This window comes from Acinetobacter sp. SWAC5 (assembly GCF_003419885.1).
Lineage (GTDB): Bacteria > Pseudomonadota > Gammaproteobacteria > Pseudomonadales > Moraxellaceae > Acinetobacter > Acinetobacter cumulans.
Map to the genome: position 1 here is coordinate 1 of NZ_QUWR01000026.1, position 41,327 is coordinate 41,327.

A 41,327-nucleotide genomic window follows, 5' to 3' on the forward strand; every position below is an offset into this window, starting at 1 on the left:
CAATAGCAAGAGTGAACCACCTGATCCCTTCCCGAACTCAGAAGTGAAACCTCTTAGCGCTGATGGTAGTGTGGGGTTACCCATGTGAGAGTAAGTCATCGCCAGCTCATTATTCGAAACACCCTCACCTAAACGGTTGGGGGTGTTTTTTTATGTGTGAAATATTTTAGAAATTAGAAAAATTGGAATGTTATAAATAAAGGATATACAGAAAGAGGGCTTGGAGGATGTGATAAGGCATCACAGAATACCGTTAGGAGATAATGCTGTCATTGTTTACATTACCAACTTTTAAGTCCTGCATTATAGAATGTAGACTCATTATTAAAGCGTGACTATTTAGACTGGTTTTTAAAAAAATAAAATATATCAATAATTAGCTGCAGTGAATTGGTATTCGATGTCATATTATTAAGAGCTTATCTTAGAAGTTAAAATACAACTAAATAAGTACTTGCTGAGCTATTGTCACTATATTATTTTCAATTTAAAGAGTGGTGACATTTATATTTTAATCATTGAAATAAAGAAAATACACCATGAGAGAATCTCTTTTATGATCTTTAATAGGCTATATAAGAGCCTAAACAGCATGAAAAACTATTAATATGGTGAGACGTAAAGTAATTTAAATGGATAAGTAAAAGATTTTTTAATTAACATACTTGGTTACGACCTAAATTTTTTGCTTGATACAACCGATTATCCGCTATTTTAAATATTTCTTGTATGTCTTCATTATCTTCAGGATAGAAAGCAATTCCAATCGATATGGTTACCTTCGGCAGATTGTCGGACTGTAAATTTTCCATTCTTTTACGAAGCCTTTCAGCTGCTTTATAAACAGAGTGAGCTTCAGCACTATGTACCAAAACAACAAACTCCTCACCACCTAAACGACAGCAGACATCATTCTCACGGAAATTTTGCTTAATCTGCTGTGCAAGTGAGATTAAGACAGCATCGCCTTGGTCATGTCCGTATGTATCATTAACCTGTTTAAAATGATCCACATCAATCATTAATAATGCAAACTCGCTATGCATTTTTTTTAATTCATTAATAAATAGATCCATACCACGACGGTTAAATAAACCAGTGAGTGGATCTGTATTGATATGTTGATTCAATTCACTAATCTTATCTTTAAATTTTTTAGAACTAAATAGTAAAGCAGTGCGAAAGCGTAAAACATCAAAGTACCATGGATTAATTTCGCGAATTTTATCATCCGTTTCTGGCTGATTTAATATACCTGCCATTTGCGCAAGACTATGTAACGGTGAGGAAATATAATAAGTTATCCTCCAAATAATTATAAATATGAGAACATAAAATATAAATATTCCAAATGCGGCTTTGAGTAAAATACTATTGGCTTGTTCTAAAAGCTCTTCTGTAGGTTGCTGTGAAACTACTAGCCAGTTCACACTAGGAATATGAGAAAAACCTGCGAGATTGTCTACACCTTTACTATTTACTAAATGAATTGAGCCATTTTTATACTGTTTCATGTAGTCTAGGCCAGTATTTCCGATAATTTTTTCACCAATTCGTGTAGGATCAGGATGGAAAATAATTCGATTATCTTGATCTACGACATACATATAGCTTCTTTTATAATCATAGGAACCAGATAGAAGCTGATTTATTAAATTTTTGCGTTGTAAATATATTGATCCAGTGATCATACCTTGGTAATTTCGGTTTTGATCAAAAATAGGTTGCGTCATTAAGACAATAAGATTATTGGATATTGCTAGATACGGCGGGGAAATATATGTCTTTTTCAGTTTTAATGATTGTTCTACACCGACAGTTCGGTGACTAACATTCGTATTAAATTTAAAATTATGCGGTTCAAAATGTTTGATGATCGCATTTTGATCTACGACAGAAACGGTATTGAAATTATTGGATTGGTATTTAAGTCGATGTAATTCACTTTTGATAATAGTTTGATTACTAAAGTCATGACCAATAATTTTTGCACTATAATTTAATTCTTGTAGCATGCTTTTTAGGTGTTGATCTGCACTAATTGCAACTTTTGAAGCATATTTTTGATTTGTTAAAAGAGAGTTTTCTATTAATTGTTTTTTAATGACATAGTTGATAATGCAAATTGATGCAATAAATAGACAAGAAACACAGATGATATTTAGGATTAAAATCAGCTTTTGTAAATCTAATTTTAAAAATGCCGCAATCTTCTTTAGCACCCGTCATATCCTATGTTTGAGTTGAGTTATCTTAGTATATTTTTAGTACTTCGGCCAATATTTTATGAAACATATCACATTTTATTCCATATTCTTTTTGTATTCTGAAGACATAGTGTATTGTAATGTTTTCCACATCAATAGAATCAATACATAGTGTAATGAATTGAGACAATCTATTTAAATGATGAATCATGCCTGCAAAAAAAAATCTAAAAACGATTTATTTGCTTTATTTTGCTAATTAAGTCACATTTAAGATAAATATTGTTTACTGTAAATCAATAAGTTGTATGTGCTTTAGATTGATAGAGGTAAATGATATGAATGCTATTATGTGGGATGAAGAAAGTATTTTTCCAGAAAAAATCGAAAATTTTAAGAAATTCTTAAAAAAATACCTTAAATTAAATAATTGCACTACTTTACTGGAAAATAAGCCTTTTCATTACGATCCCGAACGCGATGAGTTTTTAAATCGAGATATTCAAGAGTATTACCACCTTTGGTCGATGGTCTAACTTATTGAATGACATATTGTAAAATAATGGATTGAAAATATAGCTACTTTATGTCTTAAAATATTAAGTTAAGGTAAATATAAAAAATAGCTAGGATTTGAAAATCAACCGTTTATTATAAAAAGTGGTTACAACTGATGGTGTAAAAATAACAAAACTTTTTGAAGTATTGGGAAGGTTGATGATCCTAATGATTTTGCGGAAATGAAGTTGCTCTTTCTTGCTACAAAAAGTGTGAAAGTTGTATCTTATTTTATAGTAGGTAGAAATAAAATACGGTTACTTGCGGTTGTAATGTATCATGCAAAGCACGTATACATTCGTTATATCTTTCCCCCATAAAGAATTTGGCAAAGCTAAATTGAATGAGTCTGTATGAATGGGCTTTGTTATATAAAAGTGAAAATAACTAGACCACTTTTATCCAAGTGCTTCAATTTTTTTCAATAACTTATTTGCTCTCGGGACATAACGTGTTGATCTACTAAGGCTTTACATTCTTTATTGCTGGAATGATTAGCTACAAATCTCAATTTAAAAAATTTATCAGCTGTACTTTGTGTGACGGATAAGATTTGTATTGGCTGGATCAAACTGTTCATCAAAGTAAATCTTTGTGCTTGTAACTTGCGGACATTATTTGTGTTGAGCTGTATGCGTATATGAAGGATTTCAGCATCTATGATTGCTCTATGAATATGAATTATCTGGAAGTAGTACAAAAGGTTTACTTGGATAACAATAAATTGTAGGTAGATTTAATTTGTACTGAACATTACTCAGACAAAAAAAATGATAAAAATCACATTTTTCACTTATTATGTTGCTAAGTATAAATACTTTGTTGAGCATAGAAGTGAAAAAATTATTATTAGTTTTGAGCATATTTATGTCCATTCAAGCGTTCGCTGTTAACATGCAGTCGATTCGAGGAAATTTTGGTTTTGTTGAACTTGGTGATAGTTATAGCAAAATGCAAGATGTATTGGGTCATCCTGAATCTTCTTATGAGCATACTATTCGTGATGCGAGAGGACGAGCTCATCCAGCCATCACCTATAAATATAAAGTAGATAATTCTTACTATGCTATTACTGTCGTAGATGGAAATATTTACAAGATTGATTGGGAACGTTAAGACGATTTTTTATTGAAATCCTATTTTAAAAGCAGTCGAATCGATATATTTAAAAATTTTCTATAATTTAGAATCAGTAATTGCATAAAATTGGAACTAAGAGGATAACTTGCAATATGTTGTTGATTAGAATGAAGGGAATCTGCAATTTTTAAATTTAACTCGTACCACACGCTGATAAAGCAAATAACTTCTATCTAGAACTTCCTTATAATGGTTTTTTATACATAAAAACGATAAATTTAGATAAATATAAATACATGATTAATAATGTGTATTTTTCTCTAAAGTATACAAATTTTGAAATAATTTAATTAAAATAAATTTGTATACTGATTTGTATACCTGTTATCTCCTAAAACCGCCTTTTAGATGCAATGCAATACAACTCTAAAAAGTTAATAACTTGTTGTAAATACTAAGGAATATAGCTTAATGCTTAGCATTCCAATCCAGTCCAAACTAGGTGGATTCTACTTTTTCTACTATGCCATTGTTGGTACATTTATGCCATTTTGGAATCTTTATTTAGAAGACCAAGGGTTTAATTATCAACAAATTGGGTTGCTTTCATCCATTGCAATTATTACACGTTTTTTTGCGCCTTTTATTTGGGGGTGGATTGCAGACAAATCAGGAAAGCGTATGTTGCTGGTACGTATAGCAACATGGATGGAGTGTTGTATATGGTTACTGATTTTTATTATTCCTAATAGTTTTCAATCAATTGCATTACTTATGCTGATATTTAGTTTTTTTCAAAATGCGATATTGGCACAATTTGAAGGTGTGACCTTATTTTGGTTAGCAGAAAAAAGAGCACAATTATACGGTAAGGTCCGTAAATGGGGTTCTATAGGATTTATTATTGGGGTGTTTGGCATTGGAGCGTTGCTCGAAATAGTCCCAATATCAATGTTACCGATTATGTTGTTATGTATTGCCTCTTTGGCTTTTCTTTGGTCATTTACAATACGTGAACCAGCTACAGCACCTACATCGCAAAAAATACTAGAACCACTATGGCCCATTTTAAAACGTCCCGTGGTGGCAAGTTTTTTTGTCATAGAACTGATTATGCTATTTTCACATGCACCGTTTTATAGTTTTTATAGTAATTACTTAAAGCAAGCCAATTATAGTACAACAGAAATAGGCTTTTTGTGGTCAGTGGGAGTTATCGCAGAAATAATCATGTTTGCATATGCCAATTTATTTTTTACGCGCTTTTCATGGCGGATGTTGGTGGCAATCTGTTTAATTTTAACCAGCTTACGTTGGATAATGGCTGGACTTTTCCCTGACTTATTTGCAGTACAATTCTTTGCTCAATGCATTCATGCTTTTAGCTTTGGTTTATTTCATCTCATTGCAATGCGGATTATCTTCCAAAATTTTTCGGCGGGACAACAAGGTCGTGGGCAAGCCCTTTATAGTACGATGTGGGGACTTGGCGTGGCTATTGGTAGTATTTTAGCTGGGCATTATTGGGAAATATATACAGGGCAAGTAATGTTTGTTGTGGCAGGTATTGTGGTTCTATGTGGTTTATTCTTTGTAAAAGGCTTACCTAAAGCGGTGAATCTTAGCCATTAAGAAAAAGTTTGAGATCTAAAATGCACGATATTATTGCTTCTTTTAGCAGCTCATTATTACCTTGTTACGGCCTTGTTCCTTTGCTTGGTAAAGTGCAAAATCGGCTTTATTAATTAGATTTTGAATTGTTTCGGGTGATGTGGCTGCATATTGCGTCATGCCTATACTCACGGTAATTGGAATATCTGCTTGGCCATGAATTTGTATTGGTGAAGTTTCGATAATATTTCGCAATCTTTCCGAAATACGCAGAGCTTCATTGTGTTGAATGTTTTCTAAAAGAATAACGAATTCTTCACCACCTAGTCGTGCAAACAAATCTTTATCGCGTAAATGTTGGCGAATCTGTTCGGAAAACTGCTGTAAAACTTGATCCCCAGCATAATGGCCGTATTGATCATTAATTTTCTTAAAATGATCAATATCTAACATGAGTAGCGTAAAACTACGTTTAGGGTGAAGTGTTAAGAGCTCTTCACTGAGTTGGAAGAAGTAACGGCGGTTCATGGCTTGGGTTAAGCTATCGTAATTTGCAAAATAGAGAACTTTTTTATATAAGTGATGTCTATTTTCACTAATGATACACAGCAGTAAGGGTGCGAGACTGAGCATACACAAACCAATCCGCACTGACATGGACGTACTGAGATAAATCTCAGGGGATACAGCGACATAAAACTGGTTGAGACTGTGGTAGGTTGCAAGTAAGGCTAAAAAGTTAATAACAGTGACAGTAAAGAGTCGATAGCTAAGTGCAACCCAAATTAATGCAGCTAAAGGATAGAGTAAAGCACCAGGTCCAGAAAATAGATAAGTTAGGGCCACACAAAAAATAACAGCAATTGCCGGAAAAGCTTTTTGAATGGGGTAGGTTTTAGTACGACGATTATGAATAATTTTTTTGAATTCGTCATAGGTTGGGAATGCCAATACCAAAGGTAAAATTAAAATACAGTTCAACATTTCTCCTGTCCACCACATACTAAAATCGACCAGTAGGCGGTCTGTAGACATGAATGTATTGGGGACAAACGGAACGGTAAAAATAGCAAAGACAGCACTCGCTAAACATCCACCAAAAGTACAAATGCTAAACAAGCCTAAAAAAGTTAGACCTTGATGATATTTTCTATAGTTAATTTGGAAAAATTGTATAAAAAACAATGAAACGGCTGTATTAATTAAATTTGCGAAAGTTAAAATAGTGGTCAGTTGTAGAAAGTTACCCGTGAGTAAGTATGCAAGCATGTAGCCACAAAAAGCACCTAGCCAGCCACTGCTTGTATTTAAATTTGGATAGCGTAGAAAAATAGCGAGCAAGACAGCATTGGCTGGCCAAAAGAAAGCGAGAAAAGAAAGTGGTCGAGAAGCAATACCAACGAGACAGCTGATCAAGATAATCAGGGCAACGCCCAAAAAAACACTACTTTGTATGATATTCGGTGAGGCTGTACGCATAAATGGATTGACTTCCCTTATATAGCCTAAGTAATACGGTATTTATTGAAGCATTTTACTAAATTAATTATAAATGCACGAGTTGTCTCCGATGAAGCTCATTGTGTGAATACCATAAATATAAGGCATTAAATATGATAACGGGCATTGTTGAATATATTGGTGAAATGATTGTTATAAATTGGTGATTATTGGTGGTTTTTTAAAAAAATGTGTTAATTTAGCACACATGGATAATATGACTGAATAAACGTATGAAAAAGACATCTTTAACCATTTTACTAATGTTATGTGCTGGTGTAGCTTCTGCTTCAGATAATAAAAAAAATGATCAAAATCAAACTGTCACGCCACAACAAAATGTAGCTAATTCATTTAGGGTGATTACTCGTCCTGAAATTGTGGGTCTATGGGGAATGGAAATTCCAAATAATCGCAAGTGCATCGAATATTATAATTTCAAAAGCGATAATGATGTCATTATTAAAAGCGGTGAGGAGTGGTCATCTGGTATTTACGATTACCAACCTTCAGCACAACCAGACGAACAATTGCCTGCTTTAGTGTTGCAAGTAAAATTTGATAACAACCAAAAAGATTGTTCAGGCCAGCAAGTCGATCAAACTGGAGAAATTTCACAGTATTTTGTGAAATGGAAAAATCCAAGCACAATTAATTTCTGTAGTAATGATCAAGCTGAAAAATGTTTTGCAACTTTATATCGTGTATTGCCATAAGTGATTTAAAGCCAATAAAAAACCGCTCAATTGAGCGGTTTTTTATTTACTGTTGTTTATTCTTTTTCAGAATGACCTTCAACTTGTTTCAACATGTGCTTTTCTAAGTAATGGATATCCATTGCTTTTTGGCAGAAGTTTTCATCTTGTAGGATTAAATCTTTATGTAAAGGAATATTGGTTTTAATCCCTGTCAAAATGATTTCGTCTAAAGCTTGCTTCATACGTGCAATACAAGTTTCACGGTCTTTGCCATGAGCAATCAGTTTTGCAATCATAGAGTCGTAGTAAGGCGGAATACTATAACCTTGATAGATGTGAGAATCTAAACGAATGCCCGCACCACCTGGTGCATAGAAATGCTCAATTTTACCTGGTGAAGGCATAAAGGTTGTTGGATCTTCAGCATTAATACGGCATTCCATGGCATGACCCTTGCACTCGACATCTTCTTGTTCGATGTTAAGTCCGAGGCCTGCAGCAATGCGTAATTGTTGCTCAATAATATCGATACCTGTCACCATTTCAGTGACAGGGTGCTCTACCTGTACGCGTGTATTCATTTCAATAAAGAAGAATTCATCTTCTTCAAAAAGAAACTCGAAAGTACCTGCGCCACGGTATTGCATCATTTTACAAGCATTCACACATGCTTCTAAAATTTCTGCGCGTGCTTGTTCTGGTAAGCCCGGTGCTGGTGCTTCTTCAAGTACTTTTTGATGGCGGCGCTGTAAAGAGCAGTCACGGTCATACAGATGAATTGCATGGCCATTACCATCTGCTAACACTTGTACTTCTACATGGCGAGGTTTTTGTAAAAAACGTTCCATATAGACTGTATCATCGCCAAACCACATTTCAGCATCACGTTGTGCAGCTTGTACAGATTCGAGCAGGGTATCTACACGTTCTACAATACGCATACCACGACCACCACCACCAGAGGCAGCTTTTACGATCAGTGGGAAGCCAATTTCTTTGGCTTCAGCCAATGCATTGTTTGGTGTAACTGCATGCGCAGAACCAGGTACAGTAGGCACACCAGCTTTACGCATTGCCATAATGGCAGAAACTTTGTTCCCCATCAGGCGAATATGTTCTGGGCGTGGACCAATAAAGATAAAACCTGAGCTTTCTACAATTTCTGCAAATTCAGCATTTTCAGATAAAAAGCCATATCCAGGGTGGATTGCATCAGCACCTGTAATTTCAGCCGCTGTAATAATGGCTGGAATATTTAGATAGCTTTCACTGCTCGCACCTGGACCAATGCAGACTGCTTCATCACAAAAGCGTAAATGCATGAGGTCTTTATCTGCATCGGAATAAATCCCTACGGTTTTAATTCCTAAAGTTTTGCAGGCCCGTGTAATGCGTAGTGCAATTTCACCACGGTTTGCAATTAAAACTTTTTGCAACATTATTTTTCCCCGAGGTTTTAGGCGCGGTAGCGGAAAAGTGGTTGACCAAATTGAATCACTTCGCCATTTTTCACTAGAATTTCTTCAATCACACCACTTTGAGTTGCCTCAATTGGGTTCATGATTTTCATTGCTTCAATAATACCCAGTGTTTCACCTGCAGACACAGTTTGACCAACTTTTACAAATGGTGCTTCGCCCGGATTTGGTGCTGCATAGAACACACCAACCATTGGTGAAGTTTCAACAGCACCACGAGGTGATTTTGCTGCTGGTGTAGGTGCAGCAGGAGCAGGCATTGCTGGAACAGCTGCTGCTACAACTGGATTTCGACGTGTGAGTGCGATAGATTGATCGCCTTCTTTCACTTCGATTGCCTGTAAGTCAGATTCAATCATCAGGTCGATGAGTTTCTTGATTTTACGGATATCCATGAGACAGTATTCCTAAATTAAGATTGCAAAGTTGGTTGAATTTTGTCGATTGCAAAGTCAAGCGCTGACGCGTAGCCTTTTGCACCTAATCCGCAGATAACACCTACGGCTTTATCAGATAAATATGAATGATGGCGGAAAGCTTCACGTGCATGTACATTAGATAAATGTACTTCGATGAATGGAATTGCTACGCCAAGAAGTGCATCACGCACCGCAACCGATGTATGTGTTAAGGCTGCTGGATTGATAATGATAAATTGAACGCCGTCTTGTTGTGCTTGATGGATTCGGTCCACTACAGCACCTTCCCAATTGCTTTGGAAAGTTTGCAGAGAAATAGAGGCTTTTTGTGCTTGTTCGGTGAGTTGCTGGTTTATATCCTCAAGTGTGAGGTGTCCATAAACTTCTGGTTCGCGCTTTCCTAGCAAATTAAGATTCGGTCCGTGAATGACCAAAATGGTCGAACTCATTCAGCATGCTCCAATTAAAAAATTGCAAAATTACTTTGCAAGATATCTGCAAAGTTTGCGTATTATGGCACATTTTTCCATATTTTATTTATAAATTCTTTGAATTGACATGAATCTAGTGTGCCAGATTTGGGCTATATAATGCGAATTTTGCGGACATTTGGCAATGTTAAAAGATTACAAATTTTATAGTTATGTCTGTTTTTTACATTGTAAGCCGAATTGGCTAAAACTGTTATTATCATTTGTGTAACGGATGTTTTGATGTTGAAAAATGTAAGGAGGAAAATAGTCCTGCTTTAGATCCTATTGAACCTGCGCCGTATAGTGAGTCTATAAGATTGAGTTGAATCGATCGGTTGTTGTACTCACTCTTTCAAAATTTAAATGCATAATTTGATCTATGTGGAATCAAAATTAAACGTTTAAATTTTAGTGTACTTTTATGTTGAGCTTTTCTAAATTCACATTAGATATTAAACATAAATTATGATTAAAAACAGTATTTTGGCTAATTACTCTAATTTAAGTCAACGTATAAAGAAGAATTTGAATGTTTGGGAAATAAAAAATCTAAATCTGATGTGTTACTTAAAACAATAACTAAGGGCTCATAGTTGATCAATTTTGTACTCACTGTGTGATACAGCACTTTTTAAGAAGTACGAAATTTTGAATAGGTTTGTAGATACATTGCGTATATACAAAATTTAAAAGCCATCGAGTGTACTTCAGAAAAGTTCAAAGCCTTGGATTGACGAATGTGCTCAATATTGTTTATTGAAGTTTCTACTTGTTTGAATGGATTTTAACCACAGGAATGGCAAAAGCACTATTTATGGGATTGGTTTATGTTTCATATATATATTGATGTTATTTCGATGGTATCTGTTTGAGCATTTTTATAGCATTAATGGCAGTCTAGGTTGACGCTATTCATGAGTAAGATAAGGTTTTGAGTGGAAGATGATGAAATGGGGGGAGTGAGAACATCAGTCCAATAGTAGTTTAAAAGCAGTATGTAAATTGTCAGTATTAAAACAAAAGTACATTTTGTCGTGAGTGTTACTGTTTACTTTCAGCCTATACAGAATCTTAAATGGCTCAAATGATTGCATATAATCATTTCAGATCATATTGTTGTGCTGTGTTTAAAATATGAACAGAATGGTATGTAATACTTTATGGAAATAAATACATAAATATTGTCTATTTAAATGTTATGAGGGTGAGCTTGTGAAAAAATACATTTTAAAAAGCCTTGGACTGACCATGGTACTTAGTGCTCTTGTTGCATGTCAGACTACGCCTATGCCTCAAAAGAATGCTGCCTTGGGTTTGTTGATCTGTGAGCCAAATGAACTTTGCCCAATTGTGCAAGTGAGTTGGAATGAGCAAGCTTTAGATCATGTTGGTATTAAAGTATCATTAGATAGCGTACAACAAAATTACGATATCCAAAAAATTACCTTTAGTAATGGTACAGAAGAGTTAAGTTACGGTCCTACTGCGAAGACGACAAATCGTATGTACTTTGGTATGCACCGTTCTCAAAATAATTTTAGTATTCCTACATCGCTTGTTCATACATTGAAAGGAGATAATATTTCAATGTCAGTTCATACAAATCAAGGGACTTTAGAGCGTTATATTTATAAATCAGGCCAAGAGTCTTTAATTTTTCAGCAACTCAAATCTATACGCGTCCAAAAATAAGTATAATCATTGGCTTACATATATGAATAGACTCCAAGTGAGTAAACTTACTTAGGGTTTTATATTGAGATCTCGAATAGTTACAAACTGTACTTGATGTATAGTCTACACGCTTGAAATCATCCGTCAGCTATCATTTGTAGAAAAAACTCACCGCGATTCAGTAAAGCACTTTATTTTACATTGATAAGAAGCTCAGACTGAATGAAGCTAAATCTGACTTCACTTGATTGTATAAGGTTAATGAAAGCCTTAAACTGCGTGCATGATTAAACACAGAAAAGAGCTTTAAAGATGGATGCTGATTTAATTGAAGAACAGCAGTTGGTCTGTGAAGAGTTTGGTTCGGCATATCGCGCCGTAAAAGAAACAGATACAGTAGCAATTGCCTTGCAAACCTTAAATAAAGAACCTGTAGTTGGTCTGCGTAAACTACCAGATGATAATAATGTATCGTGGTTTATTTATGGTGGTGAGTTAGATGCTTCAGAAGATTTTTTTGAGCTCATTAGTGTAAAAGAATTGATGAAAGAGTTCCCTGAAGCACTTCCATATTTAGCGCTGGACACTGGTTATAGGTTTATGATCGATTCAGATGATTATGAAGATGTGTGGAAAGAAGGCGATGAAGCATAAAAGTCTTTATGCATTTCTGCTGACTTGTACTGTGCTGTCATTAAGTCAGACGGCACAGTCTGAGGTACTAACACAGCAAAATTATGATGCACAGATACAACATTATCTTGATGTAATTAAAGCAACTAAGCCTATTTTGGATGATCCAAAATCAACAGCAGATGCATCGGCGAAAAGTGAGGCTTTTTGCCAACGTATAGATGCCTATCAACGTATAGTGAAGTTGTCTGAAGACAATAGCCAACTCGATATGGCTTCTATCATGCACATGGCAGCTAAAAACTTTTTGGATCGACAGCAACAGAGTTTAACTAAATCTGGTATGACGACTGGCGCAATGTGTAAAACTACACCAGCAAAACCAGAGAAATGATTCAAAAATTGTAAAGAGAAGGCTTAAGTTGAAGCCAACTTGATAAAATGGCATATAACGACACAAAAATAGACAAAAGTGATAACTAGTTCGTATTAATATATAGGCTTAAGCTTAGACATAAATAATACTTCCCTGGTTATTTATGCTCTGGCTGAATAACTTCATCGTCATGCTTGATGTTATTCAATTAGCCACTGAAGAGTGGCTTTTTTTGCCTTATTTTTTTCCTAAGCTTCTTGCCTCAAGTATTCACTTCATACACGGCGCTTAGTAGCCAGCTTTGGATGATTTCTAACTAAGCTTTTGAGTTGTTTTTAATAGAATAAGCCTAAGCATCCTTCTTATATCTTATACAGCTTTATTGTTTTATATCGCTTCCAAAGAGAAAGAGTATTGATACGCTTTTAAGTATCTATGTATGGGAGGACGTGTTCTACTATCGCTAATCTGGTATTGATGTACGTGTGCTGTACAAATGACGTTGTACCCGTTCAAAGAGCTGTCGTATTTCATTATTTAGGTGACTTAAGCATTGTATATATCTAATAAAAATAAGATTGAGCGAGTATTTCATCTCAATTTTGAATTTTATGTCAAAAAATAGACAATAGTGAAGTTAATATGAATAAAAATATATGTTTGTTCGAAATTTCTCGGGGATATATCTCGTGAATTTTAAATATTATTAAGTTTTTTTAATAAAAATATAGGGTGAAATTCTATGATAATTGCCGTATTGGCGTGATTAGGATGCCTTAATGGATTTGAATACTTAACAAATAGAAGAAATTATCGAAACAATGGAGTAGAGGTGATGTTCGGTTCATTCTGGAGTGAAATTTTAGCTCAGTTTTCTCATAATTTTGCTTTGTATCGTTATTTAAAACAGAAGAGGACTACTAAGTTAGATTTAACGCAGCACAACTCGATTGATTTATCTGATGTCTTTGCATGGCATAATTTAAAAATTAAGGCGCTTAAGGATTATCATTTTTATAATAATGAACTTTATACGCATTTCATTTCTCATTTTAAGACCAGTGCCGAGGAGTTAGAACAGTTACGTGCTGTATTAACCCTATATTTGAAACGCAAATATATACTCAATATCAGGTTGATCTTTCAATGTTAAGTGGCTTCTCAAATTCTAAGTCGCCATTACAAGAGTTTCAAACGATAGATGCATTTTGTAGCGATGTTGTCATATCGGGAAATTAGGATCATTCATTCGCCAAATACAAGCACTGATGAATTTGTGGTTTTTGCTTGGTTAGAAAAACTATTTATTTCCAATTCTGGAGGTTCTCACCATTTGGCGGCCGCACACTATATTGCAAAGCAATTGAATTATGCGGTTCCCTTAATTGCAAATTTAAGGTGCTATGTATTGAATGAACATTACTTCAAAATATTCGATCAACATTATGTCGCCTTTGTATTGCCAAGGGCCGAATTGGATGATGCCTTTCAATATTTTGAGCAGAGTAATATACGCTTTATAAAATTAGTCGAAAGGCATAAAGAATTAGAAATCTTCTTTTTTGCTAGATCTACAGACAATCATAAAATTATTTCTATATTCGAAGAAAAGTATCGTTCACTCAATGAGATGATTTCTTGGTGTGTCGCTAAGCAAGCTCACAACGTCGTATTACAACAAATTCTATCTAAAAATAGTTGTTTATAATGAATTGTTCAAAGAATAGATGAAATAAGACTTGCATAAACAAAAAATATACATATTATAAAAACATATAATGTTTATTGGATCATCACTCCCATGCATGACTTTCTTTGGGCTTTTTTAGGTGGCGCCCTATTAGGCATTTCTGTCGTTGGTTATTTGTATATCAATGGCAAGATTGCAGGTATTAGTGGCATGATTGGTCAGATAATACATCCAGAAGGGCTTTTGCAGAAACCCGCATTTTGGTTTTTACTAGGGATTGTCGTGATCCCATTTATTTACGGTCTATTTATACAACCAGAAATTGTACTTAATGCGAGTATATGGCAATTGATTGTTGCTGGCTTGTTAGTCGGCTTTGGTACACGCCTTGGTTCAGGTTGTACTAGTGGGCATGGTATTTGTGGAATCAGTCGGCTCTCAAAGCGTTCATTAATTGCAACAGGCATATTTATGTTAACCGGTGCTATTACAGTATTTGTGGTACGTCATGTTGTAGGAGCAGGCGCATGAAAAATATTTTTGCTTTTCTGTTTGGTGGATTATTTTCAATTGGGTTAATGCTGTCAGGTATGTCTAATCCTGAGAAAGTATTAGGCTTTTTAGATGTTGCAGGCCAGTGGGACCCGAGTCTGGCATTTGTAATGATGGGTGCAATTTTAATTACATTTATACCATTCCAATTGGCTGTGCGCCGTAATCGACCCAAAACAGTTTTTGGTGATGCAATTGATTTACCACAAGCAACACAAATTGATTCTAAATTAATTTTAGGCGCTGCAATCTTTGGAATTGGTTGGGGTTTAACAGGTGTTTGTCCAGCACCAGCATTTACTTTAATTGGCTTAGGTTATACACAGATTTTATATTTCATTGTTGCGATGTTTATAGGCGTATTTGCCCATAAAAAAATTACAGGACATTAATTACATGGCGATAAAACCTTGGATTCAACATTTTTTTGATGAGCGGACCAATACGTTTAGTTATGTTGTTACTGATCCTGAGACAAAAAAATGCGCCGTAATTGATAGTGTATTAGATTATGATGCGGCTTCTGCGACAACGTATACCCAAAGTGCTGATCAAATTTTAGCTTTTGTTCAACAAAATAGCCTAAGCGTTGAATGGATTCTTGAAACTCATGTCCATGCAGATCATTTGACTGCGTCCCAATACCTAAAAGAAAAGGTGGGGGGTAAAGTTGCTATGAGCCACAATATTAAAATTGTGCAAGATACGTTTTCACAGATATATCATTTAGATATGAAAAGTATTAATGCTCAGCAAGTATTTGATTATCTATTTCAAGATCATGAAGCATTTAAGATTGGCAACTTATCAGCATATAACATACCAACACCTGGACATACCCCAGCATGTTTAAGCTATGTGATCGGTGACGCCGTATTTGTGGGTGATACGCTCTTTATGCCAGATTATGGAACAGCACGTTGTGACTTTCCAAAGGGCAGTGCATCGACCTTATTTGACTCGGTGCAAAACTTGTATCAATTGCCAGAGCAGACACGTGTATTTTTGTGCCATGACTATTTACCAGAAAATCGTTCCGAATATCATTGCGAAAGTAGTATTCAACTACAGAAACAGAGCAATATTCATATCAATGAAAATACTCAAAAACAAATGTTTGTTGATATGCGTCAGCGCCGTGATGCGTCATTGAGTATGCCAAAACTGATTTTACCGGCTATACAAGTGAACATGCGTGCAGGCCATTTCCCTGAGCCTGAGCAAAATGGCATTCGCTATTTAAAGCTCCCTTTGAATTATTTTAAGTAACCCATTCAATTTTATAACAAGGCTGATTATTTCAGCCTTTTTTCATTTACTAAAGCAAGTCAAAATAGCCTAAGCAAAAAAATTAAAATAATTTCACAATTGATTAAATTCTTAATAGACCACATCATAAAGTGTATTCAAAAGTTAGACCAAAGATAGCATTATGATTTTAAATTTCGAACATCATGAAAATCCCAAAAGTAATTCAAACCCTATTATTTTTATTCACGGATTATTTGGCAGCTTAAGTAATTTGGGAATGCTGGCTCGAAGCTATTTTGAAACACATGATGTCATTCAAGTCGATGTTCGCAATCATGGTAAATCAGGGCATGCGACTGATATGAACTATGCAGTAATGGCTCAGGATCTTGTAGAAACCTTAGATTCTTTGAAAATTGAAAAATTCAGTTTGGTGGGGCATTCTATGGGCGGAAAAATTGCCATGTATTTAGCCCAACAACATCCGAATCGAATTGAAAAATTAGCAATACTTGATATTGCACCATTTGCATATACGCAAAATCATCATGACCAAATTTTCAAAGCATTAATAGCTGTTGAACAGGCAACTTTATCTACGCGTAGTGAAGTCATTGCATTGATGAAACAATACATTCAAGAAGAAATGGTTATTCAATTTTTATTAAAATCATGGCATAAAGGACAGTGGCTATTTAATGTAAATGCTTTATATACACATTATGCAGATATTATCTCTTGGCCAACTTCTACAGTATTTACTGGACCTACATTATTTTTAAAAGGTGAAAAATCACCGTATATTGAAAAAGATGAACATTTTGAAGCGATTCGTACTCAATTTCCACATGCAGACATTCAAAATATTGCAGAAGCAGGACATTGGTTGCATGCAGAGCAAACCACGGCCGTACTTAATACATTAAATAGTTTTTTAAAATAATGAAATGAGCTGAGTTGAAATCATAAAGGGTTTCAATATACATGATTAAAAAAAGGGCATCTGAGCTGAATAAAGCGGAATATCAATGTGAATCCATTTATGGATTCACATTGATATTTGAAGCTTGCAACTGACCTTCTGACGTGAGTTTTTCCGCCATTTCACGCGTTTTTACTAGACCAGGCATGCGGTACTCAGTATGTCCATAATCTTGTATCGATTTCCAACGGCCACCCCAAGTTAAACCGACAGATTCTGCTACTTGGCCGTAGAGTTGATATCCGCGCATGGCCCAAGGGTCACGTTCAGAAATAACCACTTTACCATCACGTTTAAATGCAATATCGGCAGCTAAGCCAAACTGATGATAGCTTTGAAATCCTTTGGCACGAGTTGTATTAATATTCGTCGCTAAGTTATTTTGCCGTTCAGGGCTACGATATCCCTCAAGTAAAACCATCTCGTAGCCATGCTGTTCACGCATCGTTTTCATGACCATCAATAAACGCTGCTTAAAACGCGGATTCATCTTATGCCATTTACGATCAGCTCCAGCTAAATCATTATGGCTATGTGCTTCAAATACGGCGTCATCAGGCATCGTTAAATTTGTTGGGACGGTATTGGTTGCAGAGATTACTGAGTTATTCATGCTTTCTAAGGCCAATGCTTCTGCAATGGCATCTTGTACTAGGTTTTCTTCTACTTCGGCGGGTGCATCTAACATTTCACCATTTAGCATTGCAAAAATCTGTGGATCAACTTTTTTTAGATAGTCAGCTTCCATTTTTGACGCAGTCACGGGTTGAGTAAATGCAAATAATAAAATACTGGAAAACAGTACAGCTCCAGCGATTAATATCCACCATTGTTGTAAATGCCAATGCGATTGAATTTGCTCAGGTGAGGCTGCCGAATTCAGCTCATGTGCAAATTGTTTGGCATTTGTCCAACGATCTTTGCTTTTTGGAATTAAAGATGCAAAAAAACTGTGAAGTATTTGTCTAAGCTCATACGACAGCAATAATGCCGAGACAAAGCTTAAAATTACAAAACATGTAAAAAGCAGAATAATCATGATTCAGCTTTGGGTTCTTTTGGTGTTTCCTTAACTGGCGTAACTGTTTTAGTTACAGTCACCTGTAATGAGCCACGTGGAGACTCTGGTTCAGGTTCTTCAATGACGGTTGGTTTAGTCGGTTTTACGGCTGCTTTAACAACGGGCGTCGGGATAGGTGTAGGCTTAACTTGAGTTTGTAAAGGTCGAGTTTGTGCGGGATTAGGTTTTGTTGTTTTAATGGTATTAACAACAATATTTTTAGGTTCTGTTTGGGTCAAGGCAAATGGATCTTGAGTATGACCAGTAGTAGGTTGTGTCCTTGTCAGCTGTTGCGGTTTTGCTGTTGGATGTTTAAATACATTTACAGGATCAACAGCCTGAACATTAGGGTCATCATTTGAAGTATGAACTGTTTGCTCATGTTGTGTTTGCGTATGATCAGCAATATTTTCATCCGCTGTCATGACACGTGCTGGTGCTACATTCGACTCACTGAGTACATGCTCTTGTAACTCTGTAGGCTGACTTGTAAGAAGATCTGTATTTTTACTGTCACTCGCTTGCATATTCATAAAAATGAAACCTGCAATTGAAATCACAGAAACACCTGCTAAAAAACCAATCACAGCGGTTATTAGGGGTGATATTGTTGTCTTTTTAGTCGATTGTAATATTCGAACATTATTTGATTTTTCGTTTGCCATTTTATTCTAGTCTTATGGTAAATGAATGGTGATATAAGCTTGTTCTGCTGGTGCGCTAATTACGTTTTGATATTTAGATAAAGCAGCATCATTTTGTTTACCCAACATATAGTGTAAGCCCACAAAAGAAATTACAGAAAACAAAAGTAAAAAAATCAAAATCCAAAAGAATGGAAGCTCACGATGAATAATATGTTTGATTTGATCAGGTAAAGCAGCAAAAGGAGAAAATGCGACTTTTTTTCCTTTTAAATAATCAATTTCATCCCCAATACGTGAGACCAATAGATTCAGATGCTCTATAGATTCAATACGATATTTACCATGAAATCCTAACAACATGCAGTAGTGATAAACTTCCAGTGCAGCCAGTCGTTCTTTACCTTTACTTCGGATCTCTTCTAATTTCTCAAAAAAACGATAGCCTGCAAGTTGTGAGCCAAACAAAGTCAGCTGTAGTGGGTTTAACATCCAATTATTTTGTAAATCAAAAAAACGTGCATCCTGTTGTGTCACAATCGTTTCATCAATTAATGCGCAAAATGCGTATTTAGCATCCTGTATATCATCGGCATTAAACTGTAATTTACGTGCTTGATGATCAAATCGATTTAATAAATCTATAATTTTTTGTTTAAAGCCTTCCGGATCTGATGGTACATATTGATTTTTTAATAAAAAAACAATGTAAAAACCATCATGTAATAAATCAACCATATTTGCAGATGCAGTTTGTGCTTTGACTTCCGTTTGTGTCGGTACATATCCAGTGCCAATCGTGCCATCATCAAACAGAGAGGGTACATTATTCTTCATATTCATTTTTATATTGCCTTATCCATTCATTACTGCAATCAATTCAATTGAAATATCTTGGAAGCCTGTCGGGATATATACACAAATCGCTTCAGAATCCAGCATGCGTTGATACAATTCATTATTTGGTTCAACTTCAAAATAGCTGACACCAGAACGAACTGGAATTGCCGTTGGGACTTGCATTAAATGTTGCAGTGTCACAGCAGGTAATGCCGCCATGACACGTTGTTCTACATCTACTGTACTACCAACTTTAAAGCGTAGAGGGACATAAGAAATTAAATCATGTGTAGGCATAACACCACTTGAAACAGCCAAATACAGGCGAGTATCACGGGTAATTTTGTCAGACTCTAAACTACCAATCCAATAAGAAGGTCGAGTTTCTTTTAAGCTAATACTGATATAGCGATTTGAAATAATCGTATCTAATAAATCACGTAATATTAGATCAAGCTGACCAAAGCTTTCTTCAAGGTGGGTGTGCTTATATTCTGGCAAATGTTCGACATCGTAAGCAGTTGAAAAGGTCAACATAGAACCCGTTAAGCGCAACAACTCAAAATATAAGCGCTCTGGATGAATCAATGGATAACGCAGTAAATGATTCAGCGTTGCATGAGCTGTATTTAATGCATTCACCAACCAAAAAGACACAATATCGCCAGAACGGAATTCAATGAGTTTTTGCTCATTTTCACGGTTATTGGCCTGAATTGTCTTAATTTTCGCTTTAATAATATTTAAAGTTCTTTTTAATCCAGCCAATAGAGAATCACAGGCTGAGATATGTAAAATTGGCGGAATAAATTTAGAATCTAAGATAAAACTGCCAGAACTTTGACGCTTTAAACGACCAATTTGGATATATAAATAGCCATCTAAACTTTGAGCTGGCTCATGTGCATGTTCAAACAATTTTAACTCTGCACGACGCTTTAATAAGGTAATGTCCGCCAAAGATGCATCTGTAAATAAATCATAGGCTTCAGTCAAGTGAGAATGATATCGACTAGACTGCGTATGTTGTTCAAAACTTAAGTTTTTCTTATTGGCTTGCATAATTGGGAGTGCCAAATATACATGCATTTCATTTTTAAGATTTAACTCATCAAGAAGTACTGGCTCTGGCAGTAAATCTTGTGCCGGCGCTTGATAAATTTCACCATCTTGCCAAATCATCTCAACTTTATTTAGAGCCAAAACTTGTGTCGAAAGTTGTACTTCATCAAAATCTAATTGTTGAATGCCATAAGCAAATGGAACAGTAGATCGTACAGTATGATTTAGTCTTTGCTCGTGATAAGCATCTTGCATTTGGAAGTGTTGGGGTCTAAGGAATAGGCCTTCTCCCCATAATATTTTTTCAGCTTTTAACATTTAAGTTACCAATCGTTATGTGCATCATTATTTTGTACGCCCAACATTTCTTGGACATTTTCTAACGGATTTTCATTTTTAATGACTTGGGTTAGCCATTCATGTAATGGCATTTGGCCCCATTTAATAGTTTTTTGTAGCATATAGCTAACAGGGCTATGAGGCTCATTGACTTGGAAATAATCCGAAATTTCTTGTAATAAACGCATCGCTTGATCACGATTTGCCAAATGACTTTTTTGTTGTGGTTGAAAAGTAGTTGTACTATGTTCAACATGCATATTGGTAGCCTGTTCTACATGGGGTGTTGTAACATTCATCGGTGTATCAATAGGGGGGGATGGACTGCTTTTATTTTGTTCAGTAGATTGTAAAAAAGCCTCGGCTTTATAAATTTTCTTTAAGTTCAAATGAATACTTTCAATTTGGGAGTCAATTCCAGCAAAACTTGGAGCATCTAATCCCATTAGTTGATCCATCGTATCTTTTAACAATTGCCACTGCGTTAGTGTTTCTAAAAAAGCCTGATAGTTTTGATATTGAATGCTTTTGGATGTATTGAAAAGCGCGTGATCAAATTGCTCCATTAAATTAACGGGATTTTCTTGATCTTCATCTTCTGTATTTAATTTACGTTTTTGATTTTGTTGATGCAAAAAAGATTCGTAGTCAGAAAGGGTGTAGTACGGCGAAACATTTACCACTGGAATACTTTTGCATAATGTCGGTAAAAGATTAATAAATCCTTGCAATAAACCTAAGCGTTGATCTAAATCTTCATCTTCAATTTCGGGAAATAGCTGAAACCAATAGCTATTTAAACTCTGTTGCATTAGAGCGAGGCTTTTATGTAGGCCATCAAAACCATATAAATGTGCCCATGCTTCCATTAACCACGTATAAAGGCGAATATCCTTGCTTTTTTCAGTAAGCAACTCAATGGTTTGTGATTGAACAAAGGACCAATCTGCTTGTTTTGGTTCAGCTACCCAATCACCTTGATCCAATAAAGGGTCATCTTGTGTTTTTGCCTTTTTTATTGCATGAAATTCATTAGAAAATGAATAATCCGTACCACAAGGCTGTTGCTCGCTAATGGGCTGTAATAGGGTTTCGAGTTCTACACTCATAATTTGCCTTTATTTTTTCTGATTCTATTTAAACTATCTATTTGGCAAGAAGTAATTATAAATATCACTCCTAGCCACATTGGGGTCAAAAGTGTTTATTTAATACTTTCAACTTCTGATTTTTTGCTTTTTTTAGGTTTTACTTTCTTTGTTGTCTTCACATCTGCTACGGGATCAAGTAAATAGATAATCTCATCATCTTTCACATGAATTTCGATATGCTTAGGAATATTATTTTCACTCATAGCAACCAAAATTTTCGTTGCTAATGCAGGTAAAATAGTTGCATTCAAAATGTTATCTACATTACGTGCACCACTATCTACTTCAGTACAGCGACTTAAAAGTAATTCAATTAACTCATCGGTATAAGTTACTTGTGTTGCATATTGTTTTTCTAAGCGTGCCGTAATTTTGCCTAATTTATGATGAATAATACGAACCAGTAAATCATCAGACAATGGATAATAAGGCACAATTCGCATACGACCTAAAAATGCAGGTTTAAATTGTTTGTATAAACTTGGCTTAAGTTGCTCAAGTAATGCTTCTGCTGTAGGCCATTCTTCTATAGGTGCATTTAAGCAAGCTTGCATGATGGCACTTGAGCCTGTATTTGATGTAAGCAATATCGTTGTGTTTTTAAAATCAATCACACGACCTTCACCATCTTCGAGTGTCCCTTTATCAAAGACTTGATAAAATAATTCTTGAACATCGTTGTGTGCTTTTTCAATTTCATCGAGTAATACAACTGCATAAGGATTACGGCGCACGGCTTCGGTTAATACACCGCCTTGTCCATAACCCACATAACCAGGAGGTGCACCTTTTAATGAAGATACCGTATGTGCTTCTTGGTATTCGGACATGTTAATGGTGATTAGGTGTGATTCTCCACCATAAAGTTCATTAGCTAAAGCCAATGCAGTTTCTGTTTTACCAACACCACTTGGACCCACGAGCATAAACACACCTTGTGGTTTATTTGGATCTTCAAGCTTAGCTTTCGATGTCTTAATGCCTTGAACGAGTTGATGAAGGGCATAGTCTTGACCCATGACACGTTGTTCAAGTTTTTCTTCTAAAGTTAATATTTGTTTAATTTCATCATTGACCATTTTGCCAACAGGAATGCCAGTCCAATCGGAAATAATTTCATTAATGATTTGAGCATTTACACGTTCAAAGACCAATGGTGTTTGGCCTTGGCTTGCTTTAAGTTGTTCACGTAAGCTTGCAAGTTTTTGAATTTCTGTTTCGTCAGTTAAATCATTTATTTCAAGTTGCTGAATTTCTCGAACCCATTGTAGTTCTTGCATCCATTGAGTTTTAACCTGCTCAATTTCAGATGCTAAGAGCGACAATTGAGCTTTTAAAGCATCTAAGCGTTCATGATGAATTGGGATGTTTTTATGTTCATTTTCTAAAATGCTTAATTCAAGATTTAAATTGTGCTGTTTCGCTAGTAACTGATCCAATTTAACAGGTTGAGCATTTTGTGTTAGGGCAACCCGTGCTGCTGCGGTATCTAAAACGCTAATGGCTTTATCTGGGAGTTGACGCCCAGTAATATAACGGTGTGAAGCATGAACAGCAGTGACAATGGCTTCATCATCAATTTGCAAATTAAAATGTTGTGCCATGACTGGAATCATAGCCCGCAACATATCAATCGCAACTTCTTCGGTAGGTTCTTCAACTTTTACTACTTGGAAACGACGACTCAAAGCCGCGTCTTTTTCGAAATATTGTTTGTATTCAGCCCAAGTTGTTGCAGCGATAGTTCGTAATTCACCACGTGCTAATGCAGGTTTAAGTAAATTGGCTGCATCATTTTGTCCAGCTTGGCCACCAGCGCCAATTAATGTATGAGCTTCATCAATAAACAGAATAATAGGGTGTACTGAAGCCTGAACTTCTTGAATCACAAGTTTTAAACGATTTTCAAATTCACCTTTGACACTTGCACCAGCTTGTAACAAGCCCATATCTAATACATGCAATTGCACATTTTTTAGAGCATCTGGAACTTGGTTGTTTGCAATTTTTAAAGCCAAACCTTCAACTACAGCAGTTTTACCAACACCAGGTTCCCCAGTTAAAATGGGGTTGTTTTGACGACGGCGCATTAAAATATCGAGCATTAAGCGAATTTCAAATTCACGGCCTATGACTGGATCGATACCACCGCTTTTAGCCTTTTCAGTGAGGTTAATGGTAAATTGGTCTAAAGCAGGTGTTTTTGCAACTGGTGTGCTCATGACAGTTGAGTCTTCGTGTTCAGTATTTAAATTTTGAACTTGAAATTCATTTTCAACACTTTCATGGCATACATCTAAAAATTTATGCTTCATGGTGTCGATAGGGAAGCGTTCAAATAAGTATGAAGCACGCGCTGCAATTTGATACAAATCAGGTGCAGTCAATAAGGCTACCAATAAGTGACCACTACGAATAATAGGATTTTGTTCTGCTGATGCTAATAACCAAGCTTGTTCTAATAACCGTACAATGGATTGTGCGAAAATTGGTGTACGGGCATTGCCCTTAGGGAGTTGTGTAATACTTTCTTTTAAATCTTGACTTAGGCCATCACGCTCAATTTTGTACTTTTCAGTTAAATAATAAAGATCATTTTTTATATTTGATTGTAGTAATTCTAGAAAAAAATGTTCAATTTCGATCTCATAATTTTGTTGCGATATGCAAGTATTTGCCGATTTCTCGAGACAAATACGCGCATGAGGTGACAATTTTGTGATTAAAATTTTTAAATTATTCATAATTTTCTCAATTTTTAGACACACTTCAGCATATTAAAATTGGGTTTTGCTGAGGTACCTGATTCTAGCTGTTTTTAGTATTTTGTTTTAAATCAATTGTTTATATTAAACAAATCAAAACTATGTTGGATATTTTACATAATTTTTTAAAAAAACAAAGATAATTCCATTGCATGTTAAGACTTAAATACAAAATTATTCAAGAGAAACTGACAAAAATTGTTAATTATTTTCTATTTTTGTATTGACTTCATAGCTAGTTCTTTTGTTAGAATTGTTGGCATATTTTTTAATCAAGAATAATTGAGAGTATGATTGCAAGAAATTTGTGATCAATCTCACATGAATAATATTATATAAATTAAAATTAATACCAAGATAGAGGCTATTTTGAATAAGTATAATCTCATTTTAACGTTTGTCCTTACGGCAAGCTTAATGCAATTCAGCTTTGCAAAAGATCAGACGCAAGAAATCAGTAAATCTTGTTTAAAAGATTATCCGGTTGCTGCGGGTGATACAGATGCTGAACTCATTAATTTTTACAACCAACTTTGTGATAAAGGCAATCGAAAAAATGATGTTTTAAAACAAGAACTATCATTAAAAATTGCACAGCGCTATCAAGGTCTAGGTTATAACTTAAAAGCATTAGAAGTGATCAATCAATTGCGTAGCCAAAATGTGAGCTCACGTGAATTAACCGATGTAACATTTTTGGCTGGTGTAAGTATTGCTCAAAATGCGCTAAATCAAATGCGTTCAACAGAATTACGCTCTTTAACTGAAACGAGTTATGCACCTGCAAAACAACTCGCGGAAACCATTCGCTTTGCTCAGCCGACAGTTGAAAAGCCATTAGAATCTGAAGATGAAAGTTTTAAGAGCAAATCAAATAAGTCATCGAAGTCTTCCTTAAAATCAACGACACAATCGAAAAGAAATAAAAGCACTGTATCCGCAGATAAACCTTCAAAACCTAAAACCGTTGCAAAAACTACTGCAACTGTAAAAAAAGAACAACCCGCTGTTAAATCAGCACCTGCTCATTCTGGCTCATCTCCATTTGCGTCATTAAATAAATAAAAAAATAGGAAATTAAATTATGTCAAAGCGTGAAAGCGTTCAAAAAAAATTACAACGTATACGTCCGCCGCGTGTACAGCTCACTTACGATGTTGAAGTAGGTGATGGTAAAGAAGTAAAAGAATTACCTTTTGTTGTTGGTGTATTAGGTGACTTTTCTGCAGCTTCAGAAGTGGAAAAGACCAAGCTGAAAGATAAAAAGTTTATTAATGTTGATTTAGACAATATTGATGAAGTAATGGAATCTTTAGCACCACGTGCAAGCTTTCAAGTCGAAAATACATTGACTGAAGAAGGTGGCAAAATTGGTGTAGATTTGACCTTTACCAGCATGGCAGATTTTACTCCTGAGCATATTGTACAAAATGTAGACCCGCTTCGTAAGCTTGTGGAAGCGCGTGAGCGTTTAACTGATTTGCGTAATAAAATTTCAAATAATGAACGACTTGAAGATCTATTAGATGATGTTTTAAAAAATACAGATCAAGTACGTAAATTAAGTGCGGAGGTTGAAAGTGAATAATTTTAATACCGCTACAGCATCTGTTGCAGAAGTTGAAAACTATTCTTTACTTGATTCAATTGTTGAGCAAAGTCGTATTGCACGTAATGATCAAGAACATGACCGTGCAAAAAGCCTGATTGGCGAATTAGCCAAAGAAGTGATGGCTGGTACAATTACTGTGTCTGAAAATATGTCACTTTCAATTGATAAGCGTATTGCAGAGATTGATGCATTAATTTCACAACAATTAAGCAAAATTATGCACCATGCAGAGTTTCAAAAAATTGAATCAACTTGGCGTGGTTTATACTATTTTTGTCAAGAAACACCTTCAAACTCTTTAATTAAAATTCGTATGTTGAATACAACAAAAAAAGAATTGGTTAAAGATTTCCAAGGTGCTACAGATTTCGATCAAAGTACTTTATTCAAAAAAATCTACGAAGAAGAGTATGGTTCATTTGGTGGTGCACCTTATGCAACTTTAATTGGTGACTTCGAATTTGATCGTACACCTTCTGATATGTATTTATTAGAACAAATCTCACATGTGGCAGCAGCAGCACACGCACCATTTATTTCAGCAACGTCTTCAGACATGTTTGGTCTAGAGTCATTTACAGATATAGATCGTCCTCGTGATGTGAGTAAAATTTTTGAAACTGCTGAATATGTTCAATGGCGTTCCTTCCGTGAAAGTGATGATGCGCGCTATGTTGCGTTAACCATGCCACGTGTATTAGGTCGTTTGCCTTATCATCCTAAAGAAGGCACCGCAACGGAAGGCTTTAATTACGTTGAAGAAGTGTCTGGTGAAAACCACAATGAATATTTATGGATGAATGCCGCGTATGCCTTTGGTACACGTTTAACCAATGCCTTTGATCAGCATGGTTGGTGTGCAGCAATTCGTGGTGTTGAAGGTGGCGGTTTGGTTGAAGGTTTACCTGTTCATACCTTTAAAACCAATGATGGTGAAGTTGTATTTAAATGCCCAACAGAAATTGCAATTACAGATCGTCGTGAAAAAGAGTTAAGCGACCTCGGTTTTATTCCATTGGTACACTGTAAAAATACGGACTATGCGGCATTTTTTGGCGCACAATCAACGCAAAAACCAAAAAAATATGACAGCGATACGGCGAATGCCAATTCAGCATTATCAAGTCAAATTCAGTACATTATGGCTGTATCACGCATTGCACATTATTTAAAAGCAATGATGCGTGACAAAGTCGGTAGTTTTGCATCTGCAGGTAATGTAGAAGCCTTTTTAAACAGTTGGCTCTCACAATATGTGTTATTAGATGATGGCGCTTCTCAAGAAGCCAAAGCTCAATATCCATTGCGTGAAGCTTCTGTAAAAGTTGTAGAAAACCCAGCTGAACCGGGTCACTACAAATCTGTGGTCTTTTTAAGACCGCATTTCCAGTTGGATGAGTTGTCAGTTTCATTGCGACTTGTTACTGAACTTCCTCAGTCTTCAAATTAATTTTTGATGCAACACTATAATAACTTTAAATAAATAGGAAAATTAAAAATGAAAGATATATACGTACAGTTTCGTGGCAAATACAAAATTGATGGTGAGTCGCGTGATACTGAACATAAAAACTGGCTCGAAGTTAATTCATGGTCACACAATATCCGTCAACCTAAATCAGCAACATCTTCAAGTGTTGGTGGCCATACAGCTGAACGTGTAGAACATTCAGACATGATTTTCGTAAAAGACTTAGATGCAACGAGTCCAAAATTATGGGAAGCATGTTCTGCTGGTTATACTTTTGATGAAGTTCAAATCGATTTCTATCGTGCGAATGGAGACAAACGTATTAAATATCTTCAAATTAAATTGAAACATGTTTTAGTTTCAAGTGTTACACCAAGCGTAAATGATGAAGGTGTTCCGCACGAAGCATTTGGTTTGAAATATGCTGCTGTTGAATGGACATACAACCAACAAGATATTAACGGTACGCAAAAAGGTGCTGTTACTAAGAAGTGGTCATTGTCTAATAACACTGCATCATACGCTGCATAATATTTTTAAAAGTAGGGGTTGGCGTCAGCCAGCCTCTATCATTTTGTTATTTAATATATTTGTAAATACATAAGAATGAAATGAATCTAGATCAACTTTATCCTTTTGGATTTCGAACAACTTTGTTCGATCGCATGCTACCTAACGACCAACAAGCGCAAAGTGGCTTGTCATTAAGTGAACTACGTGAATCCGTTGCATCTGATTTAGAAGATTTACTGAATAGTCGAATGGCGAATTTTGGTGAGTTAATTGAGGATTTTCCTTTGGCTAAAAAGTCAATTTTGCAATTTGGCATTATCGATTTTGTTGGTCTGTCAACTGCAAACCCAACAGATTGTGACAAAATTTGCCAATCCATTGAAAAGTCAATTGCCGCACATGAGCCTCGTTTAAAGCAAATTAAGGTTGAAATGTTGATGGAAGGCAACAATATGGGGGCGCTGTGCTTAAGTATTCAAGCATTTTTAAATATTCATCCTTTATATGAGCCAGTTGTGTTTGATGCTTTATTAAAACCGACCACACAACAATATGTTATTTCCTCTAAAAGCTAAGTGAGTTATCCGTGATTGAAGAGCTACTCCCATATTATGAAAAACAATTACAGGAATTTGCACAGCAATCGCGTGATTTTTCAAACAAATATCCAAAAATTGCACAACGCTTATCTTTAAATCAAGAACAAATTGATGATCCACATATCGAACGTCTTATCCAAGCTTTTTCTTTGGTGGCTGCACGTATTGATAAAAAGCTAGATGATAGCTATGAGGTTTTTACACGCTCTATTTATGAGGTCATGTTTCCTCAATATCTTAAGCCTTTTCCAGCAAGTTCTGTGGTGTCATTTGAAGATATCAATAAAATAAAAACATTGACTGAATTACATTTCATTCCTAGATCGACTATTTTAAAAGCGAAAAGTGTTCGTGGTGTTCAATGTGAGTATGCAACCTCATACGATACGGCGATTATGCCAATTGCACTACAAAGTGTACATTTTAAGACGCATCCAACAGCACAAATGCATGTAAATCATAATGCGACTTTAAGCTTTGTCTTTGATATTTTTAATAAAAGCCATCGTTTACTAGAACAACAACACCTGCCTATTTACTTAGATGCTATTTCGCATTTTCCATTGCAAGTGCTCGACCATATTTTTAGAAAAGGAACGCATTTTAGTATTAAAGCAGGTCAAGAAAGTTATGATATTGCTAATCCTTTTAGCTTAATGGGTTTTGATGAGGCTGATGGAATATTACCGTTAGATCAGCATACGCATCATGCTTATCGTTTACTCATGGAATATTTTTGCTTTCCTGAAAAATTTAATTTTTTAAAACTTAATTTGAATGCTATCTCACATTTAGCTTTGGAACATTCTAGCTTTGAGTTGCAAATTCATTTTAAATTAAATTTAAATGACCAAGCTTCTATACGAAATTATTCAGAGTTAAGCACCGCTAATTTTAAATTATTTGCAACGCCAATTATCAATTTATTTAAAAAGCAGGCAGAACCACAAAAAATTAATCATAAGCGCATGGATTATCCATTGGTCACAGATGCGCATCATCCTGATTATTTTCAGGCGTATTCAATTTTAAAAATGAATATGGTCCGTGAAAAAAGTGCACAAGATGAAGTTATGCATCCTATTTTACCGTTCTTTGCGATGAGTCATTATCAGCATGATCAGGTCAAGTTTTTTTATAGCTTAAAAACTTCAGGTTTAAATAATAAATCACAAGAAATGAGTTATAGCATTATTTCTAAGTCATTGGATCCTGCGAGTACAAAATCTGATTTTATTAGTACTGAACTTTTGTGTACGAATCGTGATTTGCCTTATGAAAGTTATAACAAAGACCAAAATATATTAACGCTAAATGATAGTAGTTTGGCTCGACGTGCATTAATGCTGAAACGTCCAACACAACCTTTTTATTTTGAGCAAAATAAGCAAGAACAATGGCGAATTATTTCTCAGCTTTCATTAAATAATATGTCGTTAATGAAAGGGGATTCTGTTGCTCATATTAAAGAGCTTCTAGAGTTATATAACCTACCAAAGAGTAAAGAAAATCAATTAATTATAGATGCGATTAAAGAAATCGACTTTTCACTTGCGCAAAAATTAGTGAATAGCAAACCATTTCCATTATTTGTACGTGGTGTCAAAGTAAAAATAAGCTTGGATTTAGAGGTTTTTCGTGGGTTTAGTGCCTATATTTTTAGTCAGTTGTTAAGTCATGTCTTTAATTTAAGAGTTAATTTGAACAGTTTTGTTGATGTCGAAATATATGACGTACACACCCAACAGGAGATATACCAATGCGTGCAGAACGTTGGTGGCAAAATGCTTCTGTAATCCAAGGATTGTTTGATCAACCTCAAAGTTATGATTTTGTTCAGGCCGTACGCTTGCTTAGGCACGCACCTGTAAAAACGCAACAGCATTGGTCTTATGACTTTAACTTTCGAAGTTCTCTCAATTTAACATTTCCATTAACTGAAATTGAAAGTTTGAAGCTTGAGGATGAACAAGTCCATTTAACCAATTTAATTATTGGCCTAACGGGTATGCAAGGGGCTCTACCTTATAGCTATACCAATAAAATAAAGCTAAGTGGCCGGCATCAACGTGATGAAACTTTAAGTTTTTTATCGCTATTCAATCATAAGTTAACCGCACAATATGTTGATGCGAGTATTAACTATCAGCTACCGATCCGTTATGAAATTGAAAATGAAAATAGTTATTTAAATATTATTCATGCATTAGCAGGTTATGTCAGTGAACAGCATGCACAGCAAGAATTAGATGATTATTTTGCTGAATTTTCGGGTTTGATGCAGGGGCAAAACAATAATGCACATGCCTTAAAAACCATGTTGAACTGTATTTTTAGTCAACATTTCGATATTACAGAATTTATTTCTGAGAAATTTAATTTAGCACCTGATCAGCAAACTTGTCTGGGGGGGACGCATGATTTTATGCTGGGAATAAATACATTTTGTGGCAGTACAGTTCGTCAAATTGATGAAAAAATTGAAATTGTGATCGGGCCTTTGACACGTGAAGATTATCTAAGCTTTTTACCTCATCAAGAGCAAAGTATAAAACTAAAAAAAATTATTCAAACTTGGTGTACACCGACATTAACTGTAGATGTACGACTTATTTTAAAAAAACAAGAGATTCAGCCTTTGTGTTTGAGTGCAAATAGCCATTGCGGTTTATCTCAAGGGGCTTTTCTAATGCCTACACAACAGCAAGACAATGCTGAAACGTGTTATGCATTAATTGGTGGACAATAACAATGATTAAATTATTTCTTAGCACCTTGATTGGCTTAGTTATTTTAGTAAGTGCCTGTGTGATTTATTTTTGGCGTGATACTGCTTATGACCCATCTTCAATAGATTTAGGTCTATATTTTTTAGCTTTACCGTTAATGATCACGACTGTTATTTTTGCACCTGTCTTCATCATTAAAGCAATGAAGGCTCAAAAAGAAAAAAAGCAACTACAAGCTGAGCAAGAAGCTTTGCGTTATGAACAACAACAAATTGATGCCTTAGAACGTGAGCGTCCAAAAGAATTACCAAGTGAGCAATTTGAACTGCATATTTATTCTGCACATTCTTGGCATAGTTTTGGTGAAAATACTGAAATCATTGACAGTATTAAAGCGTTTAAAAGTCCTGAGCTGGACCAAAAACTTATGAATAGCTATGGTTTGCCTATTTTAAGTTATCGTATTCAGGACTTAGATGATTTGATTGATTCAACCTTAGATGAGGATGATCTGCCAGTCATGAGTATGAGAGAAAAACGGATCCATTCTTTAATACGTCAGCAATTTGAACAGCATGCTGAAACTTTAGCGATGGTTTCCAATCATTTAAAGCAATCAGCATTATTTTATGATAGTGAATTGGCTTACCAATACAAAATGCATCCAGGCTGGACGCAAGAAAATTTTGTAGATGATCATGAAGAAGATAAAACACCTGTACAGGAAGTGCCACGCTTAAATCGTTTTACTGTACATATTTTATTGGCTGAAAACTTAATTCACCAATGGAATGAGCAAAGTAAATTTGAACTTCAGGAAGCATTGAGCATTCAATATGCGATTTTGCCTGAGCAAATTCAGATTGAGCATCATTTTTTTAGTAGCCAAACAGCCTATAGTGAATGGACAAAATTACTCAAAGATGCCGCGAATACAGCCAATGAAGTGAAATTTTTAATTAGTGTAGATTCAGAAATTGATCAGGAATGTTTAGATGAACGCTTTTGGTTAAATGAGCAGTATATTGCCTCTGAATTTGTATCAAGTTGGTGTGTAGCGAATACATCGACAGTATTACTTGATTTACAACCGCTTACTACATTATGGTTGAGCGTGAATGAAAATAATTTTTCGAATTATTTAAAAAATAATCAATTAAATGAATTAGAGCAGTTTCAGCAAGAGCATCCCTTTGTATTGGTATTAGATGATGCGAACGATGTTAAAACAACCAAAACCTTACAGTGCGTATTTGAAGACACTGCGATAGATTTTCATCATTTTTTATATACAAAACAAAATCTTGGACATACACAAAATTTATCAAAAGTATTTGGTTTTATGCTGGGTATGCACCTGCCAGAAGAGATGATCAATATGATTTACAGTACCGAGCAAGATTCAACGTATGCTTTTTTCAAAGCTTATGAATTTGATCAGTCTGAAACAGTCATTACTCAAAATTAAGAAAGTATAAAGAGAATAACGTGAGCACATTATTTTATACCTTGCTTGGCTATGTGTGGCAGTATGTCACTAACCCCAAAGCAATGATGGCACTGTCAATATTTGTTGCTTTAATTGCAATGAATAATTCCGTACCGCCTAAGATTTTTTTGATTTTAGTCGCGATTTACATCATTGGCTTAATTATTTGGGGCATTTATGAGCTAGTTCAATATCGAAAAAATCGCCAACAAGGTGAAGAACTAGCCGAAGCTATTGCTAAAGATACAGAGTCTGAATACGGAAAACAAAAAGATAAAGAAGAATTGCAGTTAATTCATCAGCAAATGAAAGACTCAATTCAATTGATCCGTAAGTCTAAGCTTGGTGATAAAAAGGGCAATGCTGCTTTATATGAATTACCGTGGTACATGGTGATTGGCAATCCTGCAGCAGGTAAAAGTTCTGCAATTTACAATTCTGGTTTACGCTTTCCGTTTGAAGAAACACATCAAAAGATGGTGTCTTCGGGCTTAAGTGGGACACGAAATTGTGATTGGTTTTTTTCAACTGAAGGTGTATTGCTTGATACGGCGGGGCGTTATTCTGTTTATGCAGAAGACCATAATGAATGGTTAGGTTTTTTAGGCTTACTGAAAAAAAATCGTTCTAAAGCACCTGTAAATGGCCTAATTTTGGTCGTTAGTGTGGCGGAATTAGTAAGTCAAAGCCCAGAAAAAACCATTAAATTAGCAAAAAACTTGCGTGCACGAGTGCAAGATATTACCGAGCGCCTAGAAATTTTTGCACCTGTATATGTTGTTTTTTCTAAAATGGATTTGATTGCAGGATTTACTGAATTTTTTGAATGTTATGACAAAGATGAATTTGATCAAGTCTGGGGTGCAACTTTACCTTATGATCCAAATACATCAGATCAGGCGACTGAGTTATTTGAAAAACACTACGGTTTGTTATATGACGGTTTAAAGGGTGTAAGTACAACACATCTTAGTCGCCGCCATTCACAAAATATTTCGCCAAGTGTTATGACCTTTCCATTGGAATTTAAAACCTTAAAACCTGTTTTAAAAACCTTTATTGGCACATTATTTCAAGACAATCCCTATCAGTTTAAACCGGTTTTTCGTGGCTTCTATTTTACCAGTGCCTTACAAGAAGGTACGATTGAAAGCCCAATGACTGAGCAATTGGCGGAAGATTTTCACTTAATTCGCAGTGATGATACTAATTTTGGGGTACCGACCAATTCTATTTCTCAAGATCATGGTTATTTCTTAAAAGGGCTATTTTCAAATGTTATCTTAAAAGATAAAAACCTTGTAAAACAGCATATTAATCCTGCAAGAAAGCGTCAGCGCTTTATGTCATTTTTAGGCGCTTTAATTGCAGTTGCAATTATTTTGAGTGTTTGGGTGTGGTCATATCGAAATAACCAACAGTTAATTGCTGAAGTTCAAGCCGATTTAAATAAAGTCGTGCAAATGGAAAATAATGCTTCAGGAAATTTAGCAACACAAATGGATGCTTTGCTCATTCTACAAGGTCATTTACAACAACTTGATCATTTTGATGAGGATCGACCTTTAAAATACAGCTTCGGTTTGTATCAAGGGAATGCAGTGCGTGAAAAATTGAAGGCAGAATATTTGAAGGGCATCCAACAAATTGTACTTCAACCTGCACAACAGAACATGGCGCAATACTTACAACGTGTAAAAAGTAATGAAGCAACTTTGCGCGAAAATCATGTCAATGTGAAGTTAAATCAAGCTGTTCAAAGTAAGCAACCATATTTAGAACCCTCAGAGACCAGCCCACAAGATGCCTATAATGCTTTAAAAGCATATTTAATGTTAAGTAATCCTCAGTACAGAGAATCGAGTCACTTAAGCGATCAGGTGACGCGTTTTTGGCGTTCATGGTTGGACTCAAACCGTGGCCAAATGGAACGTGGTGACATGATTCAAAAAGCGGAGCAGATTTTATCTTATGCGATGACCTTGGCCAATGATCCGCTGTTTCCACGTATGGATTCTGACACACAATTGGTAGATCAAACACGACAAATCTTAATGTCAGTAAGTACAGGCATACCTGCACGAGATCGCGTATACAACGAAATTAAAATGCGTGGATCGGTTCGTTTTCCTGCACTAACGGTGAAACAAATCATTGGTGAAGCCGGTCAGTCTACAATGTTGGGTTCTTATGCCTTACCAGGGATATTTACTTATCAAGCTTGGGACAATTATGTAAAAGATGCCATCGAACAAGCGGCCAATAGCCCAACCGATTCTAAAGACTGGGTATTGAATATGAACCAATCAGATGATTTGACCTTTAGTGGCAGTCCTGAGCAAATTCGTAAACAGCTTACCGAGTTATATAAGCAAGAGTACATTGCTGAATGGCGTAAATTCTTAAATGCTACACATTATGCAAAAGGCAACAGTTTTGCACAGCAAGTTAAAATTATTGATGTGCTTGGCGAGCCTGAAAATTCACCAATTCGTATCGTGTTGAACCGCGTTGCGCAAGAAACCAGTTGGGATAATCCAGTCGTACAAGCAGAGTTAGCTGCACCTCAAAAAGGATTTATTGCATGGTTTAAACGTAAAGTACTCAGCCGTGATGAAACTAAAATTGCACAAAGCAATGCATCTACAGCTACACAAGGTGTGATCTCGAAAGAATTCCAAATGTTCTATCAATTGGTGCGCAAACGTGACGACTTACAAAACAAATCCTTACTCGATGAATATATGGCAAACCTAGGTCAAGTCCGCAGTAAGTTTAATGATTTGCGTAGTGCTGGTGACATAGGCCCAGCCAGTATGGCTTTGGTTAAACAAACCATTAACGACCAAACGTCGGTATTCAACATTACACAAAAATATGTTGATGAAAAAATGGCAGTGGGCTTGAAAGAAGCTGATCAACAGCAATTACAAAAACTTTTGATGGCACCATTAACACAGTCATTTGAAACTTTGGTAATCCCAGCACAAGATGAGTTAAATAAACTGTGGACGATTCAAGCTTATCAACCATTTGGCACCAATTTATCAAATAAATATCCATTTAAAGCTGGTGCAACTGTACAAGCAACAAGCAATGAAATTGGTCAAATTTTTGGTGAAAATGGCAGTATTGCACGCTTTGTAAAAGAGTATCTTGATCCACTGGTTATTCGCCGTGGTTATACCTTAACGTCTAAGACATGGAAAGATTTAGGTATTAGCTTAAATCCACAATTTGTGGCGAGCTTTCAAGCTTATGTTGCGCCAAGTAATGGTGTGGCAACGGGTGAACTAAACCAGAATTCATCAGCACCTGCAGCAACAAACCAATCTAATTTCCAATTCTACCCACAAGAAAATACGCAATTATTGTCTTACACCGTGGAAATTGATGGACAGCGCATGGTGTTTGAAAACGGGGTACAACAGTGGGTGAACTTCATTTGGCCAAATAAGGGCGCGATTCCAGGCGCACGTATTACAGCCATAGATTTAGAAGGCAAAACACATACGATTGTTGATGAACCTGGTGAATATGGTATTAACCGTTTAATTGAAGGGGCAACACGAACACAGTCGGGGAATACCTTTGAAATGTTGTGGCGTAGTAAAGAAGATCCAAAACTGTTTGTAAAAATGAATTTCCGCCTCATTAGTGGTAGCGGAACAGCTGGCATAGGTTCAAATCAGGGCTATAACGGAATGATTTTGGCCGATAAAGTTGTTACGAGTAAAGCAGTGCGTGTTGTGGCAGCACAAACAATAAATACAACACAAGCACCAGTAGCGGCATCTGCACCATCACCAGTACCGCAAGGTCAAACTGGGAGCGCGCCATGATGTATCTAAAATATGTAAACATGGATGTTTGAAGGGGAAAATAGCATGTACGAAGTCAAAACGACCCCTTTGTATTATGGAAAATGCCCAGCCCGAGGTGACTTTTTAAAGACACGCGGGCAGTATTCTCTCATACAATTGATCGATCAATGGATGACTGAAGCGCTTGAACATGCCATGCAAAATCAAGCGTTTCAGGAAAAATATGCGAACCTACCATCGTTGGACTTTTTTATTGCCAGTCCACAAGATAAAAGGTTTTTAGTTGCTAACTTAATTAGTAGTGAAGACAGTTCTGGTCGTCAATTTCCTATGGTGCTATGTCATCTGTTAGAAATTGATGATCCACAGGACAATATTCAATATGCACCATACCGTTATAAACAAACGCTCATTGATTTATATCAACGTAATCGAATTATGCGTTCTATTCGAGATCCAGATATTTTATTGGATAAATTGAGTAAATTAAGTGATGACATTCAAATTTTTGGTACAGATGAAACGGCTTCATTCTATGAACATCATACGGTACATTCGTTCGCCAAATTATTGCATTTAAGTACAGAGCAATTGGCTCAAAGCATGATTGCTCTGGGTTTACTATTACAACCTGTAATAAAACAAGGGACCTCGAAACTAAATAAAGTTCTGATTTTACCTATTAATAATATTAGTTATTGCTATGAAATTGCAGCTTTTTGGGTCAATTTGATCAGCAGGTTTGTGGCAAAGCAAAATGCCGAGCTACTCATTGGCATTTTACATAGCGATGCGCCTGTACTGTTATTTGGTTTCCAAGGTGCTGATATTCGTGCATTAAGTGATGTATTCACACAAAATATGCAAAGTGATCATTGGGTGTCGTTAACAGCTACTGAATGGATCGAGCCATATTTAGAGCAAAATGCAGGTTTAGCAACCTTGGAGCAAGGTTTGTGTGAGCGTCAAATGAGTTTGGCTCAAGCATTTAAGTTATTTAGACAAACTTTCATTGAAGTCTAGTGATCACAAAAAAGACCAAATTATGGGCATACTCTCATGAAGATAAATTCTAAAGTAATGAAAAACAATAAATTAATTAGGCAATGGTTGATGCTTATATCTACTTTAAGCCTCAGTTTTATAGCATTTGCACAAGAACCGATTATTGTGGAAGGCGCTGTACCAAATGAGATGGCCAAGCAGGAAATCTTAAATAAACTGTATACCACCTATGGGCGTGAAAATGTCGTCGATAAGATTCAAGTTAAGATGGTCACCGCGCCAAACGGGTGGAGTAGTAATGTCAGTGCCACCATTAATGATGATCTAAAAAAAGTGAAACAAGGTAGTTTAACTGTACGTGGTACACAGGTGAATTTAACAGGGAAAGTCACGAACCCCAATGATATACAGCCAGCAGCACAACGCTTACAAAGTTTAGTACCCAATTATAAAGTAAATGCTCAGTTGAGCGTAAATGCAGCTGAACAACAAATTATTGATGCAACACTCAAAAATCGAATTATTGAGTTTGAATCGGGCAGTGCTGTTTTAGCACCGTCAGGTACTCAAATTTTAGATGAAATGGCTGTAGCCTTAAATAAAGTGGGTGGAAAAAAGGTCAAAATTATTGGCCATACTGATAGTTCAGGAGATCCTGCTAAAAATTTAAGCTTAAGCCAAGAAAGAGCTGTTGCTGTTAAAAACTACCTTATTGGTAAAAACATTAATGCGGACAGTATGTCAACGGAAGGTTTAGGTTCGAATAAACCTGTTGCAGATAATACAACGCCTGAAGGCCGTAAGAAAAATCGTCGTATAGAATTTGAAGTACTATAAATTTCATACTTATTCGAATTAAAAAACCGTTCTAAAAACGGTTTTTTAAACAATTATGTAATGACATTTAAATTGCATTGTCATTATTTTGTAGATTTAAAGGTGATAAACATGAGGTTAATCTTGAATTCTGCGCCACGGTCGCGCAGATTCAATTTGGTATGCCAGCTCTATAAGTGTTTTTTCATCACCTAAATTGGCAGAAAATTGCATACCGATAGGCAAGTGGTATTCTTGAGTATAACTCATAGGCAATGAAATGGCTGGTGCACCTGCGATGTTTTGAATCGGGGTAAATGTTACATAATTTTGAATACGCTGAAATAGTTCATCAAACTCTAATTGCGGGGAAATATAGCCGAGTTTTGGCGTTGTATGTGCGAGTACAGGTGAAAGTAAGACATCATAATGTTGGAAAATTTGTTGGTATTGGCTTTGTATTTGTTTTAATCGATAGATAAATAAAGGTGTTTTATAAAAATTATTTTTATAGAGTTGGGCTAAACCACAGGTTAAATGATCTAATTTTTGACGTTCAAAATCACTTCCAAATAGTCTATTACCAAAAGTAAGTAACATAAAGGAAAGTAAGCCCCAGTAATGACTAAAATCATCTACAAAGTTTTGAGTAAAAGGCAGTTGATAATATTCAACATGATGGCCAAGAGATTCCAATAACTGAGCCGTTTCTTCTAAGCTTACCGTAGTTTCTAAATCAACATTGCCAGTAATTGATTGCTGTATAACACCAATGCGAAGCTTTCTATTTGTACTGTGCTCAATCTTTCCAATTTTAGGAAGTTTTGGATTCACATAACGTTGTTCCATGCCCGCAAAGAAATGTGCAGTATCCCGAACACTGCGTGTAACAACGCCTTCAGAAATAATATTAATTGGTAACATGCTGGCAGCATCACTATTATAAGTGCGACCACGTGTTGGTTTTAAGCCAATTAAACCACTGCAAGCTGCTGGAATTCTGATGGATCCACCACCATCATTTGCATGTGCAATAGGCACAACACCAGAGGCAACTAATGCTGCTGAGCCACCAGATGATGCACCACATGAATAATCTGTATGCCATGGGTTTTTTGTTGCGGAACCATCTTGGTATTCTGTGGTTGCATTTAAGCCAAATTCAGGCAAATTACTTTTACCTAAAACAATAAAACCTTGATCTAAAATCTGTTGGCTAATTTTAGGGTGTTTTTTTACAGCTGTACTATGGATTGCTTGAGAACCATGATGTGTAGGTAATCCTATGAAGTCTGTATTGTCTTTAAAGAAAAAAGGAACACCTGAAAAAATGCCTGTTGATGATTGATTTGAATTAATATTCTCTAATGCATTGTCAAAACGCTCTGATGCAATTGCATTAAGTTCTGGATTTACTTTTTTTGCGCGTAAAATAGATGCTTGAATAACTTCTTTTGAAGAAATTTCTTTATTTTTAATCAGTTGAGCAATTTTTACAGCATCAAAATCTTCTAAAACATCATTAGTGAAGCTGTGTACACGTTTAATTTGTGTATTTTGCATTATAAGTCCTTATTTTTTTAATATTTTAAATCCATTTTTATACTTTGACATAATGTATTGTCAAGTTGATTATATGCTGTGAAGGAAAAATAGGCAATGTAGTCAAATATGGTCAGTTTGATTAACTGACTCTATTTATAGGGAAAATTGCTACATGTAAGAGTAAAATTTTAAGACTATGGATCTTTACTTTATATAAGGGCATCAAATTATAAGGCTGTTAAAAACAACTATGCATTTTTAAAAGTAGAGGTTCAACATACTTAAAGAATCTAATGATAATTTTATGGAATTAGAATTTTACTTGCATAAATAGATAAATATTGAAAACTTCAATGTTGAAGCTCTATACATAATTTGTGAACCGTATTGGTACGTTAGAGATTTTATCTACGGCTAAGTTAAAAGTTCTATTATTTGTGAGGAATATAGTGAAAGTTGATATTAGCTTGATAGTGATATGATTGCTATTCACCAATTAAAATAGAGGTGGATCAGGAAATTTGAACAACACTTATAAGTGATATTTTGCTCCCCAAATGATGTTATAAACATCAATATATGGAGTATTTTATGACACGTAGACCAAGAAGAAATCATTCAAATGACTTTAAAGCTAAGGTAGCACTTGCTGCGATTAAAGCAGAAAAAACACTTGCTGAA

At 35.5% G+C, this 41,327-nt stretch carries 35 protein-coding genes and 1 rRNA gene; 24 read left to right on the forward strand and 12 right to left on the reverse strand.

What is annotated here, in order from left to right; all coding sequences use genetic code 11:
* Window positions 1-107: ribosomal RNA gene (gene rrf, locus DYI81_RS15395) — 5S ribosomal RNA — on the forward strand; the annotation flags it as partial.
* A 549-nt stretch (window positions 108-656) separates the two neighbouring features.
* Here rrf and DYI81_RS15400 read toward each other — a convergent pair.
* Entirely contained in the window at window positions 657-2,222 is a 1,566-nt protein-coding gene (locus tag DYI81_RS15400) for a sensor domain-containing diguanylate cyclase (RefSeq protein ID WP_117008025.1), read from the reverse strand.
* Between the two features lie 323 nt (window positions 2,223-2,545).
* On the opposite strand from DYI81_RS15400, the gene DYI81_RS15405 reads away from it, so the two are divergent.
* The 3 genes from DYI81_RS15405 (at window position 2,546) to DYI81_RS15420 (ending at window position 5,477) form a co-directional block, all read left to right on the forward strand.
* Entirely contained in the window at window positions 2,546-2,743 is a 198-nt protein-coding gene (locus DYI81_RS15405; RefSeq protein ID WP_117008047.1) for a hypothetical protein, read from the forward strand.
* An 856-nt stretch (window positions 2,744-3,599) separates the two neighbouring features.
* Window positions 3,600-3,881, forward strand: coding sequence for a hypothetical protein (locus DYI81_RS15415; protein ID WP_106986345.1), 282 nt, complete (start codon window positions 3,600-3,602; stop codon window positions 3,879-3,881).
* 435 nt (window positions 3,882-4,316) lie between these two features.
* Window positions 4,317-5,477: an MFS transporter gene (locus tag DYI81_RS15420; RefSeq protein WP_117008027.1), complete on the forward strand. Its 1,161-nt coding sequence runs from the start codon at window positions 4,317-4,319 to the stop codon at window positions 5,475-5,477.
* A 42-nt stretch (window positions 5,478-5,519) separates the two neighbouring features.
* Here the strand turns inward: DYI81_RS15420 and DYI81_RS15425 are convergent, their stop codons facing one another.
* Entirely contained in the window at window positions 5,520-6,935 is a 1,416-nt protein-coding gene (locus DYI81_RS15425) for a diguanylate cyclase (protein ID WP_117008028.1), read from the reverse strand.
* A 254-nt stretch (window positions 6,936-7,189) separates the two neighbouring features.
* Here DYI81_RS15425 and DYI81_RS15430 point away from each other — a divergent pair, with 254 nt between their 5' ends.
* On the forward strand, window positions 7,190-7,672 hold the full coding sequence (locus DYI81_RS15430) for a hypothetical protein (RefSeq protein ID WP_117008029.1): 483 nt from the start codon (window positions 7,190-7,192) through the stop codon (window positions 7,670-7,672).
* Between the two features lie 56 nt (window positions 7,673-7,728).
* Here DYI81_RS15430 and accC read toward each other — a convergent pair whose 3' ends face one another.
* Genes accC through aroQ form a run of 3 tightly spaced genes read right to left on the reverse strand, consistent with a single transcriptional unit; the run spans window position 7,729 to window position 10,000 of the window.
* Window positions 7,729-9,093: an acetyl-CoA carboxylase biotin carboxylase subunit gene (gene accC / locus DYI81_RS15435; protein ID WP_106986341.1), complete on the reverse strand. Its 1,365-nt coding sequence runs from the start codon at window positions 9,091-9,093 to the stop codon at window positions 7,729-7,731.
* A gap of 17 nt (window positions 9,094-9,110) precedes the next feature.
* Window positions 9,111-9,527, reverse strand: a complete 417-nt coding sequence (locus DYI81_RS15440) for a biotin/lipoyl-containing protein (protein ID WP_106986340.1) — start codon at window positions 9,525-9,527, stop codon at window positions 9,111-9,113.
* A 17-nt stretch (window positions 9,528-9,544) separates the two neighbouring features.
* Window positions 9,545-10,000: a type II 3-dehydroquinate dehydratase gene (gene aroQ, locus DYI81_RS15445; protein WP_106986339.1), complete on the reverse strand. Its 456-nt coding sequence runs from the start codon at window positions 9,998-10,000 to the stop codon at window positions 9,545-9,547.
* A 1,236-nt stretch (window positions 10,001-11,236) separates the two neighbouring features.
* On the opposite strand from aroQ, the gene DYI81_RS15450 reads away from it, so the two are divergent.
* The 8 genes from DYI81_RS15450 (at window position 11,237) to DYI81_RS15490 (ending at window position 17,143) form a co-directional block, all read left to right on the forward strand.
* Window positions 11,237-11,716 (forward strand): hypothetical protein, encoded by a 480-nt coding sequence (locus DYI81_RS15450; RefSeq protein WP_106986338.1) that lies wholly within the window; start codon window positions 11,237-11,239, stop codon window positions 11,714-11,716.
* A 294-nt stretch (window positions 11,717-12,010) separates the two neighbouring features.
* Complete coding sequence (locus DYI81_RS15455) at window positions 12,011-12,352, forward strand: hypothetical protein (RefSeq protein ID WP_117008031.1); 342 nt, start codon at window positions 12,011-12,013, stop codon at window positions 12,350-12,352.
* Window positions 12,342-12,725 carry a hypothetical protein gene (locus DYI81_RS15460; RefSeq protein ID WP_117008032.1) on the forward strand — a complete coding sequence of 128 codons (384 nt, stop codon included), beginning with the start codon at window positions 12,342-12,344 and terminating at the stop codon, window positions 12,723-12,725. Before DYI81_RS15455 ends, DYI81_RS15460 begins: the two co-directional genes overlap by 11 nt.
* A gap of 1,183 nt (window positions 12,726-13,908) precedes the next feature.
* Window positions 13,909-14,415 carry a DUF6685 family protein gene (locus DYI81_RS15470; RefSeq protein ID WP_117008034.1) on the forward strand — a complete coding sequence of 169 codons (507 nt, stop codon included), beginning with the start codon at window positions 13,909-13,911 and terminating at the stop codon, window positions 14,413-14,415.
* A gap of 93 nt (window positions 14,416-14,508) precedes the next feature.
* Complete coding sequence (locus DYI81_RS15475) at window positions 14,509-14,928, forward strand: YeeE/YedE family protein (RefSeq protein ID WP_106986333.1); 420 nt, start codon at window positions 14,509-14,511, stop codon at window positions 14,926-14,928.
* A complete protein-coding gene (locus DYI81_RS15480; protein ID WP_117008035.1) occupies window positions 14,925-15,341 on the forward strand; it encodes a DUF6691 family protein in 417 nt (138 codons plus the stop codon). The genes DYI81_RS15475 and DYI81_RS15480 overlap by 4 nt, the downstream gene beginning before the upstream one ends.
* Before the next feature lie 4 nt (window positions 15,342-15,345).
* Window positions 15,346-16,218: an MBL fold metallo-hydrolase gene (locus tag DYI81_RS15485; RefSeq protein ID WP_117008036.1), complete on the forward strand. Its 873-nt coding sequence runs from the start codon at window positions 15,346-15,348 to the stop codon at window positions 16,216-16,218.
* Between the two features lie 163 nt (window positions 16,219-16,381).
* Window positions 16,382-17,143, forward strand: coding sequence for an alpha/beta fold hydrolase (locus DYI81_RS15490; protein ID WP_117008037.1), 762 nt, complete (start codon window positions 16,382-16,384; stop codon window positions 17,141-17,143).
* Between the two features lie 97 nt (window positions 17,144-17,240).
* Here DYI81_RS15490 and DYI81_RS15495 read toward each other — a convergent pair whose 3' ends face one another.
* The 6 genes from DYI81_RS15495 to tssH form a co-directional block, all read right to left on the reverse strand.
* A complete protein-coding gene (locus tag DYI81_RS15495) occupies window positions 17,241-18,221 on the reverse strand; it encodes a M15 family metallopeptidase (RefSeq protein WP_106986329.1) in 981 nt (326 codons plus the stop codon).
* Window positions 18,218-18,775, reverse strand: coding sequence for a hypothetical protein (locus tag DYI81_RS15500; RefSeq protein WP_130125668.1), 558 nt, complete (start codon window positions 18,773-18,775; stop codon window positions 18,218-18,220). Before DYI81_RS15500 ends, DYI81_RS15495 begins: the two co-directional genes overlap by 4 nt.
* Window positions 18,776-18,919: 144 nt before the next feature.
* Window positions 18,920-19,729, reverse strand: coding sequence for a type IVB secretion system protein IcmH/DotU (gene icmH, locus DYI81_RS15505; RefSeq protein WP_106986327.1), 810 nt, complete (start codon window positions 19,727-19,729; stop codon window positions 18,920-18,922).
* A 12-nt stretch (window positions 19,730-19,741) separates the two neighbouring features.
* Window positions 19,742-21,106, reverse strand: coding sequence for a type VI secretion system baseplate subunit TssK (gene tssK / locus DYI81_RS15510; RefSeq protein WP_106986326.1), 1,365 nt, complete (start codon window positions 21,104-21,106; stop codon window positions 19,742-19,744).
* A 5-nt stretch (window positions 21,107-21,111) separates the two neighbouring features.
* Window positions 21,112-22,236, reverse strand: a complete 1,125-nt coding sequence (gene tssA, locus DYI81_RS15515; protein WP_117008039.1) for a type VI secretion system protein TssA — start codon at window positions 22,234-22,236, stop codon at window positions 21,112-21,114.
* A 95-nt stretch (window positions 22,237-22,331) separates the two neighbouring features.
* Window positions 22,332-25,025 (reverse strand): type VI secretion system ATPase TssH, encoded by a 2,694-nt coding sequence (tssH, locus tag DYI81_RS15520; protein ID WP_106986349.1) that lies wholly within the window; start codon window positions 25,023-25,025, stop codon window positions 22,332-22,334.
* 387 nt (window positions 25,026-25,412) lie between these two features.
* On the opposite strand from tssH, the gene DYI81_RS15525 reads away from it, so the two are divergent.
* The 11 genes from DYI81_RS15525 (at window position 25,413) to DYI81_RS15575 (ending at window position 39,122) form a co-directional block, all read left to right on the forward strand.
* Window positions 25,413-26,108 carry a hypothetical protein gene (locus DYI81_RS15525; protein WP_227865771.1) on the forward strand — a complete coding sequence of 232 codons (696 nt, stop codon included), beginning with the start codon at window positions 25,413-25,415 and terminating at the stop codon, window positions 26,106-26,108.
* A 19-nt stretch (window positions 26,109-26,127) separates the two neighbouring features.
* Entirely contained in the window at window positions 26,128-26,631 is a 504-nt protein-coding gene (gene tssB / locus DYI81_RS15530) for a type VI secretion system contractile sheath small subunit (RefSeq protein ID WP_106986323.1), read from the forward strand.
* Complete coding sequence (tssC, locus tag DYI81_RS15535; RefSeq protein ID WP_106986322.1) at window positions 26,624-28,105, forward strand: type VI secretion system contractile sheath large subunit; 1,482 nt, start codon at window positions 26,624-26,626, stop codon at window positions 28,103-28,105. The genes tssB and tssC overlap by 8 nt, the downstream gene beginning before the upstream one ends.
* A gap of 48 nt (window positions 28,106-28,153) precedes the next feature.
* Window positions 28,154-28,657, forward strand: a complete 504-nt coding sequence (locus tag DYI81_RS15540) for a type VI secretion system tube protein Hcp (RefSeq protein ID WP_106986321.1) — start codon at window positions 28,154-28,156, stop codon at window positions 28,655-28,657.
* Between the two features lie 80 nt (window positions 28,658-28,737).
* Window positions 28,738-29,214: a type VI secretion system baseplate subunit TssE gene (tssE, locus tag DYI81_RS15545; RefSeq protein WP_106986320.1), complete on the forward strand. Its 477-nt coding sequence runs from the start codon at window positions 28,738-28,740 to the stop codon at window positions 29,212-29,214.
* Between the two features lie 11 nt (window positions 29,215-29,225).
* A complete protein-coding gene (gene tssF, locus DYI81_RS15550) occupies window positions 29,226-31,034 on the forward strand; it encodes a type VI secretion system baseplate subunit TssF (protein ID WP_117008040.1) in 1,809 nt (602 codons plus the stop codon).
* The gene (gene tssG, locus DYI81_RS15555) at window positions 30,998-31,987 is read left to right on the forward strand and encodes a type VI secretion system baseplate subunit TssG (protein ID WP_117008041.1); all 990 of its coding nucleotides are present in this window, start codon (window positions 30,998-31,000) and stop codon (window positions 31,985-31,987) included. Before tssF ends, tssG begins: the two co-directional genes overlap by 37 nt.
* Before the next feature lie 2 nt (window positions 31,988-31,989).
* On the forward strand, window positions 31,990-33,435 hold the full coding sequence (locus DYI81_RS15560; protein WP_117008042.1) for a hypothetical protein: 1,446 nt from the start codon (window positions 31,990-31,992) through the stop codon (window positions 33,433-33,435).
* Between the two features lie 20 nt (window positions 33,436-33,455).
* Window positions 33,456-37,298, forward strand: coding sequence for a type VI secretion system membrane subunit TssM (gene tssM, locus DYI81_RS15565; protein WP_117008043.1), 3,843 nt, complete (start codon window positions 33,456-33,458; stop codon window positions 37,296-37,298).
* A 45-nt stretch (window positions 37,299-37,343) separates the two neighbouring features.
* A complete protein-coding gene (tagF, locus tag DYI81_RS15570) occupies window positions 37,344-38,303 on the forward strand; it encodes a type VI secretion system-associated protein TagF (RefSeq protein ID WP_117008044.1) in 960 nt (319 codons plus the stop codon).
* A 36-nt stretch (window positions 38,304-38,339) separates the two neighbouring features.
* The gene (locus DYI81_RS15575; protein ID WP_117008045.1) at window positions 38,340-39,122 is read left to right on the forward strand and encodes an OmpA family protein; all 783 of its coding nucleotides are present in this window, start codon (window positions 38,340-38,342) and stop codon (window positions 39,120-39,122) included.
* Window positions 39,123-39,239: 117 nt separating this feature from the next.
* Here DYI81_RS15575 and DYI81_RS15580 read toward each other — a convergent pair whose 3' ends face one another.
* On the reverse strand, window positions 39,240-40,664 hold the full coding sequence (locus DYI81_RS15580; protein ID WP_117008046.1) for an amidase: 1,425 nt from the start codon (window positions 40,662-40,664) through the stop codon (window positions 39,240-39,242).
* Window positions 40,665-41,327 lie beyond the last annotated feature (663 nt).

Bases quoted from the DNA above. Each gene is read 5' to 3' on its own strand.
- DYI81_RS15405 (WP_117008047.1), top strand. From the start codon at position 2,546: ATGAATGCTATTATGTGGGATGAAGAAAGTATTTTTCCAGAAAAAATC.
- DYI81_RS15420 (WP_117008027.1), top strand. From the start codon at position 4,317: ATGCTTAGCATTCCAATCCAGTCCAAACTAGGTGGATTCTACTTTTTC.
- DYI81_RS15425 (WP_117008028.1), bottom strand. From the start codon at position 6,935: ATGCGTACAGCCTCACCGAATATCATACAAAGTAGTGTTTTTTTGGGC.
- DYI81_RS15430 (WP_117008029.1), top strand. From the start codon at position 7,190: ATGAAAAAGACATCTTTAACCATTTTACTAATGTTATGTGCTGGTGTA.
- accC (WP_106986341.1), bottom strand. From the start codon at position 9,093: ATGTTGCAAAAAGTTTTAATTGCAAACCGTGGTGAAATTGCACTACGC.
- DYI81_RS15440 (WP_106986340.1), bottom strand. From the start codon at position 9,527: ATGGATATCCGTAAAATCAAGAAACTCATCGACCTGATGATTGAATCT.
- aroQ (WP_106986339.1), bottom strand. From the start codon at position 10,000: ATGAGTTCGACCATTTTGGTCATTCACGGACCGAATCTTAATTTGCTA.
- DYI81_RS15455 (WP_117008031.1), top strand. From the start codon at position 12,011: ATGGATGCTGATTTAATTGAAGAACAGCAGTTGGTCTGTGAAGAGTTT.
- DYI81_RS15460 (WP_117008032.1), top strand. From the start codon at position 12,342: ATGAAGCATAAAAGTCTTTATGCATTTCTGCTGACTTGTACTGTGCTG.
- DYI81_RS15470 (WP_117008034.1), top strand. From the start codon at position 13,909: ATGCATTTTGTAGCGATGTTGTCATATCGGGAAATTAGGATCATTCAT.
- DYI81_RS15475 (WP_106986333.1), top strand. From the start codon at position 14,509: ATGCATGACTTTCTTTGGGCTTTTTTAGGTGGCGCCCTATTAGGCATT.
- DYI81_RS15480 (WP_117008035.1), top strand. From the start codon at position 14,925: ATGAAAAATATTTTTGCTTTTCTGTTTGGTGGATTATTTTCAATTGGG.
- DYI81_RS15485 (WP_117008036.1), top strand. From the start codon at position 15,346: ATGGCGATAAAACCTTGGATTCAACATTTTTTTGATGAGCGGACCAAT.
- DYI81_RS15490 (WP_117008037.1), top strand. From the start codon at position 16,382: ATGATTTTAAATTTCGAACATCATGAAAATCCCAAAAGTAATTCAAAC.
- DYI81_RS15495 (WP_106986329.1), bottom strand. From the start codon at position 18,221: ATGATTATTCTGCTTTTTACATGTTTTGTAATTTTAAGCTTTGTCTCG.
- DYI81_RS15500 (WP_130125668.1), bottom strand. From the start codon at position 18,775: ATGAATATGCAAGCGAGTGACAGTAAAAATACAGATCTTCTTACAAGT.
- icmH (WP_106986327.1), bottom strand. From the start codon at position 19,729: ATGAATATGAAGAATAATGTACCCTCTCTGTTTGATGATGGCACGATT.
- tssK (WP_106986326.1), bottom strand. From the start codon at position 21,106: ATGTTAAAAGCTGAAAAAATATTATGGGGAGAAGGCCTATTCCTTAGA.
- tssA (WP_117008039.1), bottom strand. From the start codon at position 22,236: ATGAGTGTAGAACTCGAAACCCTATTACAGCCCATTAGCGAGCAACAG.
- tssB (WP_106986323.1), top strand. From the start codon at position 26,128: ATGTCAAAGCGTGAAAGCGTTCAAAAAAAATTACAACGTATACGTCCG.
- DYI81_RS15540 (WP_106986321.1), top strand. From the start codon at position 28,154: ATGAAAGATATATACGTACAGTTTCGTGGCAAATACAAAATTGATGGT.
- tssE (WP_106986320.1), top strand. From the start codon at position 28,738: ATGAATCTAGATCAACTTTATCCTTTTGGATTTCGAACAACTTTGTTC.
- tssG (WP_117008041.1), top strand. From the start codon at position 30,998: ATGCGTGCAGAACGTTGGTGGCAAAATGCTTCTGTAATCCAAGGATTG.
- DYI81_RS15560 (WP_117008042.1), top strand. From the start codon at position 31,990: ATGATTAAATTATTTCTTAGCACCTTGATTGGCTTAGTTATTTTAGTA.
- tagF (WP_117008044.1), top strand. From the start codon at position 37,344: ATGTACGAAGTCAAAACGACCCCTTTGTATTATGGAAAATGCCCAGCC.
- DYI81_RS15575 (WP_117008045.1), top strand. From the start codon at position 38,340: ATGAAGATAAATTCTAAAGTAATGAAAAACAATAAATTAATTAGGCAA.
- DYI81_RS15580 (WP_117008046.1), bottom strand. From the start codon at position 40,664: ATGCAAAATACACAAATTAAACGTGTACACAGCTTCACTAATGATGTT.